The 57,671-nt window shown below is 51.1% G+C and carries 47 protein-coding genes (2 of these 47 cut by a window edge); 34 read left to right on the forward strand and 13 right to left on the reverse strand.

Annotation, left to right across the window (positions count from 1 at the left end; translation table 11 throughout):
- Positions 1-47 carry the end of a hypothetical protein gene (locus tag LI114_RS05530; protein WP_227219810.1) on the forward strand. 94 nt of this gene lie to the left of the window's left edge, so 47 of the gene's 141 nt are visible here — the last part of the coding sequence; the start codon falls outside the window, past its left edge; it ends in the stop codon at positions 45-47.
- 78 nt (positions 48-125) lie between these two features.
- Positions 126-734, forward strand: a complete 609-nt coding sequence (locus tag LI114_RS05535; protein ID WP_227219811.1) for an L-2-amino-thiazoline-4-carboxylic acid hydrolase — start codon at positions 126-128, stop codon at positions 732-734.
- Between the two features lie 52 nt (positions 735-786).
- Here the strand turns inward: LI114_RS05535 and LI114_RS05540 are convergent, their stop codons facing one another.
- Positions 787-3,351: a translation factor GTPase family protein gene (locus LI114_RS05540; protein ID WP_227219812.1), complete on the reverse strand. Its 2,565-nt coding sequence runs from the start codon at positions 3,349-3,351 to the stop codon at positions 787-789.
- Positions 3,352-3,637: 286 nt separating this feature from the next.
- On the opposite strand from LI114_RS05540, the gene LI114_RS05545 reads away from it, so the two are divergent.
- The 7 genes from LI114_RS05545 to LI114_RS05575 all read left to right on the forward strand — a co-directional run bounded on the left by LI114_RS05545 (position 3,638) and on the right by LI114_RS05575 (position 11,894).
- On the forward strand, positions 3,638-4,825 hold the full coding sequence (locus tag LI114_RS05545; RefSeq protein ID WP_227219813.1) for a CDP-glycerol glycerophosphotransferase family protein: 1,188 nt from the start codon (positions 3,638-3,640) through the stop codon (positions 4,823-4,825).
- A 30-nt stretch (positions 4,826-4,855) separates the two neighbouring features.
- Positions 4,856-6,052, forward strand: coding sequence for a polysaccharide pyruvyl transferase family protein (locus tag LI114_RS05550; protein WP_227219814.1), 1,197 nt, complete (start codon positions 4,856-4,858; stop codon positions 6,050-6,052).
- Positions 6,053-6,113: 61 nt separating this feature from the next.
- Positions 6,114-7,424: a polysaccharide pyruvyl transferase family protein gene (locus tag LI114_RS05555; protein WP_227219815.1), complete on the forward strand. Its 1,311-nt coding sequence runs from the start codon at positions 6,114-6,116 to the stop codon at positions 7,422-7,424.
- A gap of 24 nt (positions 7,425-7,448) precedes the next feature.
- On the forward strand, positions 7,449-8,156 hold the full coding sequence (locus LI114_RS05560) for an IspD/TarI family cytidylyltransferase (protein WP_227219816.1): 708 nt from the start codon (positions 7,449-7,451) through the stop codon (positions 8,154-8,156).
- A 39-nt stretch (positions 8,157-8,195) separates the two neighbouring features.
- Positions 8,196-9,266 carry a galactitol-1-phosphate 5-dehydrogenase gene (locus LI114_RS05565; protein ID WP_227219817.1) on the forward strand — a complete coding sequence of 357 codons (1,071 nt, stop codon included), beginning with the start codon at positions 8,196-8,198 and terminating at the stop codon, positions 9,264-9,266.
- A gap of 61 nt (positions 9,267-9,327) precedes the next feature.
- Positions 9,328-11,196 (forward strand): CDP-glycerol glycerophosphotransferase family protein, encoded by a 1,869-nt coding sequence (locus tag LI114_RS05570; RefSeq protein ID WP_227219818.1) that lies wholly within the window; start codon positions 9,328-9,330, stop codon positions 11,194-11,196.
- A 14-nt stretch (positions 11,197-11,210) separates the two neighbouring features.
- Positions 11,211-11,894: a ribulose-phosphate 3-epimerase gene (locus tag LI114_RS05575; protein ID WP_022127477.1), complete on the forward strand. Its 684-nt coding sequence runs from the start codon at positions 11,211-11,213 to the stop codon at positions 11,892-11,894.
- Between the two features lie 510 nt (positions 11,895-12,404).
- On the opposite strand, the gene glmU is transcribed toward LI114_RS05575, so the two are convergent.
- Entirely contained in the window at positions 12,405-13,844 is a 1,440-nt protein-coding gene (glmU, locus tag LI114_RS05580) for a bifunctional UDP-N-acetylglucosamine diphosphorylase/glucosamine-1-phosphate N-acetyltransferase GlmU (protein WP_227219819.1), read from the reverse strand.
- Positions 13,845-14,046: 202 nt separating this feature from the next.
- On the opposite strand from glmU, the gene LI114_RS05585 reads away from it, so the two are divergent.
- The 14 genes from LI114_RS05585 to LI114_RS05650 all read left to right on the forward strand — a co-directional run bounded on the left by LI114_RS05585 (position 14,047) and on the right by LI114_RS05650 (position 31,960).
- Positions 14,047-14,586, forward strand: coding sequence for a DUF4234 domain-containing protein (locus tag LI114_RS05585; RefSeq protein ID WP_227219820.1), 540 nt, complete (start codon positions 14,047-14,049; stop codon positions 14,584-14,586).
- Between the two features lie 84 nt (positions 14,587-14,670).
- Complete coding sequence (locus LI114_RS05590; protein ID WP_227219821.1) at positions 14,671-15,072, forward strand: DUF2752 domain-containing protein; 402 nt, start codon at positions 14,671-14,673, stop codon at positions 15,070-15,072.
- Between the two features lie 139 nt (positions 15,073-15,211).
- A complete protein-coding gene (locus tag LI114_RS05595) occupies positions 15,212-15,982 on the forward strand; it encodes a putative ABC transporter permease (RefSeq protein WP_227219822.1) in 771 nt (256 codons plus the stop codon).
- A gap of 153 nt (positions 15,983-16,135) precedes the next feature.
- Positions 16,136-16,390 (forward strand): preprotein translocase subunit SecG, encoded by a 255-nt coding sequence (gene secG / locus LI114_RS05600; RefSeq protein ID WP_022127481.1) that lies wholly within the window; start codon positions 16,136-16,138, stop codon positions 16,388-16,390.
- Positions 16,391-16,524: 134 nt separating this feature from the next.
- The gene (gene rnr, locus LI114_RS05605) at positions 16,525-18,660 is read left to right on the forward strand and encodes a ribonuclease R (protein WP_227219823.1); all 2,136 of its coding nucleotides are present in this window, start codon (positions 16,525-16,527) and stop codon (positions 18,658-18,660) included.
- Between the two features lie 467 nt (positions 18,661-19,127).
- On the forward strand, positions 19,128-21,872 hold the full coding sequence (gene secA / locus LI114_RS05610) for a preprotein translocase subunit SecA (protein WP_227219824.1): 2,745 nt from the start codon (positions 19,128-19,130) through the stop codon (positions 21,870-21,872).
- 70 nt (positions 21,873-21,942) lie between these two features.
- Entirely contained in the window at positions 21,943-23,220 is a 1,278-nt protein-coding gene (locus LI114_RS05615; protein WP_227219825.1) for a DUF1015 domain-containing protein, read from the forward strand.
- A gap of 407 nt (positions 23,221-23,627) precedes the next feature.
- Complete coding sequence (locus tag LI114_RS05620) at positions 23,628-24,797, forward strand: AGE family epimerase/isomerase (RefSeq protein ID WP_227219826.1); 1,170 nt, start codon at positions 23,628-23,630, stop codon at positions 24,795-24,797.
- The gene (locus tag LI114_RS05625; protein WP_227219827.1) at positions 24,797-25,486 is read left to right on the forward strand and encodes a PHP-associated domain-containing protein; all 690 of its coding nucleotides are present in this window, start codon (positions 24,797-24,799) and stop codon (positions 25,484-25,486) included. The genes LI114_RS05620 and LI114_RS05625 overlap by 1 nt, the downstream gene beginning before the upstream one ends.
- A gap of 27 nt (positions 25,487-25,513) precedes the next feature.
- Positions 25,514-26,683: a glycoside hydrolase family 5 protein gene (locus LI114_RS05630; protein WP_227219828.1), complete on the forward strand. Its 1,170-nt coding sequence runs from the start codon at positions 25,514-25,516 to the stop codon at positions 26,681-26,683.
- Positions 26,684-26,711: 28 nt separating this feature from the next.
- On the forward strand, positions 26,712-27,386 hold the full coding sequence (locus tag LI114_RS05635; RefSeq protein WP_227219829.1) for a peptidylprolyl isomerase: 675 nt from the start codon (positions 26,712-26,714) through the stop codon (positions 27,384-27,386).
- 648 nt (positions 27,387-28,034) lie between these two features.
- The gene (gene rny, locus LI114_RS05640; protein WP_227219830.1) at positions 28,035-29,609 is read left to right on the forward strand and encodes a ribonuclease Y; all 1,575 of its coding nucleotides are present in this window, start codon (positions 28,035-28,037) and stop codon (positions 29,607-29,609) included.
- 72 nt (positions 29,610-29,681) lie between these two features.
- Complete coding sequence (locus LI114_RS05645; protein ID WP_227219831.1) at positions 29,682-31,259, forward strand: O-antigen ligase family protein; 1,578 nt, start codon at positions 29,682-29,684, stop codon at positions 31,257-31,259.
- Positions 31,256-31,960 carry an ABC transporter ATP-binding protein gene (locus LI114_RS05650; protein WP_227219832.1) on the forward strand — a complete coding sequence of 235 codons (705 nt, stop codon included), beginning with the start codon at positions 31,256-31,258 and terminating at the stop codon, positions 31,958-31,960. The genes LI114_RS05645 and LI114_RS05650 overlap by 4 nt, the downstream gene beginning before the upstream one ends.
- Positions 31,961-32,044: 84 nt before the next feature.
- Here the strand turns inward: LI114_RS05650 and LI114_RS05655 are convergent, their stop codons facing one another.
- The 5 genes from LI114_RS05655 to LI114_RS05675 all read right to left on the reverse strand — a co-directional run bounded on the left by LI114_RS05655 (position 32,045) and on the right by LI114_RS05675 (position 39,145).
- The gene (locus LI114_RS05655; protein WP_227219833.1) at positions 32,045-33,535 is read right to left on the reverse strand and encodes a hypothetical protein; all 1,491 of its coding nucleotides are present in this window, start codon (positions 33,533-33,535) and stop codon (positions 32,045-32,047) included.
- A gap of 398 nt (positions 33,536-33,933) precedes the next feature.
- On the reverse strand, positions 33,934-34,257 hold the full coding sequence (locus LI114_RS05660) for a DUF1292 domain-containing protein (RefSeq protein ID WP_227219834.1): 324 nt from the start codon (positions 34,255-34,257) through the stop codon (positions 33,934-33,936).
- Positions 34,258-35,938: 1,681 nt separating this feature from the next.
- Positions 35,939-36,766 carry a hypothetical protein gene (locus tag LI114_RS05665; protein WP_227219835.1) on the reverse strand — a complete coding sequence of 276 codons (828 nt, stop codon included), beginning with the start codon at positions 36,764-36,766 and terminating at the stop codon, positions 35,939-35,941.
- Between the two features lie 117 nt (positions 36,767-36,883).
- The gene (gene cysK / locus LI114_RS05670; protein ID WP_227219836.1) at positions 36,884-37,810 is read right to left on the reverse strand and encodes a cysteine synthase A; all 927 of its coding nucleotides are present in this window, start codon (positions 37,808-37,810) and stop codon (positions 36,884-36,886) included.
- Positions 37,811-37,855: 45 nt separating this feature from the next.
- Positions 37,856-39,145: an O-acetylhomoserine aminocarboxypropyltransferase/cysteine synthase family protein gene (locus LI114_RS05675; RefSeq protein ID WP_227219837.1), complete on the reverse strand. Its 1,290-nt coding sequence runs from the start codon at positions 39,143-39,145 to the stop codon at positions 37,856-37,858.
- A gap of 585 nt (positions 39,146-39,730) precedes the next feature.
- On the opposite strand from LI114_RS05675, the gene LI114_RS05680 reads away from it, so the two are divergent.
- Complete coding sequence (locus LI114_RS05680; protein ID WP_022127499.1) at positions 39,731-40,798, forward strand: branched-chain amino acid aminotransferase; 1,068 nt, start codon at positions 39,731-39,733, stop codon at positions 40,796-40,798.
- 56 nt (positions 40,799-40,854) lie between these two features.
- Here the strand turns inward: LI114_RS05680 and LI114_RS05685 are convergent, their stop codons facing one another.
- The 6 genes from LI114_RS05685 to LI114_RS05710 form a co-directional block, all read right to left on the reverse strand.
- Positions 40,855-41,562 (reverse strand): DUF421 domain-containing protein, encoded by a 708-nt coding sequence (locus tag LI114_RS05685; protein ID WP_227219838.1) that lies wholly within the window; start codon positions 41,560-41,562, stop codon positions 40,855-40,857.
- 120 nt (positions 41,563-41,682) lie between these two features.
- Positions 41,683-42,249, reverse strand: coding sequence for a class I SAM-dependent methyltransferase (locus LI114_RS05690; RefSeq protein WP_227219839.1), 567 nt, complete (start codon positions 42,247-42,249; stop codon positions 41,683-41,685).
- A complete protein-coding gene (locus LI114_RS05695) occupies positions 42,249-43,097 on the reverse strand; it encodes a hypothetical protein (RefSeq protein WP_227219840.1) in 849 nt (282 codons plus the stop codon). The genes LI114_RS05690 and LI114_RS05695 overlap by 1 nt, the downstream gene beginning before the upstream one ends.
- A 27-nt stretch (positions 43,098-43,124) precedes the next feature.
- Positions 43,125-43,934 carry a hypothetical protein gene (locus LI114_RS05700; RefSeq protein WP_227219841.1) on the reverse strand — a complete coding sequence of 270 codons (810 nt, stop codon included), beginning with the start codon at positions 43,932-43,934 and terminating at the stop codon, positions 43,125-43,127.
- 10 nt (positions 43,935-43,944) lie between these two features.
- Positions 43,945-44,547: a hypothetical protein gene (locus tag LI114_RS05705; RefSeq protein ID WP_227219842.1), complete on the reverse strand. Its 603-nt coding sequence runs from the start codon at positions 44,545-44,547 to the stop codon at positions 43,945-43,947.
- A gap of 39 nt (positions 44,548-44,586) precedes the next feature.
- Positions 44,587-45,486 carry a hypothetical protein gene (locus tag LI114_RS05710; RefSeq protein ID WP_227219843.1) on the reverse strand — a complete coding sequence of 300 codons (900 nt, stop codon included), beginning with the start codon at positions 45,484-45,486 and terminating at the stop codon, positions 44,587-44,589.
- Between the two features lie 466 nt (positions 45,487-45,952).
- Here LI114_RS05710 and LI114_RS05715 point away from each other — a divergent pair, with 466 nt between their 5' ends.
- The 10 genes from LI114_RS05715 to LI114_RS05760 all read left to right on the forward strand — a co-directional run.
- Positions 45,953-47,038, forward strand: a complete 1,086-nt coding sequence (locus LI114_RS05715; RefSeq protein WP_227219844.1) for a PucR family transcriptional regulator — start codon at positions 45,953-45,955, stop codon at positions 47,036-47,038.
- Between the two features lie 222 nt (positions 47,039-47,260).
- Positions 47,261-47,941 (forward strand): cell division ATP-binding protein FtsE, encoded by a 681-nt coding sequence (gene ftsE, locus LI114_RS05720; RefSeq protein WP_022127506.1) that lies wholly within the window; start codon positions 47,261-47,263, stop codon positions 47,939-47,941.
- The gene (gene ftsX, locus LI114_RS05725; RefSeq protein ID WP_227219845.1) at positions 47,938-48,843 is read left to right on the forward strand and encodes a permease-like cell division protein FtsX; all 906 of its coding nucleotides are present in this window, start codon (positions 47,938-47,940) and stop codon (positions 48,841-48,843) included. Before ftsE ends, ftsX begins: the two co-directional genes overlap by 4 nt.
- 99 nt (positions 48,844-48,942) lie before the next feature.
- Entirely contained in the window at positions 48,943-50,499 is a 1,557-nt protein-coding gene (locus LI114_RS05730) for a murein hydrolase activator EnvC family protein (RefSeq protein WP_227219846.1), read from the forward strand.
- Positions 50,500-50,540: 41 nt separating this feature from the next.
- Positions 50,541-51,899, forward strand: a complete 1,359-nt coding sequence (locus LI114_RS14290; RefSeq protein ID WP_319638292.1) for a murein hydrolase activator EnvC family protein — start codon at positions 50,541-50,543, stop codon at positions 51,897-51,899.
- Positions 51,900-52,569: 670 nt separating this feature from the next.
- Positions 52,570-53,592, forward strand: coding sequence for a LacI family DNA-binding transcriptional regulator (locus tag LI114_RS05740; protein ID WP_227219847.1), 1,023 nt, complete (start codon positions 52,570-52,572; stop codon positions 53,590-53,592).
- A 78-nt stretch (positions 53,593-53,670) separates the two neighbouring features.
- Positions 53,671-55,125 carry a hypothetical protein gene (locus tag LI114_RS05745; protein WP_022127511.1) on the forward strand — a complete coding sequence of 485 codons (1,455 nt, stop codon included), beginning with the start codon at positions 53,671-53,673 and terminating at the stop codon, positions 55,123-55,125.
- Positions 55,126-55,247: 122 nt separating this feature from the next.
- Entirely contained in the window at positions 55,248-56,216 is a 969-nt protein-coding gene (locus tag LI114_RS05750) for a carbohydrate ABC transporter permease (protein ID WP_227219848.1), read from the forward strand.
- Between the two features lie 18 nt (positions 56,217-56,234).
- Positions 56,235-57,125, forward strand: coding sequence for a carbohydrate ABC transporter permease (locus LI114_RS05755; RefSeq protein WP_227219849.1), 891 nt, complete (start codon positions 56,235-56,237; stop codon positions 57,123-57,125).
- 131 nt (positions 57,126-57,256) lie between these two features.
- On the forward strand, positions 57,257-57,671 hold the 5' portion of the coding sequence (locus tag LI114_RS05760) for a hypothetical protein (RefSeq protein ID WP_022127514.1). 65 nt of this gene lie beyond the right edge of the window; the window shows 415 of its 480 coding nt (coding positions 1-415); the start codon lies at positions 57,257-57,259; the stop codon falls past the right edge of the window.

Genomic DNA, 57,671 nt, shown 5'->3' on the forward strand with positions numbered 1-57,671 from the left:
GCAACGGCGAAAACATGGGCAGATTTGTTTACACTATACTTCACTAAATATCACCGCCGTGCACACCGCGCGGCATATTTTTAACAGCCGAGTTAGCTAAAGCTAACTCACGGAAGGAGCACATCATGGGCAGGAAAAATATCTACATAAAAAGCGCTTCGTACAGCTCGGTGTTTGAGAATATTTCGGCGGCGGGCGGCAGCGCTGAGCAGATACAGCGGCGGGCGAACGACGAGTATTACAAAATGCTCGCGCTTCACCCCGACCTCGGCAAGGTCGCGCTGGTGCATTGGAAGCAGTGCTGCGAGCGGGCGGCGCTTTACAAAACGGTGATGAAATATTACCCCGAGCAGGCTTTCGGCTGGGTGCACACCGCGGCTATGGCGTACAGCAGGAAGTCGGGCGAGTTCATCAACAAAGCGGTGAACCTGCCGGGGGTCGCGAATATCTTCCTGCCCGCCATGAAGAAAATGGCGGCGAAAGGCTTTGGCGAGGAGGCTGGCTTTAAGAACCGTTTCGGCGTTTTCAATAAGCGCGAGGCGCACTTTGACATTCTGAGCTGCCCCTACTGCCGATATATGGAGGAGCTGGGCTGCCCCGAGCTGAAAGCGGGTTTTTGCGAGAGCGACGAGCATATGTACGGCAACCTCGACAAATTCTCGTTCGAGCGCACGCAGACTCTTGCGGGCGGCGGCGAGTACTGCGATTTTTGCATTAGGGCGAGAGAAAAATAACGCAAAATACGGGCTGAGGAGCGATTTCCCTCAGCCCGTGGTTTTATCTGCTTTACTTCATCTTCGCGATGAATTCCCGTATCTCGCGCTCGGTGCGCTCTACGTCCTCGTGCAGCTCCTGCGCCGACATTCTGAATGCGCCGCCGCCCATGATTATCACCTGCTCCATGCCGTCTGATGTCGCCACGCGCACTTTGTGCTCGCGGCTGAGCCTGTGCGCCGTTTTCTCGATGTATGTGTCAGCCGTTTCTGCCTCTTTGGTGTAGACTATGCTGATGTTGTGGTAGTTTTCCACCACGCGCTCCGCCTCGTGCACCTTGTAGGCGTCGAACACCAGTATCAGCTCGCACTGCTTGTACCCCTGATAATTGCAAAGCCTGTTGACCAGCATACTGCGCGCGAGGTCTAGGCTCTGCGCCGCCGCTTTTTTCAGCTCTTCCCACGCGAATATCATGTTGTAGCCGTCTACCAGCAGGTATTCCTTACCTTTATAGATATGCTGCGGTTTCGATGACACGCGCTCCTGCTTCTTCGGCGTGCGCATGGCGTAGCGCTTTTCGCGGTCTATCTTGCCGTATGTGCGCTCGAATATCTCCATCAGCTCTTTATCGCTCGCGGCGCGGCGGACGAAATCTTCGGCGCGGCTCTGCGGCTGAGGTTCGGCAGTCCTTACACGCCTGCCCTCGGGCGGTATGTGAACGTGCTCTTCCACCTCGTCCCATTTCACGCTGTAACCCGCCCCGTGCGAGCAGAATACGGAATCAGCAGTGTTTTCAAGGTCGCTGTCCGCTTCGTAACCGCAAGCGGCGATGACCTCGGCGGCGTTGTGACATTCGCGGTAGCCGTCGGGCATACATATCAGCCTGCCCAGCCCTTTAGTGTAGCCCACCACCTGCTGCTGGTAGCCGCGCATTTCCGAAACAGGCGCGCTGCCTTTGAGCACCGCCGTTTCGCCGAGCGTTTCGGGCGGGGCAAATTCGCCGCCCATGTTCTGTATATCCGTTATCGCACGGCCGATGTTCTGCTGCGGAACTTCCAGCGTGAAGCTGTAGTACGGCTCGAGAAGCACGCCCTCGCCGCTTCGCAGACCCTGCCGCACCGCGCGGTATGTGGCTTGGCGAAAATCGCCGCCCTCAGTGTGCTTTAGGTGCGCCCTGCCCGATACCAGCGTTATCTTCATATCCGTGATGGGCGAGCCTGTCAGCGCGCCGATGTATTTTTTCTCGCGCAGGTGGGTGAGTATCAGCCGCTGCCAGTTTCTATCGAGATCGTCCTCGCTGCACTCGCTCGCAAACCGCAGCCCCGCCCCACGCTCGAGGGGTTCGAGCCGCAGGTGTACTTCGGCGTAATGGCGCAGCGGTTCGTAATGTCCGTAGCCGTAGACCTCCTGTGCAAGCGTTTCCTTGTAAGCGATGCTGCCCTCGCAGAAATCTACGTCGACGTCAAAGCGGCGCTTTAGGATATTTTTCAGTATTTCGAGCTGCACTTCACCCATTATGCTGACGTGTATCTCGCCGAGCTGTTCGTTCCAGTCAACGTGCAGCTGAGGGTCTTCATTTTCCAGCAGGCGGAAGTAGGAGAGCAGTGTGTGCGCGTCGATATTCTCCTGCGGCTCGGCACGGTAAGTGAGCACAGGCTCGAGCAGCGGCGCGGCGGAGTCAGGTTCGCAGCCCAAGCCCTGCCCCGCGAAAGTGTGAGTAAGCCCCTCCACCGCGCAGACAGCGCCCGCTTCGGCAGCGTCGGCAGAGCGGAATTTCGCGCCAGAGTAAATGCGTATCCTGCTGACTTTTTCGGAAAAGTTTTCGCCCTCGGCGGCGTAATTCAGCAGACTGCGTATTTTTAGAGTGCCGCTCGTTATCTTCATGAAAGTCAGCCTAGCGCCGCCGTCGTCCGAGATCTTGTAGACCTTTGCGCCGAAGTCAGCGGCAGCCTGCGTATCGTCCGCGCATGGGGCGAGGTCGGCGAGAGCGTTCATCAGCTTTTCCACGCCCTGCGAGCGCAGTGCCGAACCGAAGAAGCATGGGAAAATATTTCTCTGTGCAACTGCGGCGGCGAGCGTTTGGGTCTGCACATCGCCGCTTTCGAGAAATTCGTTCATGGCGTTTTCATCGTAAACGGCGCAGTCTTCGGCGACCTCATCGGCGGGTCGGCAAAGATCTACGAAGCCCGAGCCGAGGCGGTTTTCTAAGCTCTGCATAACGAAGCTTTTATCCGCGCCGTCGAGATCCATTTTATTGACGAAAACGAAGGTCGGCACGCTGTATCTGCGCAGCAGCCGCCATAGTGTCTGGGTATGGCTCTGCACGCCGTCAGTGCCGCTTATAACGAGCACGGCGAGGTCCAGCACCTGCAAAGCGCGCTCGGTCTCCGCCGAAAAATCGACGTGTCCGGGGGTATCGAGCAGGGTGAAGCAGGTATCGTTATATCTAAATTCGGCGGGCTTTGAGAACACGGTGATGCCGCGCTTTTTTTCGATCACATCGGTATCGAGGAAAGCGTCGCCGTGGTCTACGCGCCCCAGCCTGCGTATTTCGCCCGCGTGAAAGAGCATAGCCTCAGAGAGGGTAGTCTTGCCCGAATCGACGTGGGCGATTATGCCAATTACTGATCTTTTCATTTTATCTGTCCTATCGAGAATTTGGTGGGCTAAATCATATAGCTATTTTATAGTATAGCATAGAAATTTGGGGTTGGCAAGGGCCGGGCTGTTTCAATACCTGTTAAAGAATTTTGAAGTAAATATGTATCTCCCTAAAAATGTATAAATATATCCCGCAATTTGGGCGCATATCTGCCCCGCACCCGTTGACATTTTCCGCGGCGTATGTTATAATGATAAGGTATATTTATAGGCATGATACGGGTCTGCCCATACGCTGTGCCTTATTTTAACAGAGGTTTCAATGTCAGGAATTAAAAACGCTTTTAAGCGGCTTTGCAAATTCGCCGCATTTAAAATAGTATACCCCGCGGTCTACCACGCCTGCTGCTTGCGTAAGCGCGAGGAGGGGCTGGTGCTTTTCTGCGAGGTGCGCCACGGCTTTCTTACCGATAGCTACCGCGCGATATATGACGGGCTGAATGAACGCGGCGTGCCGACCGAGGTGTTTTATATCCATAATAACAGCGGCGGGCTTTCTTACCTCGTGCGCTACCTGCGCCTTTGCACTCAGCTGCCTAGGGCGGAAACTGTTTTGGTGGACGATACCTGCAACCTCTTCGGCGCATTTCGCCTGCGGCGCGGCACTAAGCTGATACAGACTTGGCATAGCTGCGGGGCTTTCAAAAAATGGGGCTACTCTATAGCGGGGCTTTCTTTCGGTCAAGACCCCGAAGAGCTGGATAAATACCCCGCGCATACGAATTATACCCTCGTTACCGTAAGCAGTGAGGAATGTATACCCCACTTTGAAGAAGCTTTCGGCTTCACGCCGCCCTCATGCGTAAAGGCTGTCGGCGTTGCGCGGACGGATTGGTTTTTCGACGAAAATAACCGCCGAAACGCTTACGAGCGGCTTTACGAAGTCTGCCCTGCGGCGCGCGGCAAAAAGACAGTTCTCTATGCGCCGACATACCGCGGCGACGCCGATAACGCTAAGCCGCCGAAAATGTTCGACATAGAAAAAATGGCGCGGCGCTGGGGCGAATGTGTGCTGCTGATAAAACAGCATGGTTTTGTAAATACTAAGACCGCGATACCCGAAAGCTGCTGCGGCTTCGCTTTCGATGTTTCGCATGATATGAAGATAGAGGAGCTGCTTTGCGTTTCAGACGTCTGCATCACCGATTACTCCTCGCTGATATTTGAATATTCACTCTTTGAAAGACCTATGGTGTTTTACGCCTACGACCTTGACGAATTTTACGATTACCGCGGATTTTACTACAAATACGACCGCGATTTCCTGCCGGGGGATATTGTAAAGACCGAAGCTGAGCTTGCCGAGAGCGTGGCGAGGGCGCTGGAGCAGGGCTGCGATACCGCCGAGGTGCGCCGCTTCCGCGAACGCTTTATGGGCGCCTGCGACGGCAGGAGCGCCGAGCGGATAATCGGCTATATAACGGATAATAATGATAACGATATAAAGTAAAAATATGATTTTCGGAGGAATTTTTAAGCTATGAAATTTGGTGTGATAATGCACAAGACTACGCAGAATATCGGCGATGATATTCAGACATTCGCGGCTAAGTGCCACCTGCCGAGCGTAGATTATTTTATCGACAGAGAGTGCCTCGATATTTTTGAAACGCCCGATAAAAAGCCCGCCGCAGTGGTCATGAGCGCGTGGTATATGTGGAAAAAGTGGAACTGGCCGCCCTCTGACTACGTTGTGCCGCTGCTTACCGGCATACATTTTTCCGACCATCAGGCTTCGGAGCAGACGGGAAGCCCTGTGCAGACCGAATTTCTGACAGGCTGCGGAGCGGAGTATATGAATAAAAACGGCCCCGTGGGCTGCCGCGATATGTACACCTACAATAAATTCAAGTCGATAGGGCTCGACGCTTTTTTCTCGGGCTGCATAACCCTTACGCTGCCTAAGATGGAGATAAAGAAGCCCGAGCGCGAATACATCTGCGCCGCCGACCTGCCTAAGGACATTCTCGCCGCGCTGAAAGAGCGAATGAAGGGCACGGGCATCGACATAGTGGAAACTACTCATTATAAAGACTACCGCAACAGCAATGCTACTTGGGAGGAGCGCGAGGCGGCTGTAAAAGAGCTGCTGACCATCTACCAGAACGCTAAATGCGTAGTTACCCGCCGCCTGCACTGCGCGCTGCCGTGCCTTGCTATGGAAGTGCCTGTATTCGTTACCAACCGCCACAAGCGCCCCGTATCGGGCAGATTTGACCCATATTACGACTGGATAGCGAATTGCAGCTACAAAGAATTTCTCGCGGGAAAATTCGATTACAATTTCGCTGACCCGCCCGCTAACGACCCCGCATACCTCGAGGTGCGCAACGCTATGATAAAGTCGATAGACGATTTCGTGGCGAAGTACAAGGACGAGGAGGGCAGCCCCGAGCAGTACAAAAAGACCTCGTACACCGCCGAGGAGCTGTATAAATGGCGCTGCGACACCATGCGCGACTGCATGAACCGCTGGTTCGACATAACAGTGGCTGAGGAGAAAGAGCTTAAAGAGCTGCGCGCTTTCAAAAAGACTCACGAAAACGAGCACGATAAGCTCATGCAGTACAAGGCGGAAAGCGAAAGAAGCAAAAAGATACTGGGCTGCCGCAGCGTAAAGCTGGCTATAAAGGCGCGAAACGCTTTCATGCCGAAAGACAAAAAGATAAAAGTATAATAGTAAAAAAAATAAGATAAACGGCAACAAACAGAACAAAAAAGAAGGGGACATTTCTGATATGAAGTTTGGCGTTATGGTGCACAAGCATACGCAGAATATCGGCGACGATATACAGACATTCGCGGCGGCGCGGCTGCTGCCCGAGCTGACATATTTTCTCGACCGCGAGCGCCTTGACAGCTTCGTTACCGAAGACGGCGAGCCTGCCGCGGTGGTGATGAGCGCGTGGTATATGTGGCACAAGTGGAACTGGCCGCCCTCAAAATACATCATGCCGCTGTACGTCGGTATGCACTATACTGACAACGAGCTGGCGCAGCAGGACGGCTCGCCAGTAAAGACTGAGTTTCTTACAGGTATCGGCAAAGAGCATTTCGACGCTTACTCGCCGATAGGCTGCCGCGACACATACACCGAGAGAACTTTCAAAGAGCTGGGCATAGACGCGTATTTCTCAGGCTGCATAACCCTTACGCTGCCGAAAATGCCGATAGTAAAGCCTGAACGTGAGTACGTTTGCTGCGTAGACGTCAGCAAAGCCGCCGCAGAGCACACGCGAAAGCTGCTCGAAGGCACGGGTATAGAGCTGCGCGAGATAACGCATTATAAAGACTACCGCAACAGCGATGCGACATGGGAAGAGCGCGTGAAAAACGTAACCGACCTGCTGACTGTTTATCAGAACGCTAAGTGCGTTGTAACACGCCGCCTGCACTGCGCGCTGCCTTGCCTCGCTATGGGTGTGCCGGTGCTCACGCTGAATAACGAAAAGGCGGGGGCGGATATACGCTTTGAGCCGTATTACGATTGGCTGCACAACTGCTCGCGCGAGGAGTATATATCGGGCGAATACGATTACGATATTACTGATCCGCCCGCGAACTCCGAAAAGCATTTGGAGTGCAGAGAGCGCCTGATAAAGACCGTTACGGACTTTGCCGAAAAGTACAAGGATATCCACGGCACAGCTGAGGAGCTTGCAAAGACGGCTTACACGCAGGAGCAGCTCATAAACTGGCGGCATGACACCATGAAAAACTGCATGGATCGCTGGCTGTACGTCACGCGCGGGCATATACATACCATCGCGAAGCTGGAGAAGCGCTCGGCAAAGCTCGGCGAAGAGAAGAAAAAGAGCGCCGACCTGAGCAAAAAGCTGGCGGCGGAAAAAAAGCTGACGGAGGAGCAGAGCAGGCGCATAGCCGAGCTGGAAAGCAAACTGGCAGCCGCCGAGAACGGGCTTGCCGAGAGCGAGAGGCAGAACAAGCGCATGAGGAAAATAATCTCATGCCGCTGCGTAAGGTACTCGGTGGCGGCGCGCAACGCCTTTGTCAAGAAAAACAAGAAAATAAAAATAGACGATATATAAAAATAGTAAAGAGGTAATTTGAAGATGATATACGGAGCAATGCTCGCAGGGGGAAGCGGCACAAGAGTTAAAAGCTCAGACGTGCCGAAGCAGTTTATAGAGATAGGCGGCGCACCTGTGATAATACACACGCTGAACAATATGCTGAAAGTGGAAAGGTTCGACCTTATCTACATCGCCTGCCGCGAGGACTACATCGAATATCTGAAAAAGGCTGCCGCCGAGCACGCGAGCCACCCCGAAAAGGTTCGCATAATAGCGGGCGGAAAAGAGCGCATGGACTCTATACGCTGCGTTACCGACGCGATAGAGCGCGACAACGGTATAGGCGAGGAGGACGTTATAGTTATCCACGACGCCGTAAGGCCTTTCGTTACTGAAAAGATACTTAACGACTCTATCGACTGCGCGGCTAAGTACGGCGCCTGCGTATGCGGTCTGCCCTGCGCGGACACTATACTGCATTCGGTAAAGGGCGGCGTGGTAGACGACATACCCGCCCGCAGCGAGCTTTTCTGCGGACAAGCCCCAGACAGCTTTCGCCTGCACCACTTCATCAAAATGCAGGAGAACCTTACTCCCGAGCAGAAGGAGAAGATAACGGGAACTTCGCAGATATGCACCATGAACGGCCAGCCCATATACATCATAGAGGGCGACGCCATAAACTTCAAGATAACTACCGACAGCGACTTGCTTATGGTAAGAACGCTGATGGGTGAAAAAGCATAAATTTATACAAAAGTTCAGTTTTTAGAAAGGAAATCTGAAATGAAAAGTCTTATCGACATTCCTGAAAAGATGAAAGCTCTCGTGCTTCACGGCGTGGGAGATCTGCGGTACGAGGAGATAGACGTGCCCGAGCTGAAAGAGGGCACTGTGCTGCTGAAAATAAAAGCCTGCGGCATATGCTCAAGCGATATACCCAGAATATTTGTAAACGGCACATACCATTTCCCGACAGTGCCGGGCCACGAATTTTCGGGACAGATAGTAGCCGTGGGCGACGGAGCAGACGAAGCCCTGCTCGGCAGAAGAAGCTGCGTATTCCCGATGCTGCCCTGCCGCACCTGCAAAGCCTGCGGTATGGAAGAGTGGGCGCAGTGCTCGGGATACAGCTATTTCGGCTCGCGTCAGGACGGCGCATTTGCCGAATATCTCGTAGTGCCAACATGGAACTTAGTGCCTTTTGCAGACACGCTTTCTTACGAGGAAGCCGCGCTCTGCGAACCTGCCGCGGTATCGCTGCACGCAGTGAACATCTCGCAGGCGGCTGAGGGCATGAACGCGGTGGTAGTCGGCACGGGCACTATCGCATTCCTCATCGGCTCTTTCGTAAAGGCAAAGGTCGGCGAGGGCAAGGTCATTATCTGCGGCAGAAGCCAAAACAAGCTGGACTATGCGCGCGACCTGGGCTTTGAGACTATCAATACATCTGAGGAAGCCATCGCCGAAGGCGTAAAGCGCATAACGGGCAGCGAGGGCGCAGACGTAGTTTTCGAGGCGGTAGGCTCTAACGCGGCTATCGAGAACGCTATAAAGGCGGCGGGCGCGCTTAGCAGAGTAGTGCTAATAGGCAACCCGACCGAAGACCTTCATATAGAGAAAAACGCCTACTGGTCTATACTGCGCAAGCAGCTTACGGTATGCGGCTCTTGGAACTCTAACTACAACAGCCGCGTAAACGACTGGGCGCAGGCGCTCGAGATATTCGAGAGCGGAAAGCTGAACCTCAAGGGGCTTATCACCCACACGTTCGATATGGCTGATAAGGACAAGGCTTTCGACACGGTAAGAGATCCTAAGCAGTTCACGCTGAAAGTAATGTTCACTATGGACTGATTGAAAAACTGATAAACTTGCTGAAAAAGGAAAAGAAAAAGGAAGAGTAAAAAGTAATATCATGGAAAGCTTCAATTTTTATAAAGTTACAGAGATAGAAGAAATTGAGGACAGAAGAAGAGCGATAGAGAAACAAACGAAGAAAAATGCGGCATTCGCGGTGCTCGACAAGATAGAGTTCAAGCGCGTGATAATGAACATCGGCGGCAGGCTGGTAAACGCCGACCCCGCCAAGCAGTACGGTGCACGTTTCGTCACCGCCGACAGAAAGAAGATGTTTTACCCCGCGCATTTCGACATTGATGGCGACAGGTTCACACTTTCGATGAACATAATGTGCTCTAAGGGCGAAGCACCGATAGCCACGGGCGAGTATTTCCTCGTGATATTCGAGAAGTACAAAGACCACCGCAAGGAGATGGGCTACAAGCCTACTAAGACGAGCGAAACGGTAAAGCGCAGCGGCGTGGTGTACAAAATGACCTACGACGAAAAGGGCAATACCACCGCGAAAAAAGCGCTCACCCGCGAGCTTTCCTGCTACATCGACCCCGAGCTGGACGGTATGTGCACGGATACTGAGGCGAACCCCTGGAATTTTAAGCTGCGGCGCGGCGCGAACAACCTTTTCTACGCCGAATCGCGCATAGATATGGACACCGCCGAGTATTACCTGATGGTAGAATACAAAGAGCCTTCAAAACCGCTCGGATTTATCGGCAGGCAGAAAAAGTACTGGGGCGGCAAGGTCAGCAATATGAAAAAAGACCTGAACGCGCTGAACCTTTGGGGATTTACACACCTCTTCAAATTTTTCTGCAAGACGGCTAAGCGAAACGGCGATATCATCCTCTTCGCTTCCGGCTCGCGCGCGGAGATAGGCGGCAATGAGGAATTTATCTACAAGAGAATGCTTGAGAGGGGCTTGGATAAAAAATACAAGTTCCGCTTCGACTTCAAAGCCAGCATAAATCAGTCCCGCCCCGCGTGGAAGATGGTGCGCTTCGCCTACTACCTCGCTACTTCGGATATTATCTTGATAGACGATTACTACCCCGAGATATACAAGGTGGATTACCCTAAGACCACTAAGATACTACAAGTATGGCACGCCTGCGGAGCTTTCAAATCGCTGGGATTTGAGCGACTGGGCAAGCCGGGCGCGCCGCCGTTCAATACGCGCGTGCATAAGTGCTATACGCACGTTCCCGTAAGCTCGTACCATTCGGCAAAGCACCACGCCGAGGGCTTCGCGATAGACGAGAGCAAGTTTTACCCCGTGGGCATACCCCGCACGGATATTTTCTTCGACGAGGAGTATAAAAAGACTACGCGCGAGAAGATGCTGAACGAGTTCCCGCAGTGCAAAACGGCTAGCACGGTCTACCTCTATGCGCCTACCTTCCGCGGCACTAACGCCACCGACGCTTATTTCCCGTTCGATAAATTCGACCTCGAGCGCTGGGGAGAGTTCCTAGAGCAGACCGGCTCGGTGCTGATAATAAAGCTGCACCCATTTGTAAGCAAGCGCGTGGAGATACCCGCGAAGTACAAAGACCGCATACTCGACGCTACCGATTACCGCGAGGTAAACGATATACTCTTCATCATCGACGTGCTGATAACCGACTATTCTTCGATAATCTACGAAACATCGCTGCTGAGAAAGCCTATGCTTTTCTTCGCTTTCGACCGCAGATATTACGAGTTTACCCGCGATTTCTACGAGCCGTATGACCAGCTCGTGCCGGGCAAGATAGTTTCCGACTTCGACGAGCTGCTCGAAGCTATGAAGAATAAAGATTACGACTTCCACAAGATGGACGCATTTATTGCAAAGAATTTCACATATACCGACGGAAAAGCTACTGACAGAGTTATCGACAGACTGATAATGGGTCTGCCCGATGGCGAAAGCAAGGCTAAGTAAGAAAGGATAAAAATATGCAGAATAACGATAAGGGCATCATTTCGGTATCAATGATGTGCGTAAGGCTAGACCTTACTATGGATTACCTCGAAGCTTTCAAGCGCAGCGGCGTTGATATGCTGCATATCGACGTTATGGACGGTACTTTCGTGCCGAATATCACCATTGGCGTAGACTATGTAAAGCAGCTGAGAGAGATAAGCTCCTGCCCGTTCGACTTCCACTTCATGGTAGAAGAGCCTGAGGAGAAGATGAAGTGGTTCGATATTCGCGAGGGCGACTGGGTATCGGTACACTGGGAGTCTACAAAGCATATCGACAAGTGTATGCAGTATATAAAGAGCCGCGGCGCAAAGGCTTGCGTAGCGCTAAACCCCGGCACGCCTATCTTCATGATAGAGGAGATATACGATTACCTCGACGGCGTACTGCTGCTCAGCGTAAACCCCGGCTTCGCAGGTCAGAAGATAATCCCCTCCGTCATCGAAAAGGTGAAGAAGATGAAAGCCCACCTCAAAGAGATAGGCAGAGAGGATATAACGATAATAGCCGACGGCAATATGTCGAACGAAAACTCTAAGCTGATGTACGACGCAGGCGCGCGCATATTCGTAGCGGGCACTTCGAGCATAGTAAAGAACACGATAGAGGGCGTAGACGACCGCATAGCCGCCATGAGAAAGAGCATTGGCTACTAATTACTAAATACGCATTTGCATTTACAGCCGTTCCGCAGAAAGCGCGGGGCGGCTTTTTTGCGCTGTTTTGTCATATCCCGTCGACGCGGAATAGTATAGAGCATAGGGCAGGGGGTGAGATATATGGAGATACTGCTTGCGGCGGCGTGCGCAGGGCTTGTGAACGGTCTGCGCTTTTTCAAGGTGATTTGCAGGAGAGGGTGACGGCAAGTTTGCACACCCCTAAGCACAATTTTCTTATTTTGCACTCATGTACGAAACCCCTGTATTTACTGGTAGTTTTCAAGAGTGCACGGTAAGACCTCGTGCACTCATGGAGAGAGATTTTACCATCATGCGTGCACGGAAAAAGGTCGTGCACTCATGTAAACACCCAGCAAAATCAAGGGTTTGCGCCATGAGTGCAAAATAACTTTATTGACTGTGCCCCATCTGCACTGATGGGAGCGCAAAAAAGCTCTTCTCAGCGTTTGCCGAAAAGAGCTTTGCGTACTTATTTAATTTTGCGTATCAGTTGCCGCTTTCTTCCGACTCGTGCTCTTTCTTGAGCTTCTCGTACTTCTCGGTGTGGTGTTTCAGCTTGCGCTCGGCGTAGCCCTCTTTTATCTGCGCCTTGCCGCGCTCTATCGCAAGCGCGTTGTCGGGAATGTCTTTGGTAATGGTAGAGCCTGCCGCGGTGTACGCGCCCTTGCCGACCCTTACGGGAGCGACGAGGTTGGTGTTGCAGCCGATGAATGCGTTGTCCTCTATTACGGTGCGGAATTTCTTATCGCCGTTGTAATTTACAGTAACTACGCCGCAGCCGAAGTTTACGTTAGCGCCAACGTCCGAGTCGCCGATGTAGGTCAGGTGCGCTACCGCCGTGTATTCGCCTATAGTGGAGTTCTTTATCTCTACAAAATCGCCTATCTTCACGCCGCGCTTGATGTGGCTGTTGGGGCGAAGCTGTACAAAAGGCCCTATCTTCACGTCGTCCTCTATCACCGACTCGTAAGCCTGCACGTTATTGAGGTTCACGTTGCTGCCGACTTTGGTGTTCTCAATTATGCAGTTGCAGCCTATAACGCAGTTTTCGCCTATCTCGGTATTTCCGCGCAGTATTACGCCCGAGTGGATTATAGTGCCCTGCCCGATGGTGACGTTGTTGCCTACGGATACGCCGTCGGTGCAGCAGAACTCTATGCCGTTATCCAGATGTTTGCCGATTATCTCAGCGCGCGCGGCGTTGTTCAGCTCCAGCAGAGCGCGGCGGTCGTTCGCGCCAAGCACCACGTTCGGGTTGTGCGACATATACGCGTCAGCAGTCCTGCCCTTTGCTATCAGCAGCTCTATGCAGTCGGTGAGGTAATACTCGCCCTGTGCGTTGTCGTTGCCTATCTCGCCCAAAACTTCGAGCAGCTCGGCGGTCTTGAACCAGTAGCAGCCCGAGTTTACTTCGGTTATGGCTAGCTGGTAAGGCTCGCAGTCCTTATGCTCCACTATGCCCGCAATGCCCGTATCGGTGCGGATAACTCTTCCGTAGCCGGTAGGGTTCTCTATGCGCGCGGTGACTACCGTAACTGCGCTGTCGTTCTCGATGTGCTGCGCCAAAGCGCTGTTTATAGTTTCGGCGTCGATGAAAGGCGCGTCGCCGTTCAGCACCAGTATATTGCCGTCCATGTACTGCTTTAAGAAGTCCTCAGCCTGCATTACCGCGTGGCCGGTGCCCAGCTGCTCAGCCTGCAGTACCGTAACTATCTCAGAGCGCGAGCTGCGTGCGGATATGTACTCGTCAAGCATTTCGCCGCGGTAGCCCTTTACTACGCATACGTTAGCTATCTCAGCGTTTTCGCAGGCGGTTATCACCCATTCGAGCATAGGCTCGCCCAGTACGCTGCAAAGCACCTTCGGCTTATCTGATTTCATTCTTTTGCCCTGTCCTCCCGCGAGGATCACTGCTGCATTTACCATAATATATATCTCCTTGGATAGAATTATTTGCTTAACTTACATTATAGTACAAAAACGTTTTCAAGTCAAGGATAATTTATTTATCAAAAAAATCCGCAAAGTTTGTTAAAAATATATTGACATAGAAAAAATGTTATGTTATAATCATAATAGTGAAGTACTCGATATATGAATAAATTTACATTTGAAAGGAATTGATAATATGTTTTGCAGATCTTGCGGAGCAAATAATCGCGACGGAGTAAAATTCTGCTCGCAGTGCGGCGCTCCCCTTGACGACCCTCAGCAGGGCGGCGGTATGAATATGGACCAGAATATGAATGGCGGCATGAACCCTCCCCCTTACGGTGCACCCCAGCAGTTCGGCTTCGGCGGAAACTCCTTTGCGGGCACTTTTAAGGAGAGAAATATAGCGCTTTGCATATTGTTCTCCATCATCACCTTCGGTATCTACACCCTGTACTGGTTCTTCACCCTTACTGAGGATACCAATAGGATTTCCAACGACCCCGCGCCTACTTCGGGCGGTATGGCTCTGCTTTACACGATAATCACCTGCGGCATCTACGGTTTTTACTGGATGTACAAGCGCGGCGCGATAATCGACGACTATAATATGAGAACGGGCAAGGGCTCTACCAGCAACGCTATCATCTACCTGCTGCTCGCAGTTTTCAGCTTGGGCATAGTTTCTTACTGCCTCTGCCAGAATGAGATCAATAAGATCAACAGCGGTTTTTGAGCCTTAGCATTTGAATAAAAGATCTGCCGCTCACTTTTTACAGCGAGCGGCTTTTTTATCGACTTTTTACGGAGGTAAGGGCACTTGGCGAAAAATGCTGAGATAAAGCGCGAAAGGCGCGCGCGCTTCGCGAAAAAGCTTGCCGTATGCGCCGCAGTGCTTGGCGGGTATTATATTTTTGTGCGGCTCACAGGGCTTTCGCTGCCCTGCTTTTTTCAGACGGTGACGGGTCTGCGCTGCCCCGGCTGCGGGATAACGCATATGCTGCTGAGCGCCGCCGAGCTCGATTTCGCCGCCGCTTTCGCCTATAATCAGGCGCTGTTCATACTACTGCCGATAATGGGCGCGCTCGCCGTGATAAAGCTCATCTTCGCCCCCGACTGGCTGGAGGCAAACAGCCGTGCGCTGGATCATTTGGTGCTTATAGCTTTGATAGCGCTGATGATTTTCGGCGTGCTGAGGAATATCCCCGCCATAGGGCTGTAATGCTGTAAAAAAATCGTAATTTAAGCGTTTGGGTAAGATTGTCCTATTGCTTTTTTTGTCGAAACATTGTATAATAATATATAACATTTGATAACTTGCGCAAACAAAAGATGTGACGAAAGATTAGGAGAAGAATAAGATGAATTTATTTCTGATACTCGCTTTTCTGTTTATGTCGGGAAGCCTTATCGGCTGGGCGATAGAGCTTTTTTACCGCCGATACTTCGACCCCACCAATAAAGAGCGCCGCTGGATAAACCCCGGATTTCTCACCGGCCCGTACCTGCCGCTTTACGGCTTCAGCCTTATGATACTCTACTTGCTGGCTTCGCTGGAAAAATATGTGCCTATACAAAACGACGTGGGCAGAAAGCTTGTGCTTTTCTTCATAATGGCGGTCTGCATCACCGTGGTGGAGTATTTTACAGGTCTGATATTCATAGTGAAAATGAAGATAAAGCTTTGGGATTACACCGAGAACCGGTTTAATGTAAAAGGTATAATCTGCCCGCTGTATTCTTTTTACTGGATGATACTCAGTGCGGTGTACTATTTCCTGATAAACCCCTATATCCTCGAAGCCCTGCAATGGCTCTCTGAAAACCTCGCGTTCTCATTCGTGGTAGGCTTCTTCTTCGGAATATTCGCGGTAGACCTCGGTATATCGCTGAAAAATCTGATAAACATTCACGATTTCGCTAAGGAAAACGAGATAATAGTTCTTCTTGATGAGCTGAAAAAAGAGATACGCGTATACAAAGAGGATAAGAAAGAAAAAGGCAGGTTCACCCTTATCTTCCGCTCTTCCGACAGCATACAGAACCACCTGAAACGCTACCGCGACCTGCCGCAGTACGTCAAGTACAAGCTGAAAAATATCCCCCACCGCGAAAAAACTGACAAGAAGTAATTTTTGTAAGAAATGAATTGTTAATAAAGTATAAAAAGTTCAGAATTCGTGAAAATGCCTATTGCAATGCGCGGGGAAGTGTGGTATAATATAAAATGATATATTGACCAATAACCGCGTTTTTGCGATAAGGGAAAGGTGTGAAATTTAGAAATGAGTACACTTGAGATAGTTGCAGGCGTAATTCTTATCCTCGCAAGCATCGTTATTATCCTCGTTGTTCTGGTGCAGGAAAGCAAAGAGCAGGGTCTGACCTCCGCTATCGGCGGCGGCTACAACGAATCCTTCTACGAGGGAAATAAGGGCAGAACGAAAGACGCCAAGCTCTCAAAGTTCACAAAGATAGCCGCTGCGCTTATCTTTATCATCACCATAGCGACAAACATCGCGATCTCATTTACAAAGTGACCCCAAAGCCCTGCGAGCGCAGGGCATATTTTTTGCGTAAAATCGGCGTAAGGCTGATATGATAAGGTATTAAATAAGTATGAAAAAAGGCGCGGCAGGGTGCTGCGCTGATGGTTAGGAAAAGAGGTAAAAAAATGAAGAACGAAAAAAACGAGTATGAAAAGAAAGTGCTGGAGCAGCTCAAAAAATTCGGCGGTTCGGCAAAAAGCTTCGACGATCTGTACCGCCCGCTGAAAAAATATATGCGCAAGGGCGACCTAGACCGCGCTCTCGGCGCGCTTGAAAGACAAAATAAGGTGGTGTATTCCAACCCCGGCTACGCCATAGTTTCAAAGAAAAATCTTATACCCTGCACCGTTTCGCGGCTGAAAAAGACCTTCGGCTTCGTGCGCTCTGACGCCGACGATAAGGAGTATTTCGTGGCGGGCAGATATTTGAACGGCGCTATGCCCGGCGACAAAGTGCTCGTGCAGACCTACGTCGGCAGAAACGACCTGATAGAGGGCAAAGTGGTAGAGATAACCGAGGAGAATTTCTCGCGCTTTACGGGCAATATCGTGAACGAATTCGGCGAGCTGAAACTTGTGCCCGATACCCTCTCGAAGTACGCGATGAAGATAGAGGACGCGGGCGATTTTAAGCTGCGCGAGGGCGACAAGGTGCTGGCTGAGGTCTGCCATAGGGGCAGAAGCCACGCCGACCATAAGTGCCGCATAATCGCAAGCTTCGGCAGCTCGCTGAAAGCTTCGGTCTGCGCGATGAGCGTGCTCGAGCTGAACGGCTTGACGCCGATATTCCCGCCGGAGGTGATCGCGGAGGCTAAGGCAGTGTCCGACCAGCGCAGCGTTTCCGCCGAGCTTCCGCATAGGCTCGACCTGCGCGGTCTGCCTATCTTCACGATAGACGGCGCGGCTACTAAGGATATAGACGACGCTATCTCGGTAGAAAAGACCGAGAGCGGCTACAAGCTGGGCGTGCACATAGCCGACGTTTCGCACTATGTAAAGCCGAAGAGCGAGCTGGATAACGAAGCTTTCAAGCGCGGAACGAGCGTTTATTACGCCAACCGCGTTATACCCATGCTGCCGAAAGAGCTTTCAAACGGCATCTGCTCGCTAAACCCGCAGGAGGACAGACTGGCATTCTCCGCGCTGATGGAGCTTGACCGCGACGCCAATATCGTCAGCTACAAGTTCGCCAAGACGGTGATACGCTCGCGCGTTAAAGGCGTTTACAGCGAGATAAACGAGCTGCTAGAGGGCTACAATTCCAAGGCGCTCTGCGAAAAGTACGCCGAGGTGCTGGACGTTATCCCCGTGATGAACGAGCTTGCGCAAAAGCTGCGCGGCAAGAAGATATACCGCGGCGCACCGCAGATCAGCACCGTGGAAAGCGAGCTGATTATCAACGACGAGGACTACTGCGTTGACGTAAAGCCGCACGAGAGCGGTATCAGTCAGGAGATAATAGAGGACTTCATGCTCTGCGCCAACGAGTGCGCGGCGAAATTCGGCAGCGAAAACGGTCTGCCTTTCGTATACCGCATACACGAAGACCCGCCTGCCGAGCGCGTAGAAACGCTGAAAATGGGTCTTACCGAGCTGAATATACCTTATAATTTCGACGAGGGCGTAAACCCCCGCACCCTTTCTCAGATACTCGAGGGCGTTCGCGGAACTGACAAATTCCCCGTGGTGAATAATCTGGTGCTGCGCAGTATGGCTAAGGCGAAATATTCCGCCGAGCCGGTGGGTCACTTCGGACTTGTGCTCGCGGACTACGCGCACTTTACCTCGCCTATCCGCCGCTATCCCGACCTTGCCATTCACCGCATAATGAGCGATTTTCTGGCGGGCGGCAGCGACGCTAAGTGCCGCGAGAGATACTCTAAATTCGCATACGCCGCGGCCGACCACGCTACCGAGACCGAGATAATAGCTATGCAGACCGAGCGCGGCTGCGAGGACTGCTACAAGGCCGAGTTTATGAAATCAAAGCTGGGCGAGGTGTACGAGGGCGTTGTGGTATCCTGCGTGCCGCACGGTATGTATGTGCTGCTCGACAACAGCTGCGAGGGTCTTGTAAAGATGGATTCGCTGCCCTGGCAGGATTATTACTACGATGAAAAATTCTCGATAAAGCGCGAGGGCGGCGGCGAGCAGTTTACCGTCGGCAAGCGCATAAAGATAAGAGTTACCGCCGCGGACGTCAGCAGCGGCAACGTAGATTTCGACTACATCGCGCCTGCCGAGAGCAGAAAAGACGCTTAAGGCAACACCGCACAACTACCGCCTAGCGGCTTTGTGCACATCTTGCTTGCGTTTTTGCGAAGCCAAAACAATTTTCCGTCATATCACCCAAAACCTCCTAGCTTAACGCGAGTTAAGCGTCGTCGGCTTTAGGCAATCTGACGAAAAATCTGACGACGCAATCTGCACACAATAGTTGTGCGGTATTGCCTTAAAACCCCTATGATCGCTGACATTTGCGGGAGTGTTCCGAAGCTTTTCGGGCTGCTCCCGCTATTTTATGAAAACCGGGTATAAATTTTTAAAAAGCATTGACAAGGGATTAAATTTTTGTTATAATATATCATGTATATTTAGATTTTCACGGCGGTTTGATAATGCTCAAACGAAAATGCCGGGGAAATATCTGCTTAAAGTAAATACTGAGCGGCCGCACGCGGAAAACTCTCGGCGCGCGCCGCCTTGACTAAAAAGGTGGAATTATAAAAATGGGACTTATGAACGCGCTGTTTGGAAACTATTCCAAAAAAGAGCTGAAAAGAATTGAGCCTATAAAGCAGAAGGTGCTCGATCTTGAACCGAAATACGAAAAGATGAGCGACCACGAGCTTAAAGAGCAGACGCAGATAATGAAAGACAAGCTCTCAGACGGACTGAGCAGCATGGACGAGATACTGCCCGACGCGCTCGCAGTTTGCCGCGAGGGCGCATGGCGTGTACTGGGCAAAAAGCCTTTCCCCGTGCAGATAATCGGCGCTATCGTACTGCATCAGGGCCGTATTGCCGAAATGAAGACCGGTGAAGGTAAGACCCTCGTAGCTTGCCTAGCCGCCTACGCAAACGCGCTGGCGGGCAAGGGCGTGCACGTCGTTACCGTAAACGACTACCTCGCTAAATTCCAGTCGGAGGAGATGGGTAAGGTATTCCGCTTCCTCGGACTCAGCATCGGCTGCGTGCTTCAGGGCATGGATAAAGAAGCTAAGCGCGCCGCTTACAACGCAGACATTACATACGGAACGAACAACGAGTTCGGTTTCGACTACCTGCGCGACAACATGGTGATCTACAAGAAAGATAAGGTACAGCGCGAGCACGCTTTCGCCATAGTGGACGAGGTGGACTCTATACTGATAGACGAAGCGCGTACACCGCTTATCATTTCGGGTCAGGGCGACGAATCTACCGAGCTTTACCAGCTTGCAGACCGCTTTGCTAAAACGCTCAAGCCCGTTACCGTAGTAGAGATGGACGATAAGGCCGATAACGACCTGCTCGACGGCGACTACATCATCGACGAAAAGGCGCGCACCGCTACTCTTACCAAGAGCGGCGTAAAGAAAGCGGAAAAGGCTTTCAACGTAATAAACCTTATGGACGCCGACAACATGACTCTTCTGCACCACATCAATCAGGCTATAAAGGCTAACGGCACTATGCGCCGCGATACCGATTACGTTGTAAAAGACGGCGAAGTACTTATAGTTGACGAATTTACAGGACGTATAATGGTCGGCAGACGCTTTAACGACGGTCTGCATCAGGCTATCGAAGCTAAGGAAGGCGTAAAGGTAGCACGCGAGTCAAAGACCATCGCGACCATTACTTTCCAAAATTACTTCCGCCTTTACTCAAAGCTTTCGGGCATGACGGGTACTGCGCTGACGGAAGAGGACGAATTCAGAGAGATCTACAAGCTCGACGTTATAGAGATACCTACCAACAAGCCCGTAGTCCGCAAAGACCACCCGGACGTTATCTTCAAGACCGAAAAGGGCAAGTACGAAGCCGTTATCGACCAGATAATCGAGTGCAACAAAAAAGGTCAGCCGGTACTGGTAGGTACAGTATCGGTAGAAAAGTCAGAGTACCTCTCGCGCCTGCTGAAAAACAAGGGCGTAAAGCACCAGGTGCTCAACGCGAAGTATCATGAAAAGGAAGCTAAGATAGTAGCGCAGGCGGGTAAGTACGGCGCAGTTACCATAGCCACCAACATGGCGGGCCGTGGTACTGATATACTGCTCGGAGGCAACGCTGAGTACCTCGCTACCGAAGAGCTGAGAAAGCTCGATTACCCCGAGGAGATAATAGTAGAAGCTACCGGCTTCTCCGAAACTGAGGACGAGCAGATACTCGAAGCCCGCGGCAAGTACAGAGATTTCAGAAAGAAGTACGACGCCGAGGTAAAGGAAAAGGCAGAAAAGGTTCGCGAAGCAGGCGGACTTTACATAATAGGTACTGAAAGACACGAATCAAGACGTATAGACAACCAGCTTCGCGGACGTGCGGGACGTCAGGGCGACCCCGGCGAGAGCAAATTCTTCCTCTCACTGCAGGACGACCTTATGCGCCTCTTCGGCGGCGACAAGGTAACGGGCATGATGGATTCGCTCAAGGTAGATGAGAATATGCCTATACAGTCGAGAATGCTTACGAACATAATCGAGTCCTCGCAGAAGAAGATAGAGGGCAGAAACTTCAACATTCGTAAGAACGTACTGAATTACGACGACGTTATGAACACTCAGCGCGAGATCATCTACGGTCAGCGCCAGCAGGTGCTCAACGAGGAGGATATTCACGAAAATATCATCAATATGATAAACCAGTTCATGGAAGACTGCGTGAATATGTACCTGCTCGATGACGAGATACATGACGACTGGAATTTACCGGGTCTGCGCGACCACCTCATGGGTCTGGTAACGGTAGAAACAGACTTCAATTACACCCCCGAAGAGCTGGAACGCATATCCAAGAAGGACATCGTAAAGCAGCTTCAGGACAGAGCTATGAAGATATATCAGAAGCGCGAGCAAGACCTCGGCGAAGAGCTGCTGCGCGAGATAGAGCGCGTAGTACTGCTGAAGGTGGTAGACCAGAAGTGGATGGCGCATATCGACGATATGGAACAGCTCAAGCGCGGTATCAGCCTGCGCTCTTACGGTCAGAGGAACCCCGTAGTAGAGTACCGTATGGAGGGCTTCGAGATGTTCGACGCTATGGTAGACTCTATCCGCGAGGACACTGTAAGAATGCTCTTTACCATACAGGTGCGCCGTCAGGCAGCGCCGAAGCGCGAGCAGGTGTTCAAAGCTGGCGGCACGAACAAGGGCTTTACCGCAAGAAAGACAGGCAAAAAGGTCGGTCCGAACGACCCCTGCCCCTGCGGAAGCGGCAAGAAGTACAAGAAATGCTGCGGAGCACCTAACGCGGGAGCTAACTCCGCCGAATAAATCTACTCTTCACGTCGATGGCTGAAAAAAGCCGTCGGCGTTTTGAGGTTGAAAGGACGAAAAAAAATTTATGAAAAATGCTTTTACAGCCTTTACTTCGGCAGATATACTGCTGCCGCGCGACGCTGAGTACGAAAAGTGGGCGGTGATAGCCTGCGACCAGTTCACCTCAGAGCCCGAATACTGGCAGGAAACGGAAAAAATGACCGATGGCGCAGTTACCGCGCTAGACCTCATACTGCCCGAGATATACCTCGGCGAGGCGGATGTTGACAAGCGCATAGACAAGATAGCCGCGAATATGTACGGCTACCTCGACAGCGATGTTTTTGAAGAGCATAAAAACGCGCTGATATACGTCGAGCGCATACAGACCGACGGCGTGCTGAGAGCGGGCGTTGTGGGCGCGGTAGACCTCGAAGAATACGACTACTCAAAAGGCTCGGCTTCGCAGATACGCGCGACGGAAGCCACCGTTACCGAGCGTATACCGCCCAGAATAAAAGTTCGCGAGAAAGCGCCGATAGAGCTGCCGCATATCATGATACTCATCGACGACGAGAAAAAAGCGCTCATCGAGCCGCTCGCCGAGCATAAGGACGATATGAAAAAGCTCTACGATTTTGAGCTGATGCAGGGCGGCGGCAGACTGGCAGGCTGGCTGCTGACCGACGCGCTTAGGGACGAGCTGCTGGAAAAACTGGCGAAATTCTCGGAAAAAGAAGCCTTTGAAAAACGCTACGGCTTGGCAGATACAGCGCCGCTGACATTCGCGATGGGCGACGGAAACCATTCGCTCGCGACCGCGAAAGCGTATTACGAAAAGCTGAAAGCCGCGAACCCCGATAAGGACATGAGCAGCCACCCCGCGAGATATGCACTGGCAGAGATCGTGAACCTGCACTCGCCCGCGCTGGATTTTGAGGCGATACACAGAATAGTCGGCACGGCGGACATTGACCAAATGATGGCAAAAATGACGGACGAGCTGGGGCTGAGCGAAGAGCCTGCGGAGCAGAGCTTTGTAACAGTCCGCGGCGGCGAGAAAAAGAAGCTGTATGTGCATAAGCCGACCTCGAAGCTGACGGTAGGCTCGCTGCAAAATTTCCTCGATAAGTACCTTGCGGAAAATGGCGGAGATATAGACTATATCCACGGCACGGAGGTAGTAGAGAAGCTGGCGGCGGACGGCAAGAAGATAGGCTTTGTGCTGCCCGATATGGGTAAGGAGCAGCTTTTCCCGACGGTGATCGCGGATGGCGCGCTGCCGAGAAAGACGTTCTCGATGGGACACGCGAGAGATAAGAGATATTATGTAGAAGCAAGAAAGATAACTGAGGAGAAGTAAACCGCGGCTGATAAAGCAGGATTCTAAACTTAGTAAAAATCGCGGTGTAAACGTCGAGCACGAACAAACGAAAAGCGTGAAATCAAAAAGCGCGGGATGCAACGCCGCGCCAGCCGTTGCCGAGGGGGTCGAGGGGTGCGAGAAGCCCCGATCGTCGCGCTCCGCAGAGCGCGAAATCCCCAATCCGAAGGGGGCTCCGAAAAAGGTGAATTGTATAACAGTCCGGTGGACTGTTATACAAGAGGAAAATCCCTGCGATAGAGGGATTTTCCTTGTTCGTCGCCCAACAAACGCGACCTTCAAGGGCGCACGCCCTTGAACGAACAAACCAAAAGCCCCCAACCCAAAAACCACCGCACCCCCACCCAAAAAGCGATCAAAAAGAAAGATCTCAGGAGTTGATGAAAATGTTCATAGAAGAAGTAAAAAAAGAATTGACCACCCATATAATCCCTTATTGGGAAAAGCTGAAAGACGAGGAGTTCGGCGGCTTTTACGGCTACCGCGGCTTTGACCTTGTGCTAGATAAAAAGGCGGATAAGGGCGTTATACTCCACTCGCGTATACTTTGGTTCTTCTCTTCGTGCTACGAAGTGCTGGGCGATAAGAAATGCGCCGTGCTCGCTGACCACGCTTACGAATATGTGAAGAACCACTGCATAGATTACGAGATGGGCGGAGTTTACTGGATGACTACTTACGATGGTAAGATAGCCGACGGTATGAAACATACTTATAATATCGCTTTCGCAGTTTACGCACTCAGCGCTTATTATAACGCAAGCGGAAATATCGAAGCCCTGCACCTCGCCGAAAAACTCTTCGAGGATATTGAAACTAAGACCCCCGATGAGTACGGCTGCGTGGAAGCTTTCACCCGCGAGTGGGAGCCTGCCGATAACGAAGCCCTCTCGGAAAACGGCCTGCACGCTGAAAAGACTATGAATACCGTTCTCCACCTTATCGAGGCTTATACTGAGCTTTACCGCGCTAACCGCTCGGAAGAGGTGGCAGAAAGACTGAAATATCAGCTCGATATAGTTGAAAATAAGATATTCGATCACGATAATAACGCGCTCAAAGTTTTCTTTGATAATAAGTTCGACGTTATCGGAAATATACATTCCTACGGCCACGACATAGAAGCAAGCTGGCTTACCGACCGCGCGGTGGAAATGCTCGGCGATGAGGAACTTACTAAGAAATTCAACGCTCTTGACCTCCGCCTTGCGGAAAATATCTATAACATCGCCCTGGAGGACGGCGCGCTGAATAACGAGCGCGAGAACGATAAGATAGATAAAAAGCGCGTTTGGTGGGTGCAGGCGGAAGGCGTCGTAGGCTTTATCAACGCTTATCAGCATAGCGGCGATGAGAAATACCTCAAGGCTGCGGGCACTATCTGGGAATACATCAAGTCGGACATCGTGGATAAGCGCCCCGAGGGCGAGTGGTACTCGGAAGTATCTTTCGACCATAAGCCGCACGACTGGAAAGAAGTTACCGGCCCTTGGAAGTGCCCCTACCATAACGGCAGAATGTGTCTTGAAGTCATCAAGAGAGGAATAGACTTCTGATGTACAAAACCGAAACGCATATGCACACCGCCGAAGGCTCTGCCTGCGCTTCCGCAGCGGGCGCTCAGCAGGCGGAACAGTATAAGGCGCAGGGGTATGATACTATAATAATCACCGACCATTTCTTTAACGGCAATACTGCGGTGGATAGATCGCAGCCGTGGGAGGGCATGGTGGAGCAGTTTTGCAGCGGATATGAAAACGCTAAGAAACGCGGCGACGAGATAGGTCTGAACGTGCTTTTCGGGCTGGAATACGCCTGGGAGGGCGCAGATCTTCTCGTTTACGGCGTGGATAAAAAGTGGCTGCTGGAAAACCCCGACCTTATGCAGATAAACGTGCGCGAATTTTGCGACAGGGTTCACGCAAACGGCGGGGCTATCGTGCACGCTCACCCGTTTCGCGAGGCGCACTGGTATATTTTCGACTTGAAATTCCTGCCGTGGCACACCGACGGCGTGGAGATCTACAACGGCGGCAACGCTGAAAAGGTCTGGAACGAGCGCGCGAAGTGGTACGCCGAGCAGTACGGCTTTACCGCGACGGCGGGCAGCGACTGCCACCATATAGGCGGCGACAGATTTTTCGGAGTGCTCACTGAAGAGCCTATAACCGATATAGCGCAGTACGTTGACGCTGTGAAGAATAAGAAGATAGCGGGACTTTATGTGCCCGAAAAGTATAAGTGAATATGACGCAACGAAAGGAATACTAATATGAAAACAAAAAGATTTGCGGCGGGCGTGCTTGCTGCCGCTATGTGCTTCGGCTGCCTTACCGCCTGCGGCGGCAGCGACAATAAAAACTCTGACAACGGCTCTGCCGCTTCGGCGACCGACTCCGCAGCGGAGAAAAAAGAAGTGAATATGGAGATACGCGACATATCTTCTTGGGACTTGGTAAAGGAAATGAAGATAGGCTGGAACTTGGGCAACACTATGGACGCTACGGGCGAGGGCCTTGAAGCTGAAACATCTTGGCAGCCCGCCGTCACTACCGAGGCTATGGCGAAGCTGCTCGCGGATACTGGCTTTAACGTTATGCGCGCTCCCGTATCGTGGGGCACACATATGGACGAAAATTACAACGTAGACCCCGAGTGGATGGCGCGCGTGCATGAGATAGTTGACTACGGCATAAACAACGGACTTTTCGTTATCCTCAACACCCACCACGAGGAATGGTATTTCCCGACCAACGAGAATAAAGATCAGGATATAGAGCAGCTCACAGCGCTTTGGTCGCAGATTGCTGAGGAATTCAAGGGCTACGACGAGCACCTCATCTTTGAGGGACTCAACGAGCCGCGCTGCCGCGAAACGCCTATGGAGTGGACAGGCGGCGACGACGAGAGCCGCGCGGTGGTACAGGAGTACGCTAAGGCTTTCTACGAAACTGTTAGAAACAGCGGCGGCAACAACGCTAAGCGCCACCTAATGCTGACGGGCTACGCGGCTTCATCGGGCAGAAAGTGCCTTGAGAACGTATGGCTGCCTGAGGACGACGATAAGGTGATAGTTTCGGTACACGCATACCTGCCTTACTCCCTCGCGCTCGACACCAAGGGCACGGACAAGTGGGACGCTAATAACACCGGCGAGATAGATACCCTCTTCCTCAACCTCGACGAGCTGTTTTTGCAGAAGCAGATACCCGTTATCATCGGCGAATTCGGCACTGTGAATAAAGACAACCTCGATGACCGTATAGCCTGCGCTGAATATTATGTAGGCAAGGGCGCGGAGTACGGCGTGCCTATGCTTTGGTGGGACAACAACGCGACATTCGGCAACGGCGAGAATTTCGGTCTGATGGACAGAAGCATGATACCCGAATGGAAGTTCCCCGAGCTGGTAGACGCGCTGATAACCTCGGCTGCCAAGTAATAAACGCTCAACGAAAGGAAATTTGAAAATGGGAATATTGGGAAGAATAGCGGCAGGTCTTGCGGCGGCGGCGCTCTGCTTTACGTTCGCGGCCTGCGGCAGCACAGACGACAGCTCTAAGAGCGAGGATAAAACAAAGTCGGCGGCAGAGATCTCTTCCGCTGAGGACTCGAAGACCCAGCTCGGAACGTTCACGATAACGCTTTACCCCGAGTACGCGCCGATAACCTGCGAGAATTTTGAGAAGCTGGTGAATGACGGTTTTTACAACGGGCTGACATTCCACCGCGTGGTAGAGGACTTCATGGCGCAGGGCGGCGACCCGAACGGCAACGGCACGGGCGGCAGCGACAGCAATATCAAGGGCGAATTTTTGCAGAACGGCGTTGACAACAAGCTTTCGCACACCCGCGGAGTAGTATCGATGGCGCGTTCGCAAGACCCCGACAGCGCTTCTTCGCAGTTCTTCATCTGCTATACTGACGACTGCTCGTTCCTCGACGGACAGTATGCGGCTTTCGGCAAGGTGACCGAGGGCATGGAGGTAGTTGATTCGTTCCTCAACGTAGAGCGCGTTACCGGTACTGACGGTGCGATCTCATCGCCCACAACGCCCATCGTCATCAAAGAGGCTAAGATGATAGACGATGACGTCGACGGCAACCCCAGAGCGACATTTGAAATGGTGCTCGGCGAAAATTGATAGATTTTCCGGCCGCTTTGCTGACTAGGGCAGGGCGGTCGGTTTTTCGTATACGGCACAATATGTTGATATATAACAGAAATATTACAATACATATTGAAGCTGTAATGAAATTGTAATCTTATGTAATGCAATTGTTCTTGACGGCGGCGCAAAATGTGTTGTATAATAAAATGGTAGAACAGAGAAAGAAAAGAATGAAATTACTAAGTGAAATACCCTTAGCTCGTTTCATCCTCTCCAAAATTTTTACACAAGTCAGAAGGCAGTCTCTCCGGACTGCCTTTCTTTTTTGAGGGCGTTTTTTTGTACAATTCGTATAAAATTTTATCTGAGGGCAATTTGGACTAAAATATACTTGACAAGCGAAGAAAAATATAGTAAAATTAAATCATGCATTATGTTTTTTATATTATTTCTCTCATCGTGATGAGCGGTGATTTATTTTATAAAATAAAAATGCTTATTGAATCTTTAAAATTTTATATTGAAAAGGAACTTCGGGCAAAACGGTCTGTGTAACGGCATTTATATATTTATGGATTAGTTATGTATGATATGCAGGGATATTGATACTATTATTCACTTCACAATTTAAAGACTGCCCCGCAAGTTCCCGACTTTCAAAGAAGGAGGAAGGCTATACACATGGGTAGTAGTACATTGATACCGGTGATACTTGCCGCGCTCATAGCTTTGATCGTCGGCGGCGCGGCTGCCGCTTTCGTTGCGTTCAAGCAGGGCGTAAAGTACCGCCAGAAAACTGCCGAAGCAGCGATAGGCTCAGCCGAAAAAGAAGCTGAGAGGATACGCGAAGAAGCTGAGAAAAACGCTGAGTACCTGAAAAAAGAAGCTCTAGTAGAAGCAAACGACCAGATCCATCAGCAGCGCCAAGAGGCCGAAAAAGAGATCAAGGAACGCAGGAGCGAGGTTTCCCGCCAAGAGCGCAGACTTAACCAGAAGGAAGAAACGCTCGACAGAAAGATGAATTCACTTGAGCGCAAGGAGGATTCGCTTCAGGCAAAGCTCAAAAACGCCGACGAGAAGATAGCCGAGGCTGACAGGATAAAGAACAGCCAGCTGGAAGTTCTCGAAAAGATCTCGCAGTTTACCGTAGATCAGGCTAAGGAGTACCTGCTAAACAGCTTGGAGGATGAGCTTACTCACGAAAAGGCTCTCAGGATCTCCGCTTACGAGTCACAGATAAAGGACGAGTGCGAGAACCGCGCAAGACAGTACATCTCGCTCGCGATAAGCCGCTGCGCCGCAGATCAGGTCTCCGAAACAGCCGTATCGGTAGTTACCCTGCCGAACGACGATATGAAGGGCAGGATCATCGGCCGCGAGGGCAGAAACATCAAGGCGATAGAAACGCTGACGGGCGTAGACCTTATCATAGACGATACGCCGGAGGCTATCACAATATCCTGCTTCGACCAGGTACGCCGCGAGGTAGCGCGCATAGCGCTTGAAAAGCTCATCGCCGACGGCCGCATACACCCCACCCGCATAGAGGAAATGGTGGACAAGGCACGCCGCGAGGTAGAGCACAGGATAAAGCAGGAGGGCGAACGCGCCGTTCTGGAGACCAACGTACACGGCATAAACCACGAGCTTATCAAGCTGATAGGCAGACTGAGATACAGAACGAGCTACCGCCAGAACGTTCTCGACCACTCGATAGAGGTGGCACATCTGGCAGGAATGATGGCTTCGGAACTGGGAGTAGACGCAAACCTTGCGAGAAGAGCAGGCCTGCTGCATGACGTCGGCAAGGCGCTCAGCTACGAGATAGAGGGTTCGCACGTTCAGATAGGCGTAGACGTATGTAAGAAATACAAGGAATCGCCTGACGTTATCCACGCGATAGAGGCTCACCACGGCGACGTAGAAACGCGCACCGTAGTAGCGGCGCTGGTACAGGCTGCAGACGCTATATCCGCAGCAAGACCCGGCGCAAGAAGCGAGAATTACGAGAACTACATCAAGCGTCTTGAAAAGCTGGAGGAGATATGCACTTCGTTTGACGGAGTAGAAAAATCCTACGCTATACAGGCGGGCCGCGAAGTACGCATCATGATACAGCCTGAGAAGATCAACGATGAGAAAATGGTTATCGTAGCGAGAGAGATCGCGAAGAAGATTGAAAACGAAATGAATTATCCCGGACAGATAAAGATAAATCTGATCCGCGAGAGCCGCGTCGTTGAATTCGCAAGGTAAAAAAATCAAAAATGGGGCGGACATTTTATAAAAGTGTCCGCTCTTTTTATAGTTATCGGGAGGGACAAAAACATGGCAAAAAAAGGCGCTACATACAGCGCAAAGTCAGACCGCCACGCCGAGCATAAGCACCTTTTTGGCTCGGGCGGAAAATCAGACTTTATAATAAACATGACCGCGCAGGGCGCGCAGAAGCTTTGCGGCGTGTACAGCATAATAGCTATACTTCTCGTCGCGCTTTCTTCGATACCTTACTACATCGCAAAAGCGGTGGAGAGCGGCGACGAATACAATATGCTGAACAGCGCCGACGGGCAGACGCTGGCTTTTCTGATAATGACGCTGCTGGTGGCGGCGGGCTTTATCGGCATGCTGGTGTTCATGGTTGCGTGCGTAAAAAAAGAGATAGTTGTGGGAAAAAACAAGGCGCTCTGGCTTTTTGCGGGCGTGCTGATCTCGGCGCTGATCTCCACCCTTGCGGCGGACGATATAGGCACGGCTTTCTTCGGCTACCTCGATAGGGCTGAGGGCTTTATCACCATAATCGGCTACATCGGCTTTTTTGCGGTCGGCATGACGCTTACAAATGCTCTCTACCGCCGCCGCGCGGCTAATACCGTAGTAGTTATCGGTTCGGCGAACGCGCTGATGGGCATTTTGCAGAGCATACCCGCCCTCGCAAAGTGGATACCCGGCTACTACAATTATCTTTTCATCGACTACATAAACAACGTTTCAAAGGCGGAGTATTTCAACAGATACGCCGGCTACGACGCTTCATACGCGGCGGACGGCTTTACCTGCTCGCCTTTCGCGCTGGGCGCACTGCTTACCATAGCTTTCGCGCTGGCTCTCAATAACGCCGCTTACGGAAAATTCATCGGCAGAGTGCTCAATACCGCCGCCTGCGCGCTCATGGCGGGCGCGGCGATAGCTACGCAGACATTCCCTGCGATGCTGGGCATAGCGGTAGTACTGCTTACGGCATTTATTCTCGCGATAGTCGGCGCGGTAAAGGAAAAGCAGGCGGATACCGAAAGCGAGGGCGGCGAGAGATTCGGCAAAGCGCCCGTGCTAATGGTGCTGCTCTGCGGCGTGATCTCTGCGGCGATATTCGGCGGCATATTCGCTACCGATAACTTCCGCATGAGGAACGAGCATATAATGTACACCGATTCCTTCGAGCGCTTGGGCATAGCCTACGGCGCACACTCGGCGCACGAGGACGGCATTTACCCGACCCTTTGGTACGATGGCGCGCTCACTTTCGAGAACAGCCCCGTTATCGGCGTAGGCCCTGACAACTGGGCGGCTATGTGGAACAGCGGCGAGGGCATGGAGATAGACCGCACATACAACGAGTACCTCGATACAGCCGTTACGCGCGGCGTGCTGGGGCTGGCTTTCTACGCGGCTGTTATCATCGTAACGCTCATCAAGGCGGCGCGCATCTTCCGCCGCACATTCGGCAAGGCTGACAAGCTGGCGGCGGGACTTTTCACAGCGTTCCTCGCATACGCAGTGCAGGCTTTCTTTAACATCAGCGCGCTTTGCTCTACGCCGTTTTTCTACCTCGTTATCGGAATCATCTGGAGCTACGACGCTAAGGGCAGACCGCTGGACGAGATAAAGAAAGGCAGCGAAAAGTGAGCGATTTTATCAGCTTTGAGAACGTAGAGAAAATTTACCGCTCGGGCGAGGTGGAGATAAAGGCGCTGGGCGGCGTGAGCTTTGGCATAAAAAAGGGCGAGATATGCGTGATAGTCGGCGCTTCGGGCGCGGGCAAGACCACCCTGCTGAACATACTCGGCGGCATGGATACGCTGACGAGCGGCAGGGCGGTGATAGACGGCGCGGATATTAGCAGCTTTGGCAGAAAACAGCTTGCTTCATACCGCCGCTTCGACGTCGGCTTCGTGTTCCAGTTTTACAACCTTGTGCCGAACCTCACCGCGCGAGAGAACGTGCAGTTAGCCTCGCAGATATGCCGCGACCACATCGAAAGCGGCGAAGCGCTGAAAAGCGTTGGGCTTGAGGAGCGTATGGATAATTTTCCCGCTCAGCTTTCGGGCGGCGAGCAGCAGAGGGTGGCGATAGCCCGCGCGCTCGCGAAAAAGCCTAAGCTGCTGCTGTGCGACGAGCCGACAGGCGCGCTCGACTACGCTACCGGCAAGGCGATACTGAAGCTTTTGCAGGACACCAGCCGCAGCAGCGGCATGACGGTGGTGATAGTGACTCACAACTCCGCGCTCTGCGGCATGGCGGACAGAGTAGTTCGCATGAAAAGCGGCGGGGTAGAGAGCGTAACGCTCAACGAAAACCCCACGCCCATCGAGCAGATAGAGTGGTAATTGATAAAAAAATCAAGGCTTCCGCACGGAAAAATGCGGAAGCCTTTTTGTATATGTTAGATTTTTATACGCATATCGACTAGCTCAAAGCAGTGCGAAAAGCACGAAGAAGCTTACCAGATAGCGGCAGCGCGCCTCCCAAAGCATTAGGAACACCGTAAGCCCCATCAGCGTGACTTTCAGTATGAAATCACCCTGCAAAACGTCGTCGTTCGACTTTAGGCGCGAGAGGTAGGTGCTCACCATCGAGAGCATAAGCGTGAAATGCAGCGCCGTGCAGATGACGAGGAAAGCTTTCGAGGTCAGCAGATTCGAGTCGGTCATGTAGTAATTTATCATGTATGTGCCCAGCTTCCAAGTGTACGTCAGCTTTTGCATACAGTGGTTGAGCATGCCCGAAGCGCCCTGCTCGTGGAGCTTTTCGTTCAGCCGCTCGAGGTCGGCGCGCTTTTTCTCGTCCTTGCCCTCAAAACTGCGGGTGTACATGAAATCATCGTAGCTGTAACCGCCCTTGCCGTCGGCGCTCATCATTACCCAGTGAATGGTGGGGAAGCTGTACTTGTAAAGCTCGTCTTTGGAAATTTTCAGCACCGAGCAGGCGAGCGAGCCGATAAGCGTGCTGAGTACTGCAAATACGGCGAGTATCGCGGCGAACGGCGCGAGCTTAGCCTTGATAGCGGAGAGCAGACCCTTAGCGCCCTTTTGCTGAAACAGCAGGTCGAGCAGTATCGCGGGCAGTAGTATCACCGCGCTGCCTTTTATCTTGTACGCTATGCCCAGAACCGCGCCGCATGAGATCAGCAGGGCTATGCTTTTGCCGGAGAGCAGCTTTTCGCCCGCCGCCCGCCGACTGCGCCATTTCAGATAGAGGTACAGCGCGCCCGTCAGCCAAGGCATACCCAGCGCGTCGGTGTAGAAGTACATGACGTATGTCACCAGCGGGGTGAAAAGCAGACCGCGCACCGCGCAGAGCAGCGCCTTTGAGGGCTTGTAGATCACCCGCGCGCACATATACATCAGTATGTACGAAGCGTTCAGCCCGATCAGATTGAAAGCCGTAGGCAGGACATTGGTAATGTGCCCCGTCAGCGCGTACTGTATCTTGTAAAGCGCGAGCACTATCAGAAACAGCAGGTGGTTGTTAGGGTAAACGGCGTAGTACTCCTGATGGCGCGAGGGCAAGCCTTCGTAGATGGTGTCCGCGCCCGTGAGAATGTAGTTTTTCGCCGAGGTGCATATGTAGCTGAGGTCGTTTATCGGCGTGAAGTGCGAGCAGGCGGCGAAAACTATCTGCACCGCAAGCAGCGCCAGCGCCATGACAGCGAATATTCGGTCGCACTTTTTAGCGTCATCGCCAAGCCGCGCTTCAAAAACATTGCCGAGCTTTCGCAGCGCCAAACAGCCCGCGCAGGCGGCCAAGGCTATCAGCAGGATAACTCCGTACACAGCCGCCTGCGAGCCTATGTAATGTTCTACCAGCAGCCAGTCCGCGAGAAAATACACCGAGAGCGCCATCGCGAGCGCAAAAAAAATGCCAAATCCGTAGTTGACAAATTTGCTGAAGATCTTGTTCATTTTGTCTTTTCCTTACTTTCCATACAATTTATACATCATGCGTCGTTTATTCTACAGATTATAATAAACGCTAATTGTTAATTACGATATGTGATTTTTCTTAATTCTATCTTAAATATGTGCATGCCGCTTAAAAATAGGCATAAAAAAACCGCCGTGCCGTCGTGCGGGGAAATAAAACCCGCGTAATAACAGCAGGGCGGGTAAAACGTCCCGTTAGCTCTGTGCTCCCATCATCCGCCTGTTTTGCACGGCTTTCGCGGTGTCAGGCGGGAGGTCTGCGATCGGCTTTCCGGAGAACGGATCCCTATTTCATAAGTGTTGGATTAAATTGAACCCACACAAACGAACACAGCAGTAATTTTATTTGTTAGTATAGTACCCAAAAGACGGGCTGATTATTCATCGTCGTTGAAATCGTACATTTCTTCCAGACGCTCGATAAATACTTTTCCAACTCTTTCGTACTCTTCGTCATCGTCGATGGAGACCATCATTTCCTCATCGCCCTCGTAAACGCTTTTGAGGATAACTACCTCGCCGTCGCTGCTAAGCATATCCTCGGCGTCCTCAGCGTAGGGCGTGAGTGCGAAATATTTCTCGCCCTCAAACTCCATAACATCGAGAAGCTCAAAAGCCTGCTCGTTGCCGTCTTCATCTTCAAGAGTATAAATATCGGGTGTGTAATCGTCTAAACCGTTAAGATCTTTTTCGTCAGCCATAAATAAAAGCCTCCTTAAATAATATATACGCCGCGCAGGCATTTTACTAAAACCTCACGCGCACTGTCGCGCACCGTACAAATCAATTATATCACATACCGCCTGCGATGTCAAGCACATTTTCTAAAGGATATATTAAATAAAAAAATCCGAAGTTTTTTGAAAAAAACTATTGACAACGTACAAAAAGTGTGATATACTATAGTCAGAGAAAAGGAAAAGACCACATAAGATCAGACAAGAGCAGATGCTAAAGAACGGGAAGTATCTTAAAGCGGCAGAGGGTCGGGTCGGTAAACGGTCACAGAACTTTTACTCGAGTGAGCCGAAGGTTTTCGGAGGTATACAGATCTCGCAAGACGGTGCAAAGTTTGAGCAATGCGGGGGCGGTACCGAAAATACTTTAATACGGCGTGAAAGGAGCGAGTCCGATGGACGCATCAGAGATCAAGCAGAGTTCGCCAAGACTCGTTGAGGTCTGATAAAGAGAAGGCAAGACGCAGACGATAAGAGCTGACAGACCTTTATTTAGCAAGACATATCGAAGACTTATACGAGCTTTTGGCTGAGGACTAATTTACAACTACAACATTGCAGCTAAATGGCTCTGCTTATAAAAATTACAACTGAATATGCGGCGAGTACCGCAAATCTTTAAAAAGGGGTTCTCTAAAATGATTTTATTCAGAGCAGCATCTAATAAAATTTGAAAAGGAGTGCTACCCATGTACTAAGGATCTAAGACTTATGACAGGCTGCCGAGGGCGGCTGAGATAAATTCGTAAAGGACGTGAGCCCAATGAAAGCACGGACGAGGTTTACGAATACTAAATAGTCAGGAGTGTTACCCATGTACTGCTAAGGAAACTTACCGATACAAATTATTCGCGAAGGAAGTGCTTGAGTCATGAAAATGCCAAGATCGATAAGGACAGCGAATAAATTTTAGTCAGGAGTGATCCCGATGCACAAGCGTCAGAAAGGCGGTTTTTCCACCTAACAGTTAAAGACTTTTATCCGCGGCGCAAAGCTTGTACAGCGACCGGCGGGGGCTGAAAATGTCACAGTCCGCGGGCGGCGGTGAGCGAAGCGAAACAGCGTGAATACTTACAGTATAGGATCTTACGAGCCTACGTCCGATGATCGGGCGGGCATAATATAAGGAGTGGTGCGAAATGAAAATTCTCCGCACATTTTACCGAAAGAATATTTGCCAGTAAGGGGTGAGTCCGAAGGAAAATCCAGTTTGACATTACGATTTTAAAGTTGACCGAAGCCCATAGTCCATAAGGCTTACGCGTGCAGGGCGCGCCGATAATGTCACGGCAGTGCCGATCACGCGGCGGGGACGGGGCGCTAAAGGGTCTTGCGAGAGATGTTTTCTCCGAATATACATACATACTGCGAACCTGCTGAGGCGGGGGACTTTAAGAACAGGAGTGGTGCGGAATGAAAATCATACGCACGGTATTCAGGAAAAATATTCTAAGTTAAGGAGTGAGTCCGAAGGTTACTTTAGCTTGACATTACGATCATAATTCCAATGAAGGGAACGAGTCCAATGAGAACTTAAACTTTTCAATATCAAATGAAAGGTGTAGAGTCCGATGGCTTAACTTATAAAAGCTGAAAATAATTTAGTCCGCAGGCTGCGTGGTCTGCGGACTTTTTTGCGTTATGTTTATGCTGATCGTTCACCGTGCTCGGCGATGTACTGCGAATATGCCTGTTCTACCAGCTCGCGGGCGTTGGCGACTTTGCGCTCCAAACGCGAACCGTCGGCGTACTCGGCGGCTTTTTCCACGGCGGACTTCGCCTGCGGCAGACGTTCGGTATCCAAATAGCAGGCGGAGAGCGCGAGATAATCCTCACATAGAATGCTGCCGCGCGCCGACTCTATCGACTGGAAAAACTGCTCCTCAGCGGCGGGCAGCTCGCCCCGCAGATAGCGGTAGCAGCCTAGCGTGTGCTTTACCGAAGCCGCCAGCGAGCGCGACGTTACCGATACCAAATACCCGCGGCCGCAGCGGTAGATCTCGTCCGCAGCGGAAATATCCTCGCAAAGCACGGCGGCGTACAGCCATGTGTTGTAGTACACCTGCCGCTGACGGCGGGTAAGCTCAGAAAACTTTATCCCGCGGAGCTGCGCGAAAGCTTCGTTCAGCCTGCCGCTTTCGGCAAGCGTTTCGCTCATAACCAGCGCGGCAGTTTCGCCGCATTTTTTCTTTTCGCACTTTTCGCACCAGCGGCGCAGTTCGGCGAAATAGCGGTCGGAATAGCCCTCGCGCTCGGCTATCCGCGAAAGCTTCACGGCGGGGTAGCGCGGCTCTTTGCCGATATTCAGCACCGCCAGCACGGCGGCGGTCATGGTCAGCGCGAAGAGCATCGGGTAAAACGAAGCGCTGCCGCGCGGCACGAAATCCAGCTTGCCGAAGATGAAGATGGTAAGCTGAGTTGCCAGCGCGGAAAATATCGAAGTGCCGAGAAGTACGGCGCATAATCTTTTCATAAAAACATCACCGACCTTATTATAACACATCGCGCCGCCGATTGCAAGCATATTGCGCAAATACAAAACGCCCTCCGCCGTGAAGCGGAGAGCGCTCTGACAAAGCTTAATATAAAATCAAGCAAAAAGTACGCTTAAGTATCTGTCGCCTGAGTCGGGGAGAAGAGCCACGATGGTCTTGCCCTTGTTTTCGGGACGCTTGCCCAGCTCAGCAGCTGCCCAAAGTGCCGCGCCCGAGGAGATGCCGAGCATTACGCCCTGCGTGGTAGCGATCTTTCTCGCCGCCTCGTAAGAAGCTTCGTTGGAAATGGGGAGGATCTCGTCGTAAACACTTGTATCGAGAACGTCGGGCACGAAGCCTGCGCCTATACCCTGTATCTTATGAGGGCCGGGCTTTCCACCGGAAAGTACGGGGGAAGTCTGCGGCTCTACCGCTACTATCTTAACGTTAGGATTTTTCTCCTTGAGGTATTTGCCCACGCCGGTAACCGTACCGCCTGTGCCTACGCCTGCGATGAAAATGTCGACCTTGCCGTCGGTGTCGTCCCAGATCTCGGGGCCGGTGGTCTCGTAGTGCGCCTGCGCGTTAGAGGGGTTCTCGAACTGCGAGAGGATAATGCTTCCCTCAATCTCGTTTACCATAGCCTTAGCCTTTGCTACCGCGCCCGACATACCGCTCTTGCCGTCGGTAAGAACGATGTCTGCGCCGTAAGCGCTTATCATATCGCGGCGCTCTTTGGTCATGGTCTCAGGCATTACGATGATGACTTTGTATCCGCGTGCAGCGCCTACGGAAGCAATGCCTATACCTGTGTTGCCAGAGGTAGGCTCTATAATAGTTCCGCCGGGCTTTAATCTGCCGGCTTTTTCAGCGTCGTTTATCATATACAGCGCTGCTCTGTCCTTTACCGAGCCTGTGGGGTTGAGGTACTCCAGCTTGCCGAGAATGGTAGCGGGCACATCGTAGGCCTTTGCAAAATTGTCAAGCTCCAGCAGGGGAGTTTTGCCTATAAGTTTGTCTGCACTTTTTACTATATTTGCCATGATGGATACATCTCCGTTTCAGTATGTCAATTTGTCGATTTATTATCAAACGTTCTTTACTGCGTCAAAGCCGTGCTGCAGGTCGGCGATGATGTCGTCGATGTGCTCGGTGCCTATCGAAAGGCGAATGGTGTTCGGCTTGATGCCTGCGTCGAGCAGCTCCTGCTCGTTCATCTGCGAGTGTGTGGTGGAAGCGGGGTGGATAACGAGCGACTTAACGTCGGCAACGTTAGCCAGCAGCGAGAACAGCTCGAGAGATTCGGTGAATTTCTTAGCCTTCTCAGCGTCGCCCTTGATCTCGAATGTGAAGATGGAAGCGCCGCCCTTGGGGAAGTACTTATCGTAAAGCTCCTTCTCTCTGCCGGTAGCGAGTGAGGGGTGGTTTACCTTTTCTACGTCGGGGTGATTCTTGAGGAAGTCTACTACCTTGAGTGCGTTCTCAACGTGGCGCTCTACTCTCAGCGAAAGGGTTTCCAGACCCTGAAGCAGCAGGAACGAGTTGAAAGGTGAGATGGTAGCGCCCAGATCTCTCATCAGCGTGGTGCGGATCTTGAGGACGTAAGCGATGTTGCCCGCAGCCTCGGTGAATACTACGCCGTGGTAAGAGGGGTTAGGCTTGCTGAGTCCGGGGAACTTATCGTTCTGCGCCCAGTCGAACTTGCCTGCGTCTACGATAACGCCGCCCATTACAGTGCCGTGGCCGCCGATGAACTTGGTAGCCGAATGTACTACTACGTCTGCGCCGTGCTCGATAGGTCTGAGCAGGTAAGGAGTAGCGAAGGTGCTGTCAACTATCAGCGGGATACCGTGGCGGTGTGCGATCTCGGAAATAGCCTCGAGGTCGATAACGTCGGAATTGGGGTTGCCGAGAGTTTCAGCGTAGATGAGCTTGGTGTTGTCCTTTATAGCAGCCTCGATCTCTTCGAGGTTGTGGGGGTTTACAAAAGTTGTTTCGATTCCCTGATCTGCAAGGGTGTTTGCGAAGAGGTTGTAAGTACCGCCGTAGAGGTTCGAGGAGGAAACGATGTGGTCGCCTGCCAGCGCGATGTTCTGTACAGCGTAGGCGATAGCGGCCGAACCGCTAGCGGTAGCCAGAGCAGCAGCGCCGCCCTCGAGAGCAGCTATTCTCTGCTCAAATACATCAGAAGTGGGGTTCATCAGACGGGTGTAGATGTTGCCGCCCTCAGAAAGTGCAAATCTGCCCGCCGCCTGCGCAGAGTCTTTAAATACATAAGAGGTGGTAGCGTATATCGGCACCGCTCTTGCGTCAGTGGTGGGGTCGGGATTTTCCTGTCCTACGTGAAGCTGAAGTGTTTCAAATTTATAATTGCTCATGATGATCTTCCTTTCGTTTTCGGGGTGCTGCCCCGGCTTTGTCAAATTGGTCGGTTTTGCGTGTGAGTTTCGTACTTTTTGCTGTAAGTAAAAAATCTTACTTTTCGATGAACTTCATACATCGCCGCATTCGCTCTGATGAAGTATATCTTGAAATGAAAGTCATAATTCATCTCCGCCTTTCTGTAACGGTGTTTGCTTTCTTTCGATGATACTAGTATATCACGTCATTCCTACTTTGTCAATAGGTTTTAGGGGATATTTTATTTTTCAGACATTTGCACAAATAAACGCGCAATTCCGGCAATGACGATTGTGCAATATGCGGCCACATCAATTAGCAAGGACTAACCGCTTTCGGGAAAAGTGCAGGATTTACTTGACGATAATTCATCGTATTCGCATAAAAGATAAAAAAATTAGTGAAAAATATTAAAATTATATGTAACCTCTTGAAAAATTTATCGTTTTGTTATATAATAGACTTAACAGCGATGAATTTGCCGAGGCGGGATAAGTCATTTTCGCTATGCGGCGGCTTTCACCGCGTACATACTCATTAAATATTATGAAAGAAGGATTTGTATGTTAGATCTTAAAATCGAACGTACCACAGCGCCTAAGGAAAAACCTACCGATGAGACCAAGCTCGGTTTCGGCCACATCTTCACCGACCATATGTTTGTAATGAATTACGATACAGGCATGGGCTGGCACGATGCAAGAATAGTACCTTTCGGTAACATTACCCTTTCGCCTGCCGCTATGTGCCTGCACTACGGTCAGGAGATCTTCGAGGGTCTTAAGGCATACCGCACCGCCGAAGGCTCGGTACAGCTTTTCCGTCCGCAGGAGAATTTCAAGAGAATGAACGTTTCTGCTGAGAGAATGGTAATACCGCAGATCGACGAAGAATTCATGCTCCACGCTCTTAAAGAGCTTATCAAGCTGGAGCAGGACTGGGTGCCTCATACCGACGGCGCTTCGCTCTATATCCGTCCTTTCATTTTTGCTACCGACCCGTATGTCGGCGTAAGACCTGCTGACCACTACCTCTTTATGATAATCCTTTCGCCCTCCGGCGCTTACTACTCTACCGGTCTTAACCCCGTTAAGATCTATGTTGAGCAGAAGTATGTAAGAGCGGTAAGAGGCGGTACGGGCTTTGCCAAGACCGCCGCTAACTACGCAATCTCGCTCAAGGGTCAGGACGAGGCACACGCTCAGGATTACGAGCAGGTGCTCTGGCTCGACGGCGTAGAGCAGAAGTACATTGAGGAAGTAGGCTCTATGAACATATTCTTCGTTATCGACGGCGAAGTTATCACCCCGAAGCTCACCGGCTCGGTACTGCCCGGCATAACGAGAAAATCGGCTCTCGAGATCTGCAAGAAGCGCGGATATAAGGTAAGCGAGAGAAGAATAACCATTCAGGAAGTTGCTGACGCTTACGACGCAGGCAAGCTGGACGAAGTATTCGGCACAGGTACGGCCGCCGTTATCTCGCCTGTCGGCCACCTCAAGTGGGGCGAAAAGATCATGACCATCAACGACAACAAGATAGGACCTATCTCGCAGATGCTTTACGATACCATGACCGGTATCCAGTGGGGCAAGATCGAGGACGAGTTCGGCTGGGTCGTTAAGATCTGATAAATTTAGACAATATTTAAGGGACGGTTTTTGCGCCGTCCCTTTTTTTATGTGTATTATGCGTAGTAGTCGAGTTTTCTGCCGTCGGAATTGCGGGGGTAAAAGGTTATATTGCCGTCGTAGTACACCGCGAAGAAAATATCGGCGGGTGAGTTGTAGCCCTGCGCGTGCATTTCGTCAGTAAGGCGTTTTATCTTAAATCCTGCATCCTGCATATTTTTCTCCATCATAACGCCGTCCATGATGAGGTTGAGCGGAGCAGGCTTTTCCTGCGGCTGCTGTCCGAGATCTTTCAGATTTACAGGGCGCGAGCTTTCGGTCTGGCGGAAAGACACCCTGCCGTTGCTCTCCATGACGGCTGTGGCAATATCCTCCACTGAGAAAAAGCCTGCGCAGCGGGCGGCTACCAGCAGGTCGTCGAGGTCTAGGCGGGCTTTCTTGACGTTTTCGCGGTAGATAGTGCCGTTTTCGATGAGCACCAGCGGCTCGCCCGAGAAAAATTTTCGCGCCGACATAGAGTTCATAGTCGCGAGGGATATGAAAAAGCCGGTAACGCCGTATATCGCCATAGCGATAACGCTTATCCATATCATCTCCCAGCTTTCGGAAAGCGCCATTTCGGCGGCGATAGAGCCTATGGTGATGCCGTTGATGTAATCGAACATATTGAGCTGCGAGATCTGCTTGTTGCCCATAAGCTTTGTGAGCAGGAACATCACGATCATCGAAGCGGCGGCGGCGCACACGGTTTTTATGATAAGCATTTGCGATCCCTCCGTTTGAATTGATATAGGCTTATCATTGGCAGTCGCGCGGAAATTTATGCAAAGAAAAAACGGACGGAGTATTTTTGCGGTACTCCGTCTGTATGTTTAATGCTGAAATTATTTCCCCTTATACACCCTAACGCTTATCGGCGGGCAATTGGGGCGGTTGACAAATCTGCTCACCAGCGCGGTGTATTCGTTGACGGGCAGGCGCTCGAGATACTCCAGTATCGCGTCGCGCTCCTCTGTGCCCGTATCTCTGCCGTAGTATATCGAAAGGCTCATAACGCCATTAGGCTTTAGCAGGCGCAGACCTTTTTCAATGGCCTCTATGCTCGTGTCGCGCTTGGTGTTTATAGTGTGGTCGCCGCCCGGCAGCCAGCCGAAATTGAAAACAATAGCCGCTACCGTGCCCTCCTCGGCGTATTCGTCGATGCGGTGGTGGCTCTCTAAGTGCACCTCGCCGTTGGCAAATCCGCGCTTTTCAAGCAGCTCGCGAGTGCTCTCCACCGCCGCGGGCTGAATGTCGAAAGCTATTACCTTGCCCGTTTTGCCGACAAGCTCGCAGAGAAAAGCTGTGTCGTTGCCGCGGCCCGCCGTGCAGTCTATGCAGATGTCGCCCGCCTTTACGTTCTCAGCAAGAAAAGCGTGCGCAAGCTGCACCGCGCCGAACTGGCTCGCCATTATTCTTCACCGGCTTTGCCGGTATCTTCCGCCGCGCTCTCAGCTTCGGAAGTATCCGCGTTCATATCGCTGTATTCCGAAAGGTCGGGCAGGTTTATGTTCTCGTCCGCGCACTCGGCGAGCATATCTATCGTGTAGAAGGTCGAAGCCATGCCGTCAGGGGTGATGACGTAATTCATCAGCGCGCCGGTGTCCTTATTAAAGGTGTAGCGGATAGTGCCCGAAGCCTGAGTGAAGTCCTCGTCGATGGCGTAAACCTCGGAAATGTTGCCGTTTTCATCGATCTCGGCGGAGATGAAGTCAGCCGTGCCGCCGAAAAGCGGGTCGGAATTTCGCGTATCGTAATCAAAATCCGCTTCTTTAGAGTAAGACTTCGTTACCTCGGAGATGGTGTAAAAATCCTTGTCTTTAGTGTAATAGCCGGAATATGTGCCGCTGCCGTAGTTGGAGGAAACGGCTATCTCGCCATCTCTCAGGGCAAAGGTAAGCTCAGCCCCCTGCGTCGACATTTCGATGTAGTAATTTTCCCCGAATTCCTTTTTCAGCGCGTCGTACATATGCGTATCGCTTTCGGGGTCGTAGGAAGCCGCGGCGGTCTTCATCGACTCTGCGGCGGTGTAATCTCCGCCCTTTTTGTAATCCTCAGCGGTAAGCTCGGCAGCCGAATCGTCAGCGCCGTCGGCAGCGTCCGCCGAATTATCCTCAGCGGAGGAAGTTTCGGTAACTGCGTCCGCGCTTTCGGTCTTGCTCGAATTGTCGGATCTTTCCGAATTTCCGCAAGCGGTAAGCGCCAGCATACAAGCGGCGAGCGCCGCGCAGATAAGTCTTGTGATGTGTTTGTTCTTCATTTTTATACTCTCCTTGTTCGGAAAAAATTATCCGAAAATATTTACGCCGAGGTCTGAAAGCGCTTCGGCAAGCTTGTCGTCATCCATATCGGCGAGGTCGTCGTAGGTGTAGCCCGCTTTATCGAGGTCTTCTTCGGTGATCCCCATGTAGTAAAGCGAAAGCTTCAGCTGTGATTTGTGGTCTAGGCTGTCGGAGTCGCTCATGTCCTCCCAGCCTGTGAGGTCGGGCAGGTTTATATCCGCGCCGCTCCAGTTTATCGAATTTACAGTGACTTCAGTCGTGCCCGAAGAGGTTTCCGAGGTTATGCTTTTCAGCTCGCCCGTTTCCTCGTCGTACACGAAGGTGAACTTTTCGTCGTTGCTGCCGCTCTCCGCGGTGCTGTCTACTGATGTGTATATCTCGGTAGTTTCGCCGTTCTCGGTTTTGGCAGAGGAGAGCGAATCGCCCTCGCCTATCGAGAAGAGCCCATCGGCAAAAGGCTTGCTTTCGTCTGAGATCTGGTAGAAATTAACGTCGGGCATCAGCAGGTAGGTCTTATCGTCGATGCTGTAAAACTCGGTGTAGATGCCGCCGTAATTGAGCGAGGTAAAGGTCTTGCCATCGTGCGCGGTGATCTTGCAGTCGGTGTCGCCCGAGCTTTCAAGACCCGAAACGGTGATGTCGATAGAGTATTCGCCCGCTTTCATGTTATCCATCATTTTTTCGGTGAGCGTCTTGTTCTCCTCCGAGGAAGCCTGACTGCCCGCGGCGGAGCTTTCGGCTTTTGACTTTGAGCACCCGCCCAGTGAAGCGGCTAAAACGGCGGCGGAAGCAAATGCTAAAAATTTTTTCATCATATTCTTTACCTCAGCTTTTTTTATACATTATCTTGGTTTGCAGATCTTCGTTATCGTAGCCCATCTTGAATGTCATGTAGGTGGTTACGGGGTAGATGAGCAGCATTATCGGGTATACCGCGAGCAGTACCGCCGACATATCCGCCGCCTGCATATTCGGCGCGAAAAGGTCGATGTAGCCCCAAAGCCCCAGATTGAGTATCTTGAATGGCAGCAGCGCCGAGCCTATAACCTTAAAGTACGAGAGCAGCAGCATTATGTACGAAGCCAGCGCGGGCAGCATCGAGATCAGCCCCAGCGTCAGCCCGAAGCCGCGCTTTACACAGTCGCCGCGGACGGTGTTTTTTATGTGCGCCTTAGCGCCCTCTTTCATGCCGAAATCCGCCATGACGCATATGTAGCAGATCAGTCCGCAAGTTCCGAATATAAATTTTCCCGCCCTGCCGAGAAACAGCGTTGTAGCCATCAGCGAGAGGAAAATAAAAAGCCCGAAAAATTCGCATTCCAGCCATTTCAGCAGTGCGGTGATCTTAGCGCGGCGGCGGTCGTAGCGTTCCTCAGCCGAGTAATCGCGGCTGTCCTGCGCGTCCGCCTGTTTTTTAGTATCGTTCATATCTTGCATATCTTGCACGTCAAAAATTCTCCTTAAATATCATTTCGCGGCGTTCTCAAAAGCCTGCTCGGCGGTATCTGCGGCGCGCGCGTCGACTATCTGCGCCGAAACGCTCAGCTTAAAGCCCTCGCCCAGCAATTCGAGATTGTTTATCTCGCAAACGTCCTCGGTAAAAGTGCCGTCCTCATTTTCGGTGAAGTGGTCGGCGGAGGTGGTGGTGATGTCCCAGTCGGCGGGGATGACTACGTTTGTAAAAAGCGAGATCTCCTCGCCCTCAGCCGCCGCCTTCTTAAATGTATAGCTTCTTTTAAAAGGCTCTTTCTCGTCCTCGGAAGCTGTGAAAGGCGATTCCTCCGCGCCGCCGCTTTCGGTCTGCGAGAGCTGAGTAACGCTGCCCGTCTGCGAAAGCTCGTCCAGCTCGCTTGCGCTCAGCCTGCCTTTATTTTCGTCAAGCGCCTGCGCGCCCTCGGAATTATCGCGGCAGAGCGCCGAGAAAGCAAGTTCGCCCTTTGCCGCGAGCTGATTGTATTCGTTTTTCAAACTATGGTAAGTTTCCATAAAAGCCAGATAGCTCGGCGAATCGGGGTCGAGCATAGACTCGTACTGGTCTATCTCCTGCTGTTTTTCGCTCAGCTTCTGCGAAAACGGCACACCGTCGGCGTCCTGCAATTCTACGGTGAAGCGGACGTAAGCCGTGCCTTTTTCTATCTTAACAGCGGGCGCGAGCGGCACGTTTGAGCCGGCGGTGATCCCCGCGGCTGTCTGCTCCGGCTGACCGCTCTGCACTATTTTAGCTTCGGGGGCAGTCATCTGCGACTTCTGCTTTGCGCGCTCGCCCGCCAGCGCAGCCTTTGCGCCCAGCGCCGCGCCCGAAAGCAGCAGAAGTATAAGCGTAAGTGCGGTAAGCAGCCGCTTTTTGCCCTTAGGCTTTTTAGCCATTTTCTCACCTCGGTCATACAAAGTGTACTACCTTAAATTATAGCATACCGCGGGCGCATTGTCAACGAAAGGCGGCGCGTTTTCGCCAAACCGTCACAAAGGGGCGGCTGGTAAATTTTTATTTGTGCACGTTTACAAAAAATTTAAAAGTTACGAAATGGTTACAAAGTGCCCGCAGATACCGTGCTGTCGGGTGGTCGGGATAATGAAAAATGCGTGAAACGGCGCATATTTTACAAAAAATTCACACAATGCGCCTCGTAATGTGTTACAATTTGTAATAAATAGATTTGCGCTTATCATGTGCTCAGCCGTTTTTCATAATTTTTTTGAACATTTTTACTATACGGCACTTGAAATTTGAGTTTTTTTTTGGTATAATAGCATTATACACAAATGCTTGACCGAATTGTGCGTTTTTTTATCGGTCGGGCTGTTATTTTGCTGAATAAGGAGAATCATAACTATGTCCAACAGATTATTTCAGAACGTGATACATCAGATGCGTGAAACTATCGACTGCACTATCGGAGTTATCGACGAGACCGCTACGATCATTGCCTGCTCCGAGCTTGCTCAGGTGGGCACTACGAACGAGTTCGTATCTCTCGACCTCAGGGATTCGCATGATATCTTCGTTCGCGACGGCTATACATACAAGCCGTTCGGCTCTCATATGAAGCCCGATTACGCTGTATTTGTAGAAGGTACTGACGAAGTTTCGGCAAAGTACGCGAGCATACTCGCTATCTCCCTCGCTTCGATAAAGCAGTACTACGATGAAAAATATGACAGAAACAACTTCATCAAAAACGTTGTTCTCGATAACGTACTGCCCGGCGATATTCACGTCAAGGCGCGCGAGCTGCATTTCAACTCCGACGTTTCCCGCGTGGTGCTGCTGATACGCATAGTTTCTTCAAACGATGTTTCCGCTTACGACGTTATCCAGAACCTCTTCCCAGATAAGAACAAGGATTTCGTTTTCAATATTACCGAAAGCGACATCGTGCTCGTAAAGGAAGTAAGCTCGGCTATCGACTCTAAAGACCTCGAGAAGCTGGCAAGAAGCATTTCCGATACCCTCAGCGGCGAGTTCTACACCCGCGTGAACGTCGGCATAGGCACGGTAGTAGAGGGCGTAAAAGATCTTTCGCGCAGCTTTAAGGAAGCGCAGACCGCGCTCGAAGTCGGCAAGGTATTCGACACCGATAAGGTGATAGTTTCTTACGACAACCTTGGTATAGCAAGGCTGATATACCACCTGCCCACCACCCTCTGCGAAACATTCCTCAAAGAGGTGTTCAAGAAAGGCAGCATAGAGTCGCTCGATCACGAAACGCTCTTTACTATACAGAAGTTCTTTGAGAACAACCTGAACGTTTCGGAAACTTCGAGAAAGCTTTTCGTACACAGAAATACTCTCGTGTACCGCCTTGAGAAGATCAAGAAGCTCACGGGTCTTGACCTTAGAGAATTCGACCACGCTATTATCTTCAAGATAGCGCTTATGGTAAGAAAATATCTTTCGGCAAACCCCGCTAAATTCTGATAATTACAAACGGTGATTTCTGAAAATGGCTGATCGCAGCTTTTGCAGTGCTGGTGTTCCGCGGTAGCGCGGGCTGTCCTGCGCGCCGGCGGTCAGCCGTTTGAACTGAATGGAGATACAAGCGCCCCGCGGACTTTTCGCGGAAAAAAGAGAGAAATATACCTCCGTGACCCTAACGCGGCGCTTTGTTTTTGTGCAAATAATTTGAGAGGTGAACAGATCTTGGTAGAATTTAAAGACGTATCTGTAACTTATTCGAGCGGCGTAGACGCGCTCAACAAAGTTAATCTTAAAATAAACGACGGCGACTTCGCTTTCGTAGTAGGCTCTTCCGGCGCGGGCAAATCGACGCTGATAAAGCTGATACTCAAAGAGATAGACGCTACTTCGGGCACTGTGATGGTAAACGGCTTTAATCTTTCAAAGCTGCGTCGCCGCAAGATACCCGCTCTGCGCCGCACCATCGGCGTAGTATTTCAGGATTTCAGGCTGATACCTACTATGACGGTGTACGAAAACGTAGCTTTCGTGCTGCGCGTTATCGACGCGCCGCCTAAGTATATCCGCAGCCGCGTGCCCTACGTTATAAGCCTCGTAGGCTTGCAGGACAAGGCAAAGTCTTACCCTACCGAGCTTTCGGGCGGCGAGCAGCAGCGCGTGGCGCTTGCGAGAGCGCTGGTAAACGACCCTCAGCTCATCATAGCGGACGAGCCTACGGGCAACATCGACCCCGCGCTTTCATACGAGATAGTAGACCTGCTGCGCAGCATAAACGAGTGCGGCACTACTGTGCTTATGGTAACTCACGAGCATGACCTTGTGCGCTATTTCGGCGGACGTATCATAAATATCAATCACGGCAACATTGCCTTTGACGAAGTGATAGGAGGTAATGCGAAATGAGAGCCAGCAGTGCAAGATACCTTGTAGGACAGGGCGTAAAGAGCATATGGAGGAACAGAATGATGTCCTTCGCTTCATTCTGCATAATATTGGTGTCGCTGCTGATGGTAGGCGTTTCGGTGCTGACGACCATCAACCTCAACAGGATAATCGGCGGAATAGAAGACCAGAGCGAGGCGGCTGTTACTATTAAAGACGACATCGGCAAGGACAAGCAGGAAGCGCTGAAAAAGCAGATAGAGGCGCTGCCTAACGTAGCGACAGTTACCTTCTATTCTAAAGACGAAGCTTGGAAAAACATGAAGAAAGACATGAGCGACGAGCAGCAAGACCTTTTCCGCTACGCGGACGAAAACCCCCTGCCTGATACTTTCAGGATAACGGTAAAGGACATAAGCCATATGTCTGAAACTACCATGCAGATCGGCACATTCGAGAACGTAGACTCGGTAAAAAGCCCGACCCAGTTCGCAGACGTGCTGGTAAGCATAAAGAATATACTCATGATAATCATGACGGCAGTTATCGCGGCGCTGATCGTGGTATGCCTTATCATAATCTCAAACACCACAAGAGCCAGCGTATTTGCGAGAAGAAAAGAGATAAACATAATGAAATACGTCGGCGCTACCAACAGATTTATCCGTATACCTTTCTTCATAGAGGGAATGCTGGTAGGCATAGCGGCTGCTGCTGCGGCGCTGCTGCTGACTAAGTTTGCCTACGAGGGCGTATACGGCATATTCAAGAACGATATGAGCCTTTGGTCGATACTGGGCGTAGACAACCTCTATCCTTTCAGCAAAATGATGGTAAAGGTAACTGCGGCGTACCTCGTATCGGGCGCATTCATAGGCGCGGTAGGTACATCTATCAGCGCGGGCAAGCACCTTAAAGTATAATAATCATCAACTGACTTGTAAAAATACGGAGAACTCTGCGGCGGGCAAGCTCTGTCCGCGGGGGGATGTTTGGCGTTCATGTAAGGAGGAACGAGAGCTTTGAGAACGAGCACGAAATGCCTTATCAAAAAGGGGCTGGCGCTTACGCTCGCCGTTACCATAACGGCTGCGGCTTTTACAAATACCGAAAGCTACAAGAAAAACGAGCCGAAAGCTGCCGCCGCGCAGGATAGTTCCGGCGACTCTAAAGACACTGACAGTAAGATAAGCTCCGCCGAAAAAAGCCTTGAAGAGCTTGAGAAAAAGCAGGCTGAGCTTGATAAGAAAATAAAGGAAACTGCGGGAAGCATCGACACCGAGAAGGACAACCAAGCGGCAATATCCGAGCAGATAGACACTGTGGAAAAGACGATAACCGCGCTTGCGGACTCGATAGGCGAGCTGGAAACGCAGATAGCGGACGCTGAGAGCGCCATTGCCGAAAAAGAGCAGGTGGTGGAGCAGAAAAAGCAGGAGATAACCGACGGTATCTCTGACCTGAAAAAGCGCCTGCGCGTGATGTACATAGCGGGCAGCGACAGCTACACCGACATACTCGTCGGCGCTTCTGATTTTTACGATATGCTCATGAAGATAGAGCTGGTAAAGCGCGTAGCCAACTATGACAACGATATGATCGACGGACTGGTAGCGCTGAAAGAGCAGTACGAATCCGAAGAGCAGGAGCTTAATGACGAAAAGAGCAAGCTTGAGGAAAGCCTGAAAGAGCTGGAGACGCGCCGAAAGAAGCAGCAGAGCCAGAGGCAGAAACTGGAAGAACTGTATTCGCAAAGCTCGGCTACCATCGCGGATATGGAAGCCGACCGCGAACTTTACGAGAATAATCTGAGCGAGATAGAGAAGCAGCATGAGGAATTTGAAGCCGATCTGCAAAAGCTCTTTGAAGAGCGCGAGGCTCAGAAAAAAGCTGAGGAAGAGAAGAAAAAGAAAGAGGAAGAAGAGCGCAAGAAAAAAGAAGAGGAAGAGCGCAAAAAGCGCGAGGAAGAGGAGAAAAAGCAGCAACAGCAGGACAGCAGTTCCTCTGACAGCGGTAATGATAATAACAACAGCAGCGGCGGAAACTCCTCCGGCGATAACTCTTCATCGAGCGACAACAGCAGCAACGATAACAACAGCAGCAACAATAACAATAATAATAACAGCAGTAATCCCAATTCCAATTACGGGTATCAGGATAAATCACGGTTCACATGGCCTGTTCCGGGATTTTACCACATATCTTACGGCGTGGGCTGGCGCTGGGGCGCTTACCACAAGGGCATAGACATCTACTCTGAAAATATCCGCGGGGCGAACATCATAGCCGCCGACGCGGGCGAAGTTATACTGGTATCAAACACCTGCCCGCACGACTACGGCAAAAATTACAGCTGCGGCTGCGGCGGCGGATACGGAAACTACTGCATAATCGACCACGGCGACGGCTACTGGACGCTTTACGGACACTCCGAGAGGATAACTGTATCGCAGGGACAGCACGTTGAAAAGGGAGATGTGCTGGGCACAGTAGGCTCTACGGGACATTCCACCGGTCCGCACCTGCACTTTGAAGTGCGTATAAACAACGTGGCGCAGAACCCGCAGGATTATGTGTGATGCGATAGTCTGATGGTCAAAAAAGGAGATTGCATAGGCTTATGAAGAAAATGACTGCGATGAAAAAAACGCTGGCGTGCTTGTGCGCGGCGTGCATAGCGGCAGGGGCGTTTTCCGCCAGCGGCAGGGGAGAGGTCTGCGTATCTGCGGATGAGAACACCTCTGAGAGCGAGGGCAGCGCCGAGGAAGCAGGCTCGCAGTTCGACACCAGCGTTTATACCGATAAGCTGCAAGAGATCGCTGACGAGCAGGCTAAGATAGAAAAAGAGATAGCCGACGCAAACAGCGGCGTGATGGACGAAACGGAAAAGCAGAAGCTTATAATCAAAAAGATCGACAATATAAACCAAAAGGCGGACGTCATTAACGCTTACATGACCCAGCTCGAGATGGAAATATCTACCGAGAGGGAGCAGGCTCAGCAGCTTAAAAACGAGGTGGACGAGGGCATAGCGGCGTACAAAAAGCGTCTGCGCGCCATGTACATCGCGGGGGACATCAGCTATACCGAGGTGCTGCTGAACGCGGGCGACTTTTTTGACGTGCTGATGCGCTCTGAACTGCTGAAACGTGTGGCGGATCACGACGCCAAAACGCTCGACGGGCTTGTTGCTAAAAAGGCGAAGTACGACCAAAAAGCAGCCGAGCTGGAAAAAGAGCAGGCGGATTACGACGAGCAGGCGGCGGAGCTGGAGAAAGAACGCGCCGAGCTGGCCGAGCTTTACAATTCGAGCAAAGAGATGAAAGATCTGCTGAAAGAGCGGCAGGAGCAGCTTGCGGAAAAGCAGCAGAATTTTGAGAACGAGATATATTCGTACGAGGGCATACTCAGCGACCTTTTAAAGGGAACTTACGGCAGCTCTGACGACGAAGTACAGCGTTTGCAGACGGAAGTGCAGGCGGTGCAGAAGCTGACCGAGCTGCGCGGCGCGATAAGCGAGCGCACGAAAAACGGCGAAACTATACCCGATACCGAGTGCAAGTACAATTTCAAATGGCCTGTGCCCGGAAATTACTATGTGTCATCGGGCGTGGGGGCGCGCTGGGGGGCTTACCATACGGGTCTTGACATTCCCGGCGACGGCGGCACGCGCGTGAACGCATCCGAAGCGGGCACGGTGGTGCGCATGAACAACAGCTGTACGCACAATTACGGCAAGGACGGCTCGTGCGGCTGCGGAGGCGGCTACGGCAACTTCGTAGTAATAGACCACGGCAACGGCTTCCTGACGCTCTACGGCCACCTCACGCAGGCTACGGTAGAGGTCGGCGACAAGGTAAAGCAGGGCGACCAGATAGGCCTGATGGGCTCTACGGGCTACTCTACGGGCACGCATCTGCACTTTGAGCTGAGGTACGAGGGATACGTTACAAATCCTGCCTCGTTTGTAAGCTACTGACAACTGAAAACATTTTCGTAAGGCGGTGTGGCAATTGACCATGCCGCCTTTTTTTATGCCTTTTGTAGATTTTTACGAAAAAATAAGAGCCGATAAGAGAATATTGACCTCCGAAGACAAAATTCTTCACATTCTGAAAACGTTTCCGAAAAGTTTTTAGGCGGGATTTTGCAAGGTTTGTGAAAATGATATGAAAAAAATTCACATTCTCGCTCAGAAAAATGATAAAATCTGAAATCGCGCCGAAAACGTTTAAAACGGTGTCGGATAAGTAAAGAATGAGCTAAATTTGTGCGATTTTTGCAACTATACGCACAATTTTTGGATAAATTGCAGCAAAAGGCTTTTTCGATTTTTTTTGTTATATGAGCACTGTGTGAAAAAATGAGCGGCGGAAGCGGCAAAAACGTAATCGGCGGCATAAACGGTTACAAAACGGTGTCGCGGAGGTAAAATTGTTCGTTAAGATGCACAAAAGGAGCGTTGAAAATTAGTTCAATCCTCCATATTTTCTTACACAACGCAAAAAATTCGCAAAAACACTTGCATTTTTGGAGAAATTATTGTACAATTTCATTAGCGGAAAACGTTTAAGGGAATTTTAAACGAGAAGCGCTGCGGCGCAGCTTAAATGAACCGAAAACGTTTACTGAAAGAAAGGAGAAACGCTGTGGTTTCACTAAAGGACATCTCCGTTCGCTGCGGCGTCTCGATAGCAACTGTCAGCAAGGCTCTTAACGATCACAAGGACGTAAGCCCCGCTACAAAAGAACGCCTGATAAAAGCCGCCAGAGAAATGGGCTACTTCCCAAACTCGCAGGCTAGGGCGCTAAAAACCAACAGAACTTCTAACCTAGGAGTGATGTTTACCGAAGAAGCGGGAAGCGGCTTGACGCACGAGTTTTTCGCAAAGGTGCTAAACAGCTTTAAAACTGAGGCGGAATACAGCGGCTATGATATAACGTTTATTAACAAAAACCTCGGACGCAGAAAAATGTCGATCTACGAGCACTGCAAATACCGCAATGTAGACGGACTCGTAATAATATGCACCGACTTTTCAGACCCCGACGTATACGAGGTGATAAACGGCGACCTGCCCGTAGTTACGATAGACCACGTTTTTGAATGCCGAACGGCTGTGGTTTCAAATAACGAAAGCGGAATGGAAGCACTGATAGATTACGTCAGCGAAATGGGGCACAAAAAAATAGCATTCATACAGGGCAAACGCTCTGCTGTAATGGAAAAAAGAATGAGCGGCTTCTGCAAAGCCTGCATGAACCGCGGGATAGAGGTAAAGCCCGAGTGGATGCTCACGGGCGAATACCACAATCCCATAGCTACATACGAGCTTACAAAACAGCTCATACAAAGCGAGGAAAGACCTACCTGCATATTTATGCCCGACGATTTCTCGGCGATAGGCGGCTACAACGCCATTGCAGACTGCGGGCTGAAAATACCCGACGATATTTCGGTGGTGGGCTACGACGGAATTGCTTATTCCGAATTTCTTTCGCCAAAGCTTACATCTTACAGGCAGGACGCCGTGAAGATAGGCGCTGCGGCGGCGAGAAAGCTTATCTCGCAGATCGAAAATCCATCTACCACATTCGCTGAGGTGATAACGGTAGACGGTGAGATCCAAAAGGGCGCTTCGGTAGCAAGCCCCGCAGGATCGACAAAATAACACTTGGCATTAGCACGAAGCAAAAACGCTTCGGTAATGATATTTAATTGTAATGCAACTTTAAGGAGGAAATTTATTATGACAAAGCTTAAAAGAATTCTTGCCGGCTCGCTTGCACTCTGCATGGCAGGCTCGATGCTTACCGCTTGCGGCGGCGATGACAGCTCTAAGAGCGATTCCAAGGCAGCAGACAACGCCAGCAAGGCAGGCGGAAATACTGCTACCCCCGTTGACGACGCTGACATCCCTGCGGCTGACAGCCTCGTAAACACCGGTAAGAAGTACAACATCTATGTTTGGAACACCGAGTTCAAGGAGAGATTTGAGACCTACTACTGGCCTAACAGAGATGAAGCTCTTTGGGACGGCGTAGAAGTAAACTGGGTAACCAACTCTAACGAAGGCAACGTTTACCAGACCAAGCTTGACGAAGCTATCTCCGGACAGAACGACGCTAAGGACGATGACAAGATCGATATGTTCCTCGTAGAGGCTGACTACGCTCTGAAGTATGTAGATTCCGACATCTGCCTCGATGTAAGAAAAGAAGTTGGTATCTCTGAGAGCGATACTGCTAACCAGTACAAGTATACTCAGGACGTTATGACCGACAGCAACGGTATCCTCAAGGGTCTTTCTTGGCAGGCTACTCCGGGTCTGTTCCTCTACAACGCTGACTACGCTAAGGACGTTCTCGGAACTGACGATCCTGAAGAAGTACAGGCTATGCTCTCTGACTGGGATAAGTTCAACGATGTAGCTGCTAAGATGCAGGAAAAGGGCATCGCAATGGTTTCCGGTTTCGATGATACATACAGATGCTTCTCCAACACCGTTTCTTCTCCTTGGGTAACTGACGGAAAGATCACCATCGATCCTCAGATCTCCGCATGGGTTGATCAGACTAAGGACTACACCGATAAGGGCTACAACAACAAGACCTCCCTTTGGGACGATGCTTGGAAGGCCGGTCAGAAGATCGACGGTAAGACCTTCGGTTACTTCTTCTCTACTTGGGGCATTCCTTTCACCCTGCTGCCTAACACTCTTGATAAGTCTGTTGACGACGGTGGTAAGGAAGAAGAAGGCAACGGCGGCTACGGCAAGTGGAGAGCTTGCGCTGGTCCTCAGGCTTACTTCTGGGGCGGCACATGGATCTGCGGCGCTTACGGTTCTGACAACATTGCTATCACCCGCGACATCATGCTGAAGCTGACTTGCGATACCGACATCATGAAGAAGATCACCGAAGAGCAGCAGGATTACACCAACAACAAGGAAGCTATCAAGCAGCTCATCGACGGCGGCTACAGCAATGCGTTCCTCGGCGGACAGGATCACCTCTCGCTCCTTACCGAGGCTGCTGACAACATCGACCTGAGCAACAAGCTTTCCGCTTACGACCAGGGCTGCAACGAGCAGTTCCAGGCTGCAATGAAGGACTACTTCCTCGGCAACGTAACTTATGATGAAGCTCTTGAGAACTTCAAGAAGAACATCACTAACGTTTACAGCACTCTGACCATGGACTAATTCATAAAAGAGCATTACAATGTAAATAAATGAAGATGGGGGGCGGAGGTAATCCTCTCCCCGTTTTTATTTCTCTTTTTAAATTTACCAATACTTAATTTGAAAATTGCAGGTGAAAATTCATGAAAAGAAAAAGTATTAGCTACGCGAAGTGGGGCTATATTTTCCTTATTCCCTTCTTTTTAGTATATGCTGTTTTCTCCTTAGCACCTTTGATCCAGACGTTTTATTACAGCTTCATTGATTACAGTGTAAATACGGGCGCGGTAGCGAGCGTAAGAAATCCTGTACCTGCTGCTGACAACGTAGTAAACAACGGCTTCTGCGGATTTAAGAACTACTCCAGCGTTATCGGAAACGGCGGTATATTTACCGAGTCTCTGATAAACACCATGATCCTTTGGCTCATCGGATTTATCCCGCAGATAATCTTCTCTCTGCTGCTCGCGGTTTGGTTCACCGATATTAGACTCAGGCTCAAGGCTCAGGGATTTTTCAAGACCGTTATCTACCTGCCTAACGTTATCATGGCTTCGGCTCTTTCGCTGCTTTTCTATTCGCTCTTTACTCAGGGCGGCGCGATGTACGAGCTGATCTATAACATTACCGGCAACGAGCAGTCTTGGCTGAATACCGCAGGCGGTTCGCGCGTGGTAGTTGGATTTATCAACTTCATGATGTGGTACGGCAACACTACCATACTCCTCATGGCAGCTATCATGGGTATAGATACTTCGCTGTATGAAGCAGCTCAGATCGACGGTGCAAACCCCAGCCAGACATTCTGGCAGATCACTATTCCGCTTATCAAGCCTATTCTGGCTTACGTTCTCGTAACATCTATGATAGGCGGTCTGCAGATGTACGACGTACCTTACATCATCGGCGGCAAGGCGGGCGGCGCTAACGGCAAACTTATGACCGTAGTTTCGCAGATACAGCAGGGTAAAAACTCGGCTGTCGGCAATGTTGCTGCACTTTCTGTACTTGTATTCATCGTTTCCGCTATCCTCGGCTTCATAACTCTTAAAGTTATGGACGATAAGAGCGTAAAGACAAGATACAACAAAAAGAAAAAGAAGAAAGCTTAATTTAGGAGGTTATGTTTTATGGCACGAATCGAAGGCGTAGCCGGCACTACTGACAGCCGGACCGCACTTACTGTAAGAAGAGTCATAGCATATGTCGTTCTGATTTTGCTTGTAATAATTTCTCTTCTTCCTTTCTATCTGCTTATAATCAATGCTACCAGAGGTAAAGTTCAGACAGGCTTGCAGTTTTACCCCGGCAAGGCGCTCGGCGGAAACTTCAAGACACTTTTGTCTGAGAATTATAAACAGACCTACGGCGATTTCTTCCGCTCGTTTGCAAACAGCTTGATAATCGCTGCATTCACCACGGTACTTTCCGTATACTTCTCTGCTCTGACAGCATATGCTATCCATGTATATGACTTCAAGCTGAAAAAGATAGCGCACACATTCATCCTTATAGTTATGATGGTTCCTACTCAGGCTTCGGCTATCGGTCTTTACAGAATGCTGAAGAACATGAACCTGCTCGACAGCTACATTCCGCTGATCGTGCCCGCTGTTGCGGCTCCTGCCGTATACTTCTTCATGATCCAGTACATGGCTTCATCGCTGCCGCTGGAGATCGTTGAAGCAGCCCGAATAGACGGCTGCGGCGAGTTTAGAACGTTCAATACCATTGTAACGCCAATACTCAAGCCGGCATTCGCCGTACAGGGCATATTCACATTCGTATCAAGCTGGAACAACCTCTTCATGCCTCAGATGATAATCGACACGGCTGAGAAGAAAACCATTCCTCTGATACTCCAGATAATGCGTGCAAACATTCAGTCGAACCCGATGGCTGCAAACGCAGGCGTTATGAACCTCTTCATGGTTCTCGCTATTCTGCCTGTTGTAGTTATCTACCTTATCCTTTCCAAGAACATTATTTCGGGCATAGCGCTCGGTTCTGTAAAGGGCTAATAAGTTCGCAAAACTTCAAAATCAAAGCCGTACTGCTCAGCGCGAGCGGTGCGGCTTTTTTGCGTGGGCTATTGAATATCGCTCCGAAGTGTGGTATAATATAGACAGATATTGATAAGGAGAGCTGAGCTATGCTTACAAAAATATTATCCCGTGCCGAGTGTGCAAAATGTCAGATTTGCTGTTCGTTCGACAGCTACGACCTCTGGGAAACGCCCGTGATAACCGACGAGGTGCAGAGTTTGGCGCTTGAGATTGCGCCGCAACAGAAGTTTTCATACGCGAGCGGGGCGCGGCTTTTTCGTATGGAGCGCGAGCCGGACGAAGACCTCTATTTCTGTCCGATGCTCGACCGTAAAAAGGGATGTATGCTGGGTGAGAACAAGCCTTTCGACTGTCGCATATGGCCGCTGAGGGTGATGGATTTCGAGGGCAGGCGCGTCATCGTGCTTTCGCCGGTATGTCCGACAGTTTTCAAGAAGCCGGTAGAGGAAGTGAAAGCGCTGGCAGACGAGCTTGCGCCGCGGATATTTGCCGAAGCGGACA

The sequence above is a fragment of the Ruminococcus sp. 210702-SL.1.03 genome, assembly GCF_020559915.1.
Classification (GTDB): domain Bacteria; phylum Bacillota; class Clostridia; order Oscillospirales; family Ruminococcaceae; genus YE71.

Excerpts from the sequence above, each read along its gene's own strand:
- LI114_RS05535 (WP_227219811.1), top strand. The coding sequence starts at position 126 with ATGGGCAGGAAAAATATCTACATAAAAAGCGCTTCGTACAGCTCGGTG.
- LI114_RS05540 (WP_227219812.1), bottom strand. The coding sequence starts at position 3,351 with ATGAAAAGATCAGTAATTGGCATAATCGCCCACGTCGATTCGGGCAAG.
- LI114_RS05545 (WP_227219813.1), top strand. The coding sequence starts at position 3,638 with ATGTCAGGAATTAAAAACGCTTTTAAGCGGCTTTGCAAATTCGCCGCA.
- LI114_RS05550 (WP_227219814.1), top strand. The coding sequence starts at position 4,856 with ATGAAATTTGGTGTGATAATGCACAAGACTACGCAGAATATCGGCGAT.
- LI114_RS05555 (WP_227219815.1), top strand. The coding sequence starts at position 6,114 with ATGAAGTTTGGCGTTATGGTGCACAAGCATACGCAGAATATCGGCGAC.
- LI114_RS05560 (WP_227219816.1), top strand. The coding sequence starts at position 7,449 with ATGATATACGGAGCAATGCTCGCAGGGGGAAGCGGCACAAGAGTTAAA.
- LI114_RS05565 (WP_227219817.1), top strand. The coding sequence starts at position 8,196 with ATGAAAAGTCTTATCGACATTCCTGAAAAGATGAAAGCTCTCGTGCTT.
- LI114_RS05570 (WP_227219818.1), top strand. The coding sequence starts at position 9,328 with ATGGAAAGCTTCAATTTTTATAAAGTTACAGAGATAGAAGAAATTGAG.
- LI114_RS05575 (WP_022127477.1), top strand. The coding sequence starts at position 11,211 with ATGCAGAATAACGATAAGGGCATCATTTCGGTATCAATGATGTGCGTA.
- glmU (WP_227219819.1), bottom strand. The coding sequence starts at position 13,844 with ATGGTAAATGCAGCAGTGATCCTCGCGGGAGGACAGGGCAAAAGAATG.
- LI114_RS05585 (WP_227219820.1), top strand. The coding sequence starts at position 14,047 with ATGTTTTGCAGATCTTGCGGAGCAAATAATCGCGACGGAGTAAAATTC.
- LI114_RS05595 (WP_227219822.1), top strand. The coding sequence starts at position 15,212 with ATGAATTTATTTCTGATACTCGCTTTTCTGTTTATGTCGGGAAGCCTT.
- secG (WP_022127481.1), top strand. The coding sequence starts at position 16,136 with ATGAGTACACTTGAGATAGTTGCAGGCGTAATTCTTATCCTCGCAAGC.
- rnr (WP_227219823.1), top strand. The coding sequence starts at position 16,525 with ATGAAGAACGAAAAAAACGAGTATGAAAAGAAAGTGCTGGAGCAGCTC.
- secA (WP_227219824.1), top strand. The coding sequence starts at position 19,128 with ATGGGACTTATGAACGCGCTGTTTGGAAACTATTCCAAAAAAGAGCTG.
- LI114_RS05615 (WP_227219825.1), top strand. The coding sequence starts at position 21,943 with ATGAAAAATGCTTTTACAGCCTTTACTTCGGCAGATATACTGCTGCCG.
- LI114_RS05620 (WP_227219826.1), top strand. The coding sequence starts at position 23,628 with ATGTTCATAGAAGAAGTAAAAAAAGAATTGACCACCCATATAATCCCT.
- LI114_RS05625 (WP_227219827.1), top strand. The coding sequence starts at position 24,797 with ATGTACAAAACCGAAACGCATATGCACACCGCCGAAGGCTCTGCCTGC.
- LI114_RS05630 (WP_227219828.1), top strand. The coding sequence starts at position 25,514 with ATGAAAACAAAAAGATTTGCGGCGGGCGTGCTTGCTGCCGCTATGTGC.
- LI114_RS05635 (WP_227219829.1), top strand. The coding sequence starts at position 26,712 with ATGGGAATATTGGGAAGAATAGCGGCAGGTCTTGCGGCGGCGGCGCTC.
- rny (WP_227219830.1), top strand. The coding sequence starts at position 28,035 with ATGGGTAGTAGTACATTGATACCGGTGATACTTGCCGCGCTCATAGCT.
- LI114_RS05645 (WP_227219831.1), top strand. The coding sequence starts at position 29,682 with ATGGCAAAAAAAGGCGCTACATACAGCGCAAAGTCAGACCGCCACGCC.
- LI114_RS05655 (WP_227219833.1), bottom strand. The coding sequence starts at position 33,535 with ATGAACAAGATCTTCAGCAAATTTGTCAACTACGGATTTGGCATTTTT.
- LI114_RS05660 (WP_227219834.1), bottom strand. The coding sequence starts at position 34,257 with ATGGCTGACGAAAAAGATCTTAACGGTTTAGACGATTACACACCCGAT.
- LI114_RS05665 (WP_227219835.1), bottom strand. The coding sequence starts at position 36,766 with ATGAAAAGATTATGCGCCGTACTTCTCGGCACTTCGATATTTTCCGCG.
- cysK (WP_227219836.1), bottom strand. The coding sequence starts at position 37,810 with ATGGCAAATATAGTAAAAAGTGCAGACAAACTTATAGGCAAAACTCCC.
- LI114_RS05675 (WP_227219837.1), bottom strand. The coding sequence starts at position 39,145 with ATGAGCAATTATAAATTTGAAACACTTCAGCTTCACGTAGGACAGGAA.
- LI114_RS05680 (WP_022127499.1), top strand. The coding sequence starts at position 39,731 with ATGTTAGATCTTAAAATCGAACGTACCACAGCGCCTAAGGAAAAACCT.
- LI114_RS05685 (WP_227219838.1), bottom strand. The coding sequence starts at position 41,562 with ATGCTTATCATAAAAACCGTGTGCGCCGCCGCCGCTTCGATGATCGTG.
- LI114_RS05690 (WP_227219839.1), bottom strand. The coding sequence starts at position 42,249 with ATGGCGAGCCAGTTCGGCGCGGTGCAGCTTGCGCACGCTTTTCTTGCT.
- LI114_RS05695 (WP_227219840.1), bottom strand. The coding sequence starts at position 43,097 with ATGAAGAACAAACACATCACAAGACTTATCTGCGCGGCGCTCGCCGCT.
- LI114_RS05700 (WP_227219841.1), bottom strand. The coding sequence starts at position 43,934 with ATGATGAAAAAATTTTTAGCATTTGCTTCCGCCGCCGTTTTAGCCGCT.
- LI114_RS05705 (WP_227219842.1), bottom strand. The coding sequence starts at position 44,547 with ATGAACGATACTAAAAAACAGGCGGACGCGCAGGACAGCCGCGATTAC.
- LI114_RS05710 (WP_227219843.1), bottom strand. The coding sequence starts at position 45,486 with ATGGCTAAAAAGCCTAAGGGCAAAAAGCGGCTGCTTACCGCACTTACG.
- LI114_RS05715 (WP_227219844.1), top strand. The coding sequence starts at position 45,953 with ATGTCCAACAGATTATTTCAGAACGTGATACATCAGATGCGTGAAACT.
- ftsX (WP_227219845.1), top strand. The coding sequence starts at position 47,938 with ATGAGAGCCAGCAGTGCAAGATACCTTGTAGGACAGGGCGTAAAGAGC.
- LI114_RS14290 (WP_319638292.1), top strand. The coding sequence starts at position 50,541 with ATGAAGAAAATGACTGCGATGAAAAAAACGCTGGCGTGCTTGTGCGCG.
- LI114_RS05745 (WP_022127511.1), top strand. The coding sequence starts at position 53,671 with ATGACAAAGCTTAAAAGAATTCTTGCCGGCTCGCTTGCACTCTGCATG.
- LI114_RS05750 (WP_227219848.1), top strand. The coding sequence starts at position 55,248 with ATGAAAAGAAAAAGTATTAGCTACGCGAAGTGGGGCTATATTTTCCTT.
- LI114_RS05755 (WP_227219849.1), top strand. The coding sequence starts at position 56,235 with ATGGCACGAATCGAAGGCGTAGCCGGCACTACTGACAGCCGGACCGCA.